Consider the following 56,723-nt stretch of genomic DNA (forward strand, 5'->3'; position numbering starts at 1 on the left):
AGGCTGGTGGTCTTGCCGGCGCCATTGGGACCGAGAACGCCATAGATGCTGCCGACCGGTACCTCGAGGTCGACATGGTCGACTGCCTTGAATTCGTCGAAATATTTGGTGAGGCCGCGCGCCTCCACGCAATAATCGGTCAAACGCTGGTCCCCGCTCGCTGAATCGGCCTGCATATCATCACTGTATCATCGCTCTATGGCACGGCCCGCCGCCTGTCGTATAGGGGCGCAATGCTTTCCAATGCCTTGCCCCCGATCGAAGAGCGGCTCGCGGCCACCGCGCGCGCGCATGGCTTCGCGGCGTTCGGCATCGCGCGCGCCGACGCGGCGCCGCAAACCGCGGCGCGGCTGGCGCAATGGCTCGCCGACGGATGCCACGGCGACATGATCTGGATGGAAAGCCGCGCCGAACAGCGCGGATCGCCGCAAGGGCTGTGGCCCGAGGTGCGGTCGGTGATCGCGCTCGGCATGAGCTATGCCCCCGGCACCGATCCGCTGGCGCTCGCTGGGGCATCCGACCGCGGCCGCATCTCGGTCTATGCGCAGGGAGCCGACTATCATGACGTCGTCAAAAAGGCGCTGAAGCATGTCGCGCGCTGGCTCGTCGCCGAGGCGCCGGGCGCCGAGGTGAAGGTCTTTGTCGACACCGCGCCGGTGATGGAAAAGCCGCTCGCCGCCGCTGCCGGGCTCGGCTGGCAGGGCAAGCACAGCAATATGGTCAGCCGCGAGCATGGCAGCTGGCTGTTTCTGGGCGCGATCTACACCACGCTCGATCTCGTGCCTTCGGTTCCCGGACGCGACCGGTGCGGCAGTTGCACCGCCTGTCAGCAGGCATGCCCGACCGCGGCCTTTCCCGCGCCCTATCGCGTCGATGCCCGCCGCTGCATCTCCTATCTGACGATCGAGCATGATGGACCGATCCCGACCGAATTCCGGCGCGCAATCGGCAACCGCGTTTATGGCTGCGACGATTGTCTGGCGGTGTGTCCGTGGAACAAGTTTGCCGACACCGCGGCGCGGCACCAGGCGTTTCTGCCGCGCGGCGAACTGGCGGCGCCCGCGCTCGCCGATCTGCTCGCGCTCGACGATACGGGGTTCCGGCAGGTCTTTTCAGGCTCGCCGATCAAGCGGATCGGGCGGGGCCGCATGGTACGCAACGCCGCGATTGCGGCGGGCAACAGCGGCGATCGCAGTTTGCGGCCGCGCCTGGTGGCGCTGGCAAGCGACACATCGCCGATGGTCGCCGACGCCGCGCGATGGGCGCTCGAGCAACTGGCGGACTGACGGCGGGAGACGGCGATCGCACCGCCCCCGCCCTCGCCGGTCCGCCTTCTTGCCTAGAACCCCCGCATGAAGGTCGCGGTGATCGGGGCGGTAATCGCGCCGATGACGAGTGCGACGACGATCGCCGCGACGACGATCAGGATCGTGTAGGTCATCGCCTTTTCCTGCGGCGCGCGCATCAGGCGGGGCAGGCCGAGGTAAAGGAGATAGAGGCCGTAGAGGCCGAGCAGCGACAGCCAGGAAAGTGCGGGCAGGATCGCGAAGATGCCCGCGACCCAGCTCGCGGTGCCCGAATAGGCCGCGACCTTGAACGCCTGGACGCGGTTCTGTGTCGCACCGAAGCTGGGGGCGAGCGCGTCGATGATGAGCGCGAGGATGAAGACCCCGATCAAGGTCGTTGCATATTGCACGACGGCCGAGGCGACGGCCGAGCCGACCGAGGGGCGATAGGTGAAGCCCATTACCGAAAAGCCGAAGGCGAGCATGCCGATCAGCCCCGCCACAGCGGGAATCGCCGCCAGCGGGATGATATAGCGGCGATAAAGGCCGCCGATCGTTTCGGCTTCGCCGTCGATCACTTCCCACTCGCGCGCGGGCTGGAGCAAGATATTCTTCACGCGATCGACGATCGAGCGCGGCTGCTGGTCATTCCCTGTCATAGTCGGTCTCCACCCAATGGCTGAACCGCGACCCCGGATGTCTCCCCCGATGGACCGCGATAGTCTCGCATTCGGGGATAGGGCGCAAGGGTGTGCATTGCTGTGCGCAGGCGCACAGGGCGGGCTACCAGCGGTTGCGCACTTCTTCGGCAAAGCCCGTGAGCCCGGCAATGTCGAGCGCGCTGCCGTCGTCGAGGATGATGCGCCCTGAAAAGCGGCCGAAAACCTGATCCTGCACCGTCCTGAACAGGCCGAGGTTGGTGCTGTGGTGGCGATTGACGATCGGGTCCATCGTCATTTCGAACCGTCCGTCGTTGCTCGTGAAGCGCCACGGCCCTGTGTCGGGTCCGCCCGCCGGCATATGAAAGGCGATGCGGTCGAGCTTGTGCGCGGTGCCGTCGACGAAGACCATATTCTCCGATGCCGCCGCCGTCTCGCCGAAGCCGTAACCGATGTTGAAGCCGATGCGGCGTCCGTCCCTCATTCCCGAGGCCGACCCCCAATACCAGACATTGTCGTAGGTCCAGACGCCGCGCCCCCAGTCGAGCACGCCAGAGGCGCGGTCGGGGCTGAAGCTATGGAGGGTGTTCCCCACCCGAATCTCGCCCTCGGCGGCGAGGCAATTGATTTTCTGATTATAATAGAAGGCCCTTGGCGCCCCCGAGAAAGGCGTGGCGATCACAATGCGGTCCATCGGCGGCTGCGCGAGCCATAATTCGCCCGCGAGACCCTGTCCGCCGCCGAAATTCGGGGCCTCGACCGTCAGCCGCCGGCCGCCCGGTTCATGCCGGAAGCGCAGCAGCATGCCGCCGCGGCGCTGTTCGATATCGCCCGCATCGGCGCTTTCGGGCAGCCGCATGCGGCCCATCGGCCAGGGGATCACCGCACCGTCGTTGATCGCGGTTCGAGCCGCCAGATCCATCCACGACACGCCGAGGAAGCCCAGATAGCCATTGTCAGCGACGGTCAGCGCGATCCCGAAGGCGTCGGTGAGGATGCAATAATAGTCCCACTCCTTGATCCGCAGCTTGCCCGCCGCGATCCGCGCACGGTCGTAGCGGCGCACCTCGGCGGTCGCCCAGCCGCGTTCGGCGAGCTGCCCGCGCGCGTCGAGCAGCGGTCCTGCTCCCATTCTTGTCTGCATCCTCGCCTCCCCTGCGGGGCCGTCTATGCCAGCTGCGCACGGTGGCTGGCAACGAGCGGTGCATCTGATAGGCTGCGCGCGACGCAGGATGCAGGAGGATGGCATGGCGCAAGGCAGCGCGCGAATCGGCAAGGACCGCTATCGCACCGAGATCGATGTCGGCGGCCATGCGCTGATCGCCGACGAGCCGCCCGCGCTCGGCGGCGGCGCGGTGGGCCCGGCGCCCTATGATCTGCTGCTCGCGAGCCTGGGCGCGTGCACCGCGATCACGCTGCGTATGTATGCCGACCGCAAGGGCTGGCCGCTCGAATCGGTCGAGGTCGGCCTGCGCCTGTCGGGGCGCGAGGAGAAGCGGATCGACCGCACGCTGGCGATCGTCGGGCTCGACGACGAACAGCGCGCGCGCATGGCCGACATTGCCGAGCGCACGCCGGTCACGCTGACGCTGAAGGCCGGGCTGCCGATCGCCACCACGCTCGCCTGACGGCGCGGCGCGCGGTGCCTGCGGAGCGCATCGTTTACGCCACTTTTACCACTGTCGGTGCATGACATCCCCGATGTTTGCGACTGGGGACAAATGATGGACAGCATGCGCGGACTGCTTTCGGGCAGCCACGATCAGGACGATGGCGCGATCGATGCGCCGCCGGCTGTCGGTGTCGACGAACGGCGGATGCAGGTGCGCGCCTATAATCATTGGGCATCGCTGCTTGCCGACCGCGCCTATCCGTCGGTCGAGGATCTCGACCTCGACGGCGCCGACTTCGGGCCCAATGCGGTGCTGCTCGATTTTACCGCGGGTATCGAAAATCCGGGCATCTCCTATCTCGGCGACCGGCTGCGTGAAGAATCGCAGATCGACGAGGATGTCCATTATATCAGCCAGATTCCGGGGCGGTCGCTGCTGTCGCGGCTGACCGACCATTATCTCCAGATCATCGCCAACCGCGCGCCGATCGGCTTCGAGGCCGAGTTCGTCAACGATCGCGGCATGACGATCATGTACCGCGGCATCCTGCTGCCCTTTTCGTCCGACGACGACACCATCGATTTTATCATGGGCGTCATCAACTGGAAGGAAGCGGTTGCCGCAGAGCAGGCTGAAGAGCTGCAACTGTCGGTCGAGCAGGCGCTGCGCAGCGCTGCGCCGCTGACCGCACCCGTGCCAGTGTGGGCCGACGGCCCCGATTCGGAGCAGATCGACGACGAAGCGGCGCCGGGCTTCGCCGCGCTCGGCGACGCCCTGCCCGAAGCGGTTGCCTTTGGCGATGTGATGCTGCTGACCGAGCGCTTCGACGATCCTGTAGTACCGGCTGCCAAGGGTGATGATGCCGCCAACGAGACTGTCGAAGATGGCGCGGCCGGACCGGGTGAAGATGCCGAGCTGGCCGACTGGCTGGCGCTGGCGCGCGAGACCGCAGAACGCGCGATGGCGGCCGACAGCCGCAGCCGCAGCGCGCTCTATCAGGCGGTTGGCAAGGCGTGGGATTTCGCGCTCGCCGCCGAAGCGAAGCCCGACGCCTTCGCCGAATTGCTCGAGGATGCGGGGCTGCAGGCGCAGGAGCGTGCGCCAATGACGCCAGTCGTCAAGCTGGTGTTCGGCGCCTCCTACGACAAGACGCGCCTCGCCGAATATGCCTGCGTGCTCGGCCATGCGAAGGACGCGGGGCTGGAGCGCGGGTCGCTTCCCGCCTATCTCGACCGCTATCCGGGCGGGCTCAAGGGTCTGGTCAAGGATACGCGCGCGCGCCGCAAGCCCGCGGGCGATGCAGCGGCGAAGGTTGACGAGCAACTGGCGGCGCTGCGCACCGCGCACCCGGCGCTGATCCTGGAGCATGATGCGGGCGATGCCGAATTCGTGGTGCTGATTGCGCGCGCGATGCCCGGCGGACACATCGGCATCGTCGCCAAGGCGGCCGACGATCCGGCGCTGGTTGCGAAGCTGGCGAAGAAGGCAATCGCGATCACCCCGGCCGATTGACCCGAGTAGCGTAACAGACAATCCAAAAGTTGAAATAATTTTGCGCGGCATGCGCGGGGGGTCTTGAGCCTTTCGCGGCGCGGGCGCATAGGGAGCCGTAGCGCAAGGCGCCGCCGTCCCCCCGGCGGATGCTCGCTTCAACTTGGTCCGGGATGCTGCAACCCTATGCCTGAAAAATCGACTGAAGACACCGCAGCCGGCACGTCGCCGGCGGCGCAAGTTCCTGCGAAATTCGCCAAGGCCTATCAGGCCGCCTTGCAGGGCAGCGCGCTGCCCGGCGAGAGCGACGACCTCGATGCCAAGGCGCTGGCTGAAGCAGGCGAATTCGCCGCCCGCGCGTCGCTCGACCGGGCGCCGGGCCAACCGTCGTTCCTGCTTGAGCCGGTGGCGGCTGACGGCACTGACCGCCGGATGCGCCTGGTCGTCGTCAACGACGACATGCCCTTCCTCGTCGATTCGACCTCGCAGATCGCGGGCGCGCAGGGTCTTGCCGTGCACCGCATCCTCCACCCGGTGGTTTCGGTCGAGCGCGACGCGAAAAATCATCTGACCGCGGTCGACGCCGGCAAGGACGGTGCGCGCGAGTCGGTCATCTATATGGAGCTCGAACGCGGCGACGCCCGCGCCCGGCGCCGTCTGCTCGATGCGCTCGAAGCCTCGCTCGCCGATGTGCGCGCTGCGGTCGCCGACTGGAAGGCGATGCGCGCCGCGATGCTCGCCGATTCGACGATGCGCGCCGACGGCGATGGCGCCGAGCTGCTGCGCTGGTTCGAAAGCGGCGCGATGACGCAGCTCGGCCATGAATGGCGCACGCGCGACGGCAAGCGCCACGACCCGCTGGGCATCTGTGCCGCGGGGACGAGCGAAATCCTGTCCGAAACCGCACTCGAAGCGGCCTTTGCCTGGTTTGAAAAGGGCCGCACGGCGCCGCTCCTCATCAAGTCGAACCGCCTGTCGTCGGTGCATCGCCGCGTGCTGCTCGATCTGGTCGTCGTTCCCGAGATGAAGGGCAAGACGGTCGAGCGCCTGTCGATCCATGCGGGTCTTTGGACCAGCGCCGCGCTGTCGACGCCGCCCGCCAAGGTGCCCGTGCTGCGCGCGCAGCTCGAGGCGCTTATGGCCAAATTCGGCTTCGACCCCGGCGGCCACGCGGGCAAGGCGCTCGCGCACGCTTTGACCGCGCTGCCCCACGACTTGCTGATCGCGTTCGACGCCGAATCGCTCGAAGAGTTGGTGCTCACCTCGATGTCGATTACCGATCGCCCGCGCCCGAAGTTGGTGATGATACGCAGTCCGCTCGGCCGCCATCTCTTCACCTTTGTCTGGTTGCCGCGCGACGAGGTGTCGACCGGTCGCCGGCTGGCGATCGAGTCGCTGCTGGTGCGCGAGGCCAAGGCGGGGGTCATTGGCTGGACGATGGCGCTCGAAGATGGCGGCGCTGCCTTGCTGCGCTACACGCTCGACCTGCGCGGCGGCGGCATCGTGCCCGATACCGAAGCGCTGAACGCTCAGCTCGAACAGATGGTGCGCGGCTGGCAGCCCGAAGTCGAAGGCGCGCTGGCGCGCCGCGGCGATCCGGGCCGCGCGGCGGCGCTTGCGGCGCGCTTCGCCCCGCTGTTCCCCGCCAATTACCGCAATCTCTATAATCCCGAAGAGGCGGCGCGCGACATCCTGCGTCTGCGCGACCTCGATGCCGACCGCCCGCGCAATGTGCGGCTGGCGAAAAAGAGCCTCGACGGCGACGACCGGCTGCGGCTGAAAGTCTATAGTGCGGCCGGACCGCTCGCGTTGTCGGACGTGGTTCCGGCGCTCGAACATTTCGGGTTCGAGGTGCTCGAGGAAATCCCGACCGAATTGCACGTCCATGGCGGCGGTGAGGGCGATGCCGAGGCAACCTTCATCCACGATTTTTCGCTGCGCTTGCCCGCCAATGTCGACGAAACCGCCCTGATGCCGCATGTGGAGACGATCGAGGGCGCGATTGCCGCGGTGCTCGATGGCAAGGCCGAAAACGACGCGTTCAACCAGCTCGTGCTGGTGACGCAGACCGATCCACAGGCGATCGTGTGGCTGCGCGCCTGGTTCCGCTACATGCGCCAGGGCGGATCGAGCTATGGCATGGATACGGTGGTGGCGGCCCTGCGCGGCGCCCCGGCGCTGACCGCCGCGCTCGTCGATCGCTTCCGTGCGCTCCATGACCCCCAGGCAAAGGATGCGGCGCGCGCCGAAGAGCTCGCGGCCGAAATCCGGACCGGCTTTGCAGCGATCCAGTCGATCGACGACGACCGAATCCTGCGCCTGTTCCATGCGGTGATCGGCGCGACGCTGCGCACCAACGCCTTTGCGCCCGCCGCGGCCGAGGCGCTGGCGTTCAAGATCGATTCGAGCCTGGTTCCGGGGCTGCCCAAGCCGCTGCCGTGGCGCGAGGTGTGGGTGTACAGCCCGCGCGTCGAGGGCATCCATCTGCGCGCCGGCCCGGTCGCGCGCGGCGGCCTGCGTTGGTCCGACCGGCGCGACGACTTCCGTACCGAAATTCTGGGGCTGATGAAGGCGCAGCGCGTCAAGAACGCCGTCATCGTCCCGACCGGCGCGAAAGGCGGCTTCTATCCCAAGCAGTTGCCGAGCCCGGCCGAGGATCGCGACGCCTGGTTCGCCGAAGGCACCGAATGCTATCGCATCTTCATCCGGTCGCTGCTGTCGATCACCGACAATATCGTCGGCGGCAAGGTGGTGCACCCCAAGGGCGTCGTGATCCGCGATGGCGAAGACCCCTATTTCGTCGTCGCCGCCGACAAGGGTACCGCGACCTTCTCCGACGTCGCCAACGGACTTGCGATGGAGCGTGACTTCTGGCTCGGCGATGCGTTCGCGAGCGGCGGGTCGAAAGGCTATGACCACAAGGCGATGGGCATCACCGCCAAGGGCGCGTGGGTTTCGGTCCAGCGTCACTTCGCCGAAATGGGCATCGACGCGCAGACCGACACGATCCGTGTCGTCGGTTGCGGCGACATGTCGGGCGATGTGTTCGGCAACGGCATGCTGCTCTCGAAGGCGATCAAGCTGTGCGCGGCCTTCGACCATCGTCACATTTTCCTCGATCCCGATCCTGATCCGGCCAAGAGCTGGAAAGAACGCGACCGCATGTTCAAACTGCCCCGGTCGAGCTGGGACGATTATGACAAGAAGCTGATCTCGAAGGGCGGCGGCGTTTTCGCGCGCAGCCAGAAGAGCATCCCGCTGACCCCCGAGGTGCAGGCGCTGCTGGGTCTTTCGGTTGCTGAAATCGACCCCGCCGGACTGATCTCCGCCATTCTGCGCGCGCCCGCCGATCTGCTGTGGTTCGGCGGCATCGGCACCTATGTGAAGGCGGCGGGCCAGAATAATGCCGAGGTCGGCGATCCCGCCAACGACGCGCTGCGCGTCGATGCCGAGGATCTGCGCGTCCGCGCGGTGGGTGAGGGCGCCAATTTGGGCGTCACGCAGGCCGCGCGTATCGCCTTTGCGGCGAAGGGCGGGCGTATCAACACCGACTTCATCGACAACAGCGCCGGCGTCGACTGTTCGGATAATGAGGTCAACATCAAGATCGCGCTCAACCGCGAGATGGCCGAAGGCCGGCTGAGCCAGGATGATCGCGACGCGCTGCTCGTCCGCATGACCGACGATGTCGCGGCGCTGGTGCTCGAGGACAACCGACTGCAGGCGCTCGCGCTGTCGATCGCCGAAAAGGGTGGCGCTGCCGCGGTGCCGTCGCTGGTGCGGATCATGGAGACGTTCGAGGCATCGGGCCGGCTCGACCGCAAGGTCGAAGGGCTGGCGGCGAACGACGAGCTGCTGCGCCGCTCGGCCGAAGGGAGCGGGCTGACGCGGCCCGAACTCGCCGTGCTGCTATCGACTGCGAAGCTGGCGCTGCAAGACGCGATCGAAGCGAGCGCCTTGCCCGACGATCCCGCGCTGGCGAGCGACCTTGCTGCGGCCTTCCCTGCCGAGATGCAGCGCGATTTCGCGGGGGCGATCGCCGATCACCAGCTGCGCCGCGAGATCATTGCGACCAAGCTTGCGAACCGCATCGTCAACCGCATGGGCATCGTCCACCCGCTCGAACTGGTCGAAGAAGAGGGCTGCTCGCTGGGTGAGGTCGCGGCGGCGTTCGTCGCCGTCGAACGCTTGCTCGACATGAAGGGGCTGTGGGCGTCGCTCGACAGCGCGGGGATAAACGAATCCATCCGCTTGTCGCTGTTCAGCCAGGCCGCCTCGGCGATGGCATCGCAGATGGCCGACCTGCTGCGCGTCAGCCCCGGCCTGGCGCAGCCGGGCGCGCTCGTTGCGCGGCTCGAACCCGGCGTCGATCGCCTGACCGCGACAGTCGACACGCTGCTCAGCGCGTCGGTGCGGCGTCAGTGGGACGCGCTGGCGCAGCAGCTGCTCGACGCCGGCGCGCCCGAGGCGCTGACCGCGGCGGTCGTCCGCCTGTTCAAGACCGACGGCGCGATCGGAATCGTCGACCTTGCCGAACGGCGCGGCGACGATGAGGTCGGGGTGACGCGGGCCTTCACCCATCTGGGCGACGCGCTCGGGCTCGACTGGGCGCAGACGCTGGCGGCGCACATGAGTCCTGCCGACCCGTGGGAACGCCTGCTCGTCAACAGCCTGGCGCGCGATTTCCAGCAGATGCGGCTGAGCTTCCTCGCGGGGTTGCCCAAGGGCGATCTCGATGCCGGGGTCAGCAAATGGCTGGAAGCGAACGGACCGCGCGTCGCGCAATTCCGCACGACGGTCGACCGCGCGCGCACCATCCCCAATCCCAATGGCGCGATGCTGTCGCACATTGCGGGGCAGGCGCGCGGGCTGCTCGGCCGGTAACAGGTCTGACCCTCCCCTTGGGGGAGGGCTTCAGGAGGCTCTATGCCGTTCCAACCGCGCGTCGCGATCCTCGTCCCGGCACCCGATTATGAGGAAAATTGGCGGCCCGCCTTCGCGCGCAAGGCGGCGGCGCTGGCGGCGGCCGGGTTGGCGGTCGAGCAGCGCGTCTGGACCGATCCCGGCGACCTGACCAGGTTCGACCTGATCCTGCCGCTGTTCGCCTGGGGTTACCAGCGCGACGTTGCCGTCTGGTATGCGCTGCTCGACCGGCTCGCGGGATTGCCCGTCGTCAATCCGGTGCCGGTGCTGCGCTGGAACAGCGACAAGGCCTATCTTGCCGAGCTTGGCGCGAAGGGCGTTGCGGTGGTGCCGACGGTCGAGGTCGCGGCGCTGGACGACGTATCGCTGGCGCAGGCGCGCGCGGCGCTCGGCGTGGAAGAGGTGGTGGTGAAGCCCGCGATTTCGGGCGGTGCCGACGGGACGCACCGTATCGCGCCCGGCGCCCCGATCCCCGCCGATGGGCTGGGACGCCGCCGCCTTGTTCAGCCGCTGATGCCCGGCATCCTCGCCGACGGGGAGTATTCGCTCTTCTTTTTCGGCGGCGCCTTCAGCCATGCCATCGTCAAGCGCCCCGCGTCGGGCGATTTCCGCGTCCAGGAACAGTTCGGCGGGCGCGAGACGGGATGGGAAGCGAGCGAGGCGGCGCGCCTGCTCGCCGCCGCGGCGCTTGCCGCCGCGCCCGCGCCGCCCGTCTATGCGCGCGTCGACATGGTCGGCGATGCGGCGGGCGTGCTGCACATCATGGAACTCGAGCTGATCGAGCCATCGCTGTTCCTGCATCATGCCGGCGACAGGGGCGCGGCCTTCGGGCAGGCGGTTTACGCCGCCGTCTGATCGCCAAGGAGTGCATGCCACAGCCATTGGCGGATTGCCGAGGTCAGGTTCGGCGGATCGGGGGCCTCCATCCGTTCGACGTCGATCCGCGCGACGAGCGCATTGACCGGCAGGCCGCGCTGCACCGCCGAGACTTCCAGCGCGTCCCAGAAGACGGGCTCGAGGCTGATCGACGTCGGGTGCCCTGCAATCGTAACCGAGCGTTTGACGGGGGGGTGATAGGAGGCGGTCATCGCGCTGGTTTACAACCGGCGCGGCAAATGCGGATACGAATTATTTGGGGTAGATCGCCGGCGGGCCATTCGTAAAATGCCGCGCGGTTCCGGCGCAACGGCAGGCAGGCCCATGACAGCACCCATTCAGACGCTCACCGAAAAGGAAAAGGAGACGCTGCGCCTGCTTGTCGATGGGCATGATGCAAAATCGATGGCGCGGCAACTGGGGCTTTCGGTGCATACGATCAACGAACGGCTGCGCGATGCCCGCCGCAAGATGGCGGTGTCGAGCAGCCGCGAGGCGGCGCGCAAGCTGCGCGCGATAGAACATCGCCCCCCCGAAAAAATTGCGGACAAGCCTTTGGGGGAAGCCCCAGCAGCGGCCGGCGTGAGAGATGGTGCTCCACATGCCGGAAAGCGCCGCTCGGTGCGGCTGCTCGGCCTGGTAGCTGGAGCTATTCTCATGTCGCTTGCCCTTGCTTTACTCGCCTTTTCCTCGGCGACCGGAACCGGCGGTCCGCCCGCCGCGGCGCCGCCTGCTGCGCCGACCGAAAGCGCGGCCGCCGACGCGGCGCGCGCCTGGCTTGCGCTGGTTGAAAAGGGCGACTGGAAGGCAAGCTGGGAGGCGACCGGACAGTCGTTCAAGGCGCTCAACACCGTCGAAGCCTGGGCCAATGCGGGACGGCAGGTGCAGGGGCCACTCGGGGCTGCAAGATCGCGCGTCCTGATTGGCGACGAATATGTCCCCGCGCCGCCCGAAGGCTATCGCATGGTCAAATTCCGTACCGATTATACGAACAGGGCGGGCGTGATCGAAACGCTTTCGCTGGTGCGCGAAGGCGATACGTGGCGGGTCGTCGGCGTAACGGTGGACTGAAGCGAGGAACAAGGCCCTCTCCCCATGAAAAGGGGGGGGGTCTTGAGCCAGGGCGCGCGCGCTCAATACATATGCTGTCCGCCGTTGATCGACATCGTCGATCCGGTGACGAAGCCTGCGTCCTCGCTGCACAGAAAGGCAACCCCGCGGGCGATTTCTTCGGCGTGGCCGAGACGCCCCACAGGAATTTTCGCGACGATCTTTTCAAGGACCGGGGCGGGGACGGCGGCGACCATATCGGTGTCGATATAGCCGGGCGCGATCGCGTTGACGGTCACGCCCTTCTTGGCGCCTTCCTGCGCCAGCGCCTTGGTAAAGCCGTGGATGCCCGATTTGGCGGCGGCATAGTTGACCTGGCCATATTGGCCCGCCTGGCCGTTGATCGACCCGATGTTTACGATGCGGCCCCAGCCGCGTTCGACCATGCCGCCGAAGGTCGCCTTGGCCATGTTGAAACAGCCGCCCAGATTGATGCGCATGACGTCGTTCCAGTCGTCGAAGGTCATGCGCGCCAGCGTGCCGTCGCGGGTGATCCCTGCGTTGTTGACGACGATGTCGATCGGGCCGAGGTCGGCGGCAACCTGCGCGCAGCCGTCGAGGCAGGCCTGATGGTCGCCGACGTCCCAGCGATAGGCGGGGATGCCGGTGCGATCGGTGAAGGCGCGCGCTTTTTCGTCATTGCCTGCATAATTGGCGGCGACGCGCACGCCCATATCCTTCAGCGCCAGCGAAATGGCCTCGCCGATGCCGCGGCTGCCGCCGGTGACGATTGCTACGCGTGTCATGAATTCGCTCTCCCACACAATCTTGCTTTGTTGTTGATTAGGGCGCGCGTGAAGCGGCCGCAAGTTGACCGAAACGTCAATCGCGCGGCTTTGCGGGGAAAGTTTTTCAGTTTCCGGTCAGCGCCTTCAGCGCCGCAAAATTTCCGACGGCAAGATCGGCCTTGCGGATCGCGAGGATCAGGCTGGCGCCCTGCGCGGGCGCGATGCCGGTCAAGGCGCTTGCGGGCAATTCGACGAGCATCGCGTCGCGCTCCTCGTCGAAGCCGGGTGCATAGTGGCGCGGCGGCCCGCCTACGAGAGGCGCGTCGGCGGCGGCGAGTGCGGCCCAGACGGGTTCGAAGAGCGCCCGGGCCGGGGCCGAAAGCGTATCGGGGTCGGCGCACCAGCGATGGCGCGCATGATCGAAAAGCAGCGCGCGATAGTCGCTGACCCACAGCTCGGCATCCGGATGGTGGCGCGTCAGCGGCAAAGTGATTGTTTCGGTGCGGTCCTCGCCGCTTTCGGCGTCGCCTTCGACCACCACCCGCGACCAGTGGATCGCGTGCAGCGCGGTCATCACCGCAGTCGCGTCCGAGGCCGAAAAGCCCGCCTGCCCCGCGCTTTCGTCGATGATCGCCAATATCTCGCGCGCTCGCTCGGCCGCGTCGCGGTTGGTTGCAGCGGCATCGGCCAGCGCCTCGGTCAGCTCGTCGCTCGCGTCGGGCGGCGGCGCAGTGCCGGTTTCAAGGGTGGGCAGGCGCGCCGCGAGCAGCGCCGCCAGCCCGGTCATCGTCGGCCAGTCGAACGGATGAAAGGCAGGATCGGCAAGATCATAGCCAGTGGCCGCGAAAAAGGCGTCGGCGGCGTCCGCCCCGGCCAGCGTGCCGGGCGCATCTGCGCCGCGGACGTCGACCGCCCATTCGGGAAAGGCCCGCACCGCGAGCCGGTGCAGCGCTTCGTCCTCGAGCCCGGCGGGACGGAAATAGGCGCGGCCGACGGGCTTGGGTGCCGCGCGTGGCGGTCCCACCTCGGGCAGATGGAGCGCCGTCGCCGCGCCCGTTTCGGGATGGACGAAAAAGGCGAGTGCGCCGGTGCGCGGGCCCAGCCCGTCCCAGAGTCCGGCAGGCAAATCGGCACAGGCGATCTGGGCGATAAAGTCGGCATCGGTGCCCTCGATCCGCGGCCACGGCATCGCGCCTGGCAGACGCGGGCGTCCGCCGACCCAGTTGCGCGTCAGAATGGCGTCGCGCGGCGGGATTTGCGCGACCAGTCGCGCCTGGCTGGCAGGCACGGCGTGACCAGCTGCGGGATTGTCCATGATGGGCAATGGCTCGGATGCGCCGTGCGCCTGCGCCTCGACGGCCTGAACCTGCGCCGCCAGCATCTCTTCGATCGGTTCGGGCGGCAAGGCGTCTGAGGGCGTGTCGGTTTCGGCGGCTATTGGAGCGACCTCGGTCGGCGGTTCGTCTTCGGGCAACGGGTCATAGACCGGTTGGGCGCGCAGCCGCGCGAGGCGCGCGGGCGCGATTTCGACGGGTTCGATTTCGGGCTCGGCGCGGCGCGGCAGCCGCGGCATGCGCATTGCGCGCGGCATTCTGGGGGCCTTGGGCAGCGTAACCTGGGGGCGGGGGCGGCGTATCCACCAGACGATGGCGACCGCGATCAAAAAGGCCAGGGTCAGGCCGGCGAGCGTCATGGCTGCCCGGTCGAGTTCGCTCATCGCATGTCTCCGCGCGGGTGCCGGCGCAATATACCGGAAGCCGCTGGATACAGAGCTTAAGACGCAGAGTTAAACAGGAGGTAAGCGCCCGCTATTTCAATGCCATCCGGCGAGTTCACGCCGCACCAGCACCTCGAGCATAGCCATTCCTGGCGGGGTGTCGTTGAGGCAGGTCAGATAGGCGAAGTCGCGCCCGCCCGCCGCCTCGAACTGCTCCTTGCCGCGGATCGCGAGCTCTTCGAGCGTTTCGAGGCAATCGGCCGAAAAACCCGGTGCGAAAATCGCCACGCGGCGCCCCTCGCGGCCGAGCCGTTCGAGCAGCGCGTCGGTTGCGGGTTCGAGCCACTTGGCGCGTCCGAAACGCGACTGGAAGGCAATCTCGACCGGCCGTCCGATCGCTTCGGACAGCAACCGCGCGCTCTTCACGCACTGGCAATGATAGGGGTCGCCCAGATGCAGCGTCCGTTCGGGCATGCCGTGAAAACTGGCGACGAGCGTATCGGGCGCGAAATCGAGCGCGGCGATCCCCGCCTCGACCGACGCGGCAAGTGCCGCGATATAGGCGGAATCGTCGTGATAGGGCGGCAGGAAACGCAGCGCGGGTTGCCAGCGCAAGCGCGCAAGATGCGCGCCGACCGCATCGACCACCGTCGCCGTCGTCGCGGCGCAATATTGCGGATACAGCGGGGCAATCAGGATGCGGCGGCACCCTTCGCCGACAAGTTCGTCGATCGCGCCGCCGATTGCCGGAGCGCCATAGCGCATCGCCCAGGATACGCGGACATCGTCGCCCAGCGCCGCCTGTAACGCTCCGGCCTGGCGCCGGGTGATCGCGGCGAGCGGCGAGCCTTCGTCGGTCCACACCTGCGCGTAGGCGTGCGCCGACTTTTTCGGGCGCGTGTTGAGGATGATGCCGCGCAGGATCGGCTGCCACAGCAGCGGCGGGATTTCGACGACGCGCGGGTCGGACAGGAACTCGCGCAGATAGCGGCGTACCGGACCTGGTTCGGGAGCGTCGGGGGTGCCGAGGTTGACGAGCAGCACGCCGATGCGCGGCGCGGGTACCGCGGGATGGGAAAGGGGGCGTTCGATCATAGCGGATCGGGCGATAGCGGAAGGCGGCGGATTCGGCGACCGGTTGCGGCGAACATTGCATTGGCGATCGCCGGCGCGACGACGGGCACGCCGATTTCGCCGACGCCGCCGGGATCGCGGTCGCTGTCGATAAATTCGACGACGATCTGCGGCACTTGCGACAGGCGGGGCAGGCCAAGCTGGCCGAGCTTGCGGGCGGTCGCGACGCCGCCGTCATAATCGGTCGTCGCGCCGACCGCGGCGGCGAGACCGAAGACGAGCCCGCCCTCGATCTGCTGGCGTGCGATCGCCGGATTGACGAGCCGCCCGGCGTCAACGACGGCGACGAGCTGTTCGACCTGCAGACCCCGGTCGCTGGGCCGCGCGCTGGCGACGAGCGCGATGTGGCTGCCGCGCATCGAATGGCAGGCAAGGCCCTGCGCCGTGCCCGAAAGCCCGCCTTCCCATCCGGCGAGGCTGGTCGCAGTGAGCAGGCAGCGGGCGAGGAGCGGCGCCTGTCCAAGCATCGCCATCCGGTACGAGAGCGCGTCCGATCCGGCGCGTGCCGCCATTTCGTCGATGAAACATTCTGTGAAGAAGGCGGTGTAGCTGTCGGCGTTGCCGCGCCAGCGCGCGGTCGGCAGGCCTATGTCGGCGGGGCAATGATCGACCGCGAAATGGCGGAAGTTATAGGATCCGCCCGCGCCCTCGACCGCTGCGGCATCGGGCGTTCCCGCCGCCTCGCGCTGCGCGACGTCAGCCGGGGCTCCGTCGAACAGCCGCGCGCGGAATTCATGGTTGGTCGATGGCACCGCGATCCGCGCGACGAGCGCGTCGATCCCGCCAGCGGCGTCGAGCGTCGCATAGATTTTGGCGCGTGCCGGCGCGCGCGGAATGTCACGCATGATTTCTTCGGCGCGCGACCAGGCGAGCTGCACCGGGCGCTTGATCTGCGTCGCGATGATCGCCGCCTGCACCGCGACGCTGTGATCGAGACAGGCGTCGAACGATCCGCCCGCCATCATCGGGAACAGTGTCACCTTGCCCGGCGGCAAACCGACTGCCCGCGCGACCGCGTCGCGGCACTGGGCGGGCGCCTGTGTCGCAACCCACAGGCGCAGCCGGTCGCCGTCGGGAGCGGCGGTTGCGGTGCGCGTCTCGATCGGTGCATGAAGCGCGGGCGCGACGGCGTAATGCGCCGCAACCTTGGTGCGCCCCTCCATCGCCTCGGCGACGTCGCCTTTTTTGGCGATGCGATAGCCATCAGCCTTGAGCGCTGCCTTCAGCGCCTGGTCGATTCCGGCGCTCGAAATCGGCGGACCGGTGGTTTCGAACTGCGGTGCGAAGCGGTCGAGCGCGCGATTCGCGGCCCACCAGTTGCGCGCGACGGTTGCAATCCAGCGGTCGTGGAGGACGATGTCGAGCAGGCCGGGTGACGCCATCCCCGCCTTGCGGTCGATGCTCTTGAGCCGGGTGGCGCCGAACGGTCCCTGGCGGATCGCGGCGAAAACCATGTCGGGAAGGCGGATGTCGCCGGCGAAATTGGCCGACCCGTCTACCTTTGCCGGCAGGTCGAGCCGCGTCAGTTCCTTGCCGTAGAGCGGGTCATTGTTGTTGGCGCGATAGACGGGTTCCACCGGAGGATCGAGCGTTGCGGCCACCGCCGCGACGTCGCCGAAGCGCAGCTTGCGGTTCTTCCAGGTGATGAAGCCATCCTGCGTGTCGCAATCCTGCCAGTCGGCGTCCCACCGCTTCGCTGCCGCCATCATAAGCAGCGTGCGGGCCTGCGCCGCGGCGTCGCGGCACGGCCCCTCGAACATGCGGATCGACGAGCTGTTGGCGGTCAGCATCACCGCATGGCGCACCGCCCATTCGCGTCGGACCCAGCTGCGCACATCGGCGACGACATCGGGCACCAGCGCGCGCGGCATGAAGGTGGCGCTATCCTCGTCGACGAGCAGTGTGTTGGTGTAGAGCGGGCTGATCGGCGCGGTTTCGACGGCGATGGTGCGCCAGTCGGCGCCGAGCTCGTCGGCAATGATCTGCGGCAGCAGCGTGGTGACGCCCTGCCCCATTTCGCATTGCGGCACGACGACGGCGATATGCCCGTCGTCGCCGATCTTCAGAAAGGCGTTGAAGATATGTTCGTCGGGCGCAGCGGTCAGATTGGGCGCATAATGACGCGGCCAGAGTGACCAGGCCAGCGCAAGGCCGCCCGCAGCGGTGGCGCCGACGAGCAGCGACCGGCGGCTGACATGCGGCAGGCGCGAATTCTTTGTCCCCACTTTGTCCCGAATGCCGGTCATCCCCGCTGCTGATAATCGCGGCGAGTCGGCGACGCAAAGCCTTTCGTAGGGGCTAGCGCAGCAAGCCCAGCCGCGGAATCTCGATCTTGGGGCAGCGGTCCATGACGACGACCAGGCCGGCCTTGTCGGCGCGCCGCGCGGCGGCTTCGTCGATGACGCCGAGTTGCATCCACACCGCTTTCGCCCCGTGGACGATCGCATCGTCGACGGCAGCGCCCGCGTCGGCGCTGTTGCGGAAGATATCGACGATCTCCGCCGCCGGCTCGACATCGGCGAGCGTCGCGACCACCGGCGCACCGTGGATCGTCTTGCCGGCATGGCCGGGATTGACCGCGATCACATCGTGGCCCTGCGCGGCCAGGAAGGCGAGCACGCCGTTCGAGGGGCGTGCGGGATTAGGCGAGGCGCCGACGATGGCGATGCGGCGCGGCCTTGCGAGCAGGGCGCGAATTTCAGCCTCGTCGTTGATCGCCATCATATGCCCTTTCGCGCCGCGAGCCACGCCGCGACCTTTGCGGCTATCGCGTGGAACGGCTCGCCCAGCGGATCGGTTCCGGCCGCGGGCGGGACGCCGCCGTCGCTCGCGAGGCGGATGCCCATCGACAGCGGCACGCGGCCGAGAAAATCGAGCTCCATTTCCTTCGCCGCGGTCTCGGCACCGCCGCTTCCGAACGGGTCGCTGACCTCACCGCAATGCGGGCAGGCATAGCCGGCCATATTCTCGACGACGCCGATGATCGGCACTTCGGCCTGCTCGAACAGCGACACGGCGCGCGCTGCGTCCATCAGCGCCAGATCCTGCGGCGTCGAGACGACGACCGCGCCGGTGGGCTTGTGCTTCTGGATCATCGTGAGCTGGACGTCGCCGGTGCCGGGGGGCAGGTCGACGACGAGCGTATCGATATCGCCCCAACTTGCGTCGATCAGCTGTTCGAGCGCGCGGCCCGCCATCGGGCCGCGCCAGGCGATGGCCTGACCCGGCGCGGCGATGTGGCCGGTCGACAGCATCGGAACGCCATAGGCGCTCTGCACCGGCGAGAGCTTGGATCCGCGCGCTTCGGGCTTCACGCCCTCGCTGTCCATCAGGCGCGGCTGCGACGGACCGTAGATGTCGGCATCAACCAGTCCGACCTTCACTCCGGTGCGGCGCAGCGCGACGGCAAGATTGGCGGCGAGCGTCGATTTGCCGACCCCGCCCTTGCCGCTGCCCACCGCGATGATCGTCATCGCCTTGCGCTCGGCGGTCATGGCAACGCGGACGCTGGTAACGCCGGCACGGGCGAGCAGGCCCGCGCGGAGCTTTTCCTCGAGCGGCTTGCGCTCGTCTTCGGCGAGCCCGGTGACATCGAGCACGATCGCGAGCGTGCCCTGATCGTCGAGATAGCGAAGCCCCGACGTGCGGCCGCCGGTCAGATCGGTGGCGAGACTGGCAAGGATGGCGATATCGGTCATGTCCGCGGCAGATAGGGATAAGCGGGGCGATTGCCACCCATTTTCGCCTGGCCCCCCTGTTAATCGCGCGCGCCGCCCTTATAAAAGCATTCATGAGCAACAAAAGTGATGGCAGCATGGGAGGCCGCGCCCCGCAGGGAGTGCGGCAATTTTTCCATCAGATTGCGCTGATGGCGAACAGTCCGTGGGGCAATGGCCCGAAGGATAACGGCGATGGCGATGACCGGTCGGGTCCGCGCAATCCCTGGGTGACGCCCGATCCCGCCGACGGACTGCGCGGGCGCAAGCCGCGCGGCCCCTCCGCACTCGACGAACTTCTGCGCAAGGGGCGCGGCGGCTTTGGCGGCGGCGGTTCGGGTGGCGGCGGCGGCAATCTGCAGATGCCCGAATCGGCGCGGCTGTGGAAATGGGGCGTTGGCGCGCTTGTCGCCGTGTGGTTCCTGTTTTCGTCCTTCCACATCATACCGCCCGAAAAGGAAGGCGTCGTTACCCGGCTCGGCAGCTATTCGCGTACCGTCGGACCCGGCGTGAAATTCACCTGGCCGGCGCCGATCGAGCGCATCCGCATGGAAGACGTGCGCGCGATCCGCACGATGCAGGTCGGCTCGCCCAATGCAAGCGACGAAAATTTCGTCCTCACCCGCGACCAGAGCATCGTCGATCTGGCCTATGAAGTGCGCTGGTCGATCCGCGACCCCGAACTCTACATCTTCCAGCTCGCCGATCCCGACGGCACCATCCGCGAGGTCGCCGAAAGCGCGATGCGCGCGACGGTCGCCAATTTCGACCTGGTGCAGGCGATCGGTCCCGGCCGGGTCGAGATCGAGACGCAGGTTCAGCAGCGCATGCAGGCCCTGCTCGATCAGTATCGCGCCGGCGTGACAATCCAGGGCATCGCGATTCGCCAGGCCGATCCGCCGAAGCAGGTAGACGAGGCGTTCAAGGAAGTGACCGCGGCGCGGCAGGAACGCGAGTCGTCGATCAACCTGGCGCGTGCTTATGAACAGCAGGTGCTCGAACGCGCACGCGGTGACACCGCGGCGTTCGACAAGATTTACGAACAATATAAGCTGGCGCCGGGCGTGACCCGCAAGCGGCTATATTATGAAACGATGGAGAATGTTTTGTCGAACGTCGACAAGACGATTGTCGAGGCGCGCGGCGTCACCCCCTATCTGCCGCTGAGCGAAGTTCAGCGGCGCTCGCGCGCGGCGTCCGACGCCGCGTCCGATGCGGCGAAGGGAGGCCAGTGATGTTCGAATCGATCACCCGCCATCCGATGCGGCTGCTCGTCGGCCTCGTCGCCATTCTCGTGATCCTGTCGCAGACGCTGGCGATCGTTCCCGAGGACAAGCAGGCGCTGATCCTGCGCTTCGGCGAAATCGAGCGCACGGTGAATCGCTACAAGGCGAACGAGGAATTCGGCCGGTCGGGTGCGGGCCTTGTCCTGCGCGTGCCGTTCACCGATGGGATCCAATATATCGACAAGCGCATTCTGGGCATCAACATGGAGCGCCAGCAGGTGCTCTCCACCGATCAGCAACGGCTGCAGGTCGATGCCTTCGCACGCTTCCGCATCACCAACCCGGTGCGCATGTACACCGCGATCCGGACCGAGGATAAATTGCAGCAACAGCTGGCGACAATCCTCGGCTCGTCGCTGCGCAACGAACTCGGCAAGCGGACCTTCGCGACCCTGCTCTCGCCCGAACGCGGTGCGGTGATGGACAATATTCAGGTCGCGCTCAATCGCGAGGCGCACAAATATGGCGCCGAAATCATCGACGTGCGGATCAAGCGCGCCGACCTCCCCGAAGGCGCAACGCTGCAGGCGGCCTATGACCGCATGCGCACCGCGCGCCAGCAGGAAGCGATCGCGATCCGCGCCGAAGGGCAGAAGGAAGCGCAGATCATTCGCGGTAACGCCGATGGCGAAGCCGCGCGCATCTATGCCGCCAGCTTCGGCAAGGATCCCGAATTCTATGATTTCTATCGCGCCATGCAGAGTTATCGTCAGACATTCCTGGGTGAGAATAACAAGGGCGGAACGTCGATCATCATGTCGCCCGACAATGAATATCTGAAGCGTTTCAGCGGCGGATAGCGGCCGGACGGCGGATGAACCGGACGTGCAGTCGCCGTTCATGTTCAATTGCCGTTCAGCCGCACGGCCCCAAATGAAGCCTGCCGGGGTCCTTGGGTTTTTTCGCAAGAGAGAAGGATTTGCGATCGTGCGTTATGTTTATGGCATCACTTCGGCTTTGCTGGTGGGTGGCACAGCGCTCGCGCTCGTCACCCAGTCGCCCGTTATCGCGCAGGTCGCGCAGAACGAGCGCAGCGAAATCGCCAAGGCGGTTCCGCGCGCCGGCGCGCCCGAAAGCTTCGCCGACCTGGTCGAGCAGCTGCAGCCCGCAGTGGTCAACATCTCGACCAAGCAGGAAGTCACGCTGGGCGTCCGGCTCGATCCGTTCGCGGGAACGCGCGAACCGGTCACGCAGGAGCAGCAGGGCGGCGGTTCGGGCTTTCTGATCTCGGACGACGGCTATATCGTCACCAACAACCATGTCGTCACCGGCGGTCCGCGCGGCGAACAGGTGAACCAGGTCACGGTGACGCTGACCAACGGCAAGGAATTTCAGGCCAAGATCGTCGGCCGCGACGTCGCCTCCGACCTCGCGCTGCTCAAGATCGACGCGACCGGCATGCCGTTCGTGAAATTCGGCGACAGCGGCAAGGCGCGCGTTGGCGACTGGGTGGTTGCGATCGGCAACCCGCTCGGCCTCGGCTCGACCGTCACCGCCGGCATTATCTCGGCGGTGCAGCGCAATATCGGCAGTGGCGGTGCTTATGACCGCTACATCCAGACCGACACGGCGATCAATCGCGGCAACTCGGGCGGTCCGCTGTTCGACCTGCACGGCAATGTCGTCGGCATCAACAATATGCTGATCTCGCCCGTCGGCGCGAACATCGGGGTCAATTTCGCCATTCCGGCCGATGCAGCGATCCCGGTGATCAACGCGCTGCGCGCCGGCGAGCGTGTCGAGCGCGGCTATCTGGGCATCGGCATCGCGCCGGTCGGCGAGGATATGGCCGCGGCGCTCGGCCTGCCCAAGGATCGCGGCGAATTCGTCCAGCGCGTCGAGGATGACGGTGCCGCGGCGAAGGCGGGCATCAAGCGCGGCGACGTCGTGACCAAGGTCAACGGCAAGGATGTGACGCCGCAGCAGACGCTGTCCTACATCGTCGCGAACACCAAGCCGGGGACGCGTATCCCGATCGAGGTCGTGCGCGACGGCAAGACGATGACGCTCAACGCCGTCGTCGGCACGCGTCCGCCCGAAGACCAGCTCGCCGGCAATGATTTCGACCCCGAAGACGATCAGGCGACGCCTGACGACAACAGCGGGAGCGTTTCGGACAAGGCGGTCCAGGACAATCTGGGCCTCGCGGTGCAGACGCTGACCCCCGACATCGCGCGCGCTGTCGGCGTCGATGCATCGACCAAGGGCCTCGTCATCGGCGCCGCGTCGAGCAACAGCGATGCTGGCCGCAAGGGCCTGCGCCGCGGCGACGTGATCCTCAGCGTCAACCGCACCCCGGTGACGACGAGCGAGGGCCTGGCCAAGGCGGTGGCGGAAGCGAAGAAGGCTGGCCGCGACGCGGTGCTGATGGAAATTCTCCGCCGCGGCGGTCCGTCGGCGTTTATCGCGATCCGCATCAAGCCGTAATCGCGCAGCATCGTCAACGTTTCGAAAGGGGCGCCCGGACATCGACCGGGCGCCCTTTTCTTTTCTTGTCGTATACATTGTTCCTGATATGTTCTTGCTTCAACGAATCGGGAGATGACCAATGATCGGATATGTGACGCTCGGCACCAACGACCTCACCAAAGCGGCGGTTTTTTACGACGCGATCGCCGCCGAACTGGGTGTGCCGCGCATGATGGAATTCGACAATTTCATTGCTTGGGGCAAGGAGGGCGGCGGCGCGGGCATTGGCCTGACCAAGCCGTTCGACGGCAATGTCGCTACCGTCGGTAATGGCGTGATGGTGGCGCTGGAGGCCAGCGATACCGATCAGGTCCAGCGCCTCTATGATATCGCGCTGGCGCATGGCGGCAGCGACGAAGGCGCCCCCGGTCCGCGCGGCGAAGGCTTTTACGCGGGCTATTTTCGCGATCCCGACGGCAACAAGCTCAACGCTTTCGTCATGGGGTGACGACGCGTCGGCGACGCGCACGGGCGTTGCAGCCATAGCCAGTCCTAACGGCCGGCCGCGGCGCATTGCCGCCGTACCGGTCGGCTGTTAGCCTGCGGCACTCGTCCGTTTGCGAAAGGATCGTCATGCGTTGGAAGACGGCCATTGGTGTCGCGGTGATGCTCGGCTGTGCGTCGCCAACGCTCGCGCAGGAAAGCGCAGGGCAGAGCCTCGACGAAATCGCGCCTCAGATCGACGCGCTCTTTGCCCGCTATCAGGCCGATCAGCATATCCCGGGTCTCGTCTATGGCATCGTGCAGGATGGCAAGCTCGTCTATCTGAAGGGGCGCGGGGTCCAGGATGTGACGACCGGAACGCCGGTCGACGGCGATACGCTGTTCCGGATCGCCTCGATGACCAAGGCCTTCACCGCGCTGGCAGTGCTCAACCTGCGCGACCGGGGCAAGCTGCGGCTCGACGATCTGGCCGAAGATTATGTCCCAGAAATGAAGCGCTGGATCTATCCGACCGCGGACAGTCCGCGCATTCGTGTGCGCGACCTGCTCCACCATGTCGCGGGGTTCGTCACCGACGATCCGTGGGGCGACCGCCAGCAGATATTGTCGCAGGACGATTTTACCAAGATGCTGACCGCCGGCGTCCCCTTCACGCAGGCGCCGCAGAGCCGCTTCGAATATTCGAACTTCGGCTATGCCCTGCTCGGCCGCATCGTCGCCAATGCGTCGGGTATGCCCTATGCCGACTATGTCCGCATCACCATCCTCCGCCCGCTGGGGATGGAGGCCAGCGGCTATGACGTGACGCGCGCGCCGCGCGCGCATTATGCCCGCGGCTACCGCTGGGAAGGTGAGGCGTGGGTGCCCGAACCCGAAATGGCCGACGGTGCCTTCAATAGCATGGGCGGGCTGCAGGTCAGCGCGCGGGACTATGCCAAATGGGTCGCCTTTCTGCTGTCTGCCTGGCCGCCGCGCAACGAGGCCGATGCTGGGCCAATCCGCCGCGCAACGGTGCGCGAGATCGCGCAGGGTCTGAACTTCGTCTCGCTGGCGACGCGCGCCGGCGCGAGCGGCGAGACGGCGTGCAAGCAGGCCGCGGCCTATGGCATGGGTTGGCGCGTTGCGCAGGACTGCGACCTGGGGCTCACCCTGTCGCACGGCGGTGGCTATCCAGGATATGGCAGCCATGTGATGCTGATGCCCGACTTCGGCGCCGGCGTCTTTGCGCTGTCGAACCGCACCTATGCCGGACCGTCGGCGCCCGCCTGGGACACGGCGGTAGCGATGGAGAAGGCGGGATTGCTCAAAACCCGGCCAGCGTCGGTCACGCCCGACATGGCCGCGATGATCGCTGCGTCGCGCGCCGTCTATGACGCGGGCGACCTGGCGCCGATACAGGACCGGTTGGCGATGAACTTCCTGATGGATCGCTCGGCGGCGTTATGGGCGAAGGACCTGGCGGCGCTGAAAGATCAGCTGGGCGCATGTCCGACCGCCGAGCCGCCCGTCGCGCGCGGCGCGCTGGGGGCCTTGTTCCGGCTCAATTGCGAGCGCGGCAAGCTCGACGGTCAGATTCTGCTAGCCCCGACGCATCCGCTGACGGTTCAGGCCCTGCGCCTTCGTCCAGCACGCGACTAGCTCGCGGGGCGAGCCGGTGCCGCTTTGGCCGCGCCGCGCGGGCGCCGGGCGAAAAGCGGCTTCAAGGCGGCGCCGAGCTGCGCGAAGCCGCGGTCGAGGTCGGCGCTGAAGCGCGCATGATCGGCGTTCCAGCTCCGCATCCAGATTTCATCCATCATCGTCTGTCTCCATCGGTTGCGATGAAGTGCAGATGCGCCCTCGCTAGCGCCTTCGCCAATTAAAGCTTTGCACATAGATATAAGTTTGCCTTATGCACCGGTGATGCCGAAACTGCCGCCCCTTGCTGCCGTCCGTGCCTTTGAATCGGCTGCAAGGCTGGAAAATTTCTCGCGCGCTGCCGAGGAACTGGGGATGACGCAGGCAGCGGTCAGCTATCAGGTCCGCCAATTGGAAGACCGGCTAGGCCGCGCGCTGTTCGTGCGTGAGAAAGGGCGCGTGCGGTTGTCGGAGACCGGCCAACGCGTGTTCCCCGCGATCCGCGCCGCCTTTGCCGCAATGCACGATGCCTTCGCTGCACTTGGCAGCGACGAGACCGACGTGCTGACGATCAGCTCCGTGACGAGCTTCGGCGGCGCATGGCTGAGCGCACGTATCGGCCGCTTCCAGCTCGCTTACCCCGACCTTGCCGTGCGCATGTCGATGAGCAACGATCTCGTCGACTTCGACGCGTCGAACGTCGATGTGGCGATCCGCCTGGGAATGGGCCCCTGGCCCGGCCTGCGCAGCGACTTTCTGATGCGCCAGACGCTTGCTCCGCTCGCCGCACCATCGTTCATCGCCGAGCATGCGATCCGCGAACCCGCCGACCTGCTGCGCGTCCAGCGGCTCGCCCCGAACGACAGCTGGTGGGCCGACTGGTTTGTCGCCGCGGGGGTTGCGACTCCGCTGGCGCCATCGCGCCTCGGCATCGAGCTCGACAGCCAGTTGCAGGAGGCGAGCGCGGTGCAGGCGGGCTTCGGGGCCGCGATGATGACCCCGCTGTTCTGGCAGGCCGACCTTGCCAGCGGCCGGATGGTCCAGCCCTTCGATACACTCTATGTCGCCGATGCCGGCCTTTGGCTCGTGCACCGCGAAAATCGCGTCGGGGTGCGCAAGATCGAGCGCTTCCGCGAATGGCTGCACGCCGAATTGAAGAAGGATCGCCACCTGCTGCCCGAGGCGCTATGGCAGCCGCCGTCATGACCTTCACCGCCGTCCCGCTCACGCTCTATCCCGACATGTTCCCCGGTCCGCTGGGGCACAGCATGGCGGGACGTGCGCTCGAAAGCGGGACATGGGCGTGCGCGCCCGTCCAGATCCGCGATTTTGCCACCGACAGGCACCGCACCGTCGACGATACGCCCGCGGGCGGCGGCGCCGGCATGGTGCTGAAGGCCGATGTCCTCGGCGCTGCGATCGATCATGCGACGGCGGCGCATCCGGGGTTGCCGCTGCTCGCCATGACCCCGCGCGGTGCGCCGGTCACGCAGAAGCGCGTGCGCGACCTTGCCGCGGGTCCGGGGGCGATCATCCTGTGCGGCCGGTTCGAGGGTTTCGACGAACGCATCTTCGACGCACGGCCGATCGAGCAGCTTTCGATGGGCGACATCGTGCTTTCGGGCGGCGAGATGGGGGCGCTGATGCTGCTCGACGCTTGCATTCGGCTGCTTCCCGGCGTAATGGGCGCGGCTTCAAGCGGCGACGACGAATCGTTCGAGAACGGTTTGCTCGAATATCCGCACTATACCCGGCCCGTCACATGGGAAGGGCGCACGATCCCCGAAGTGCTGCGATCGGGGGATCATGCGAAGATCGCCGCCTGGCGGAAACAACAGGCGCAAGATCATACACGGTTACGCAGGCCGGACCTTTGGGAGCGTCATGAGGACGCTCGGGCCCGACCTGCCTCTGGCGCGCGGCAAAAGAAGAAGGACTAGAGGCATGAACCTCATCCAGACGATCGAAGCCGAAGAAATTGCCAAGGCCGGCAAAGAGATTCCGACGTTCCGCCCCGGCGACACGCTGCGCGTCGGCGTGAAGGTGGTCGAAGGCGAACGCACCCGCGTCCAGAATTTCGAAGGCGTGTGCATCGCGCGCTCGAACAAGGGCATGGGCTCGAACTTCACCGTGCGCAAAATGTCGTTCGGCGAAGGCGTCGAGCGCGTCTTCCCGCTTTATTCGCCGAACATCGATTCGATTACCGTCGTCCGCAAGGGCGCCGTGCGCCGTGCGAAGCTCTACTATCTGCGGGGCCGCACCGGTAAATCGGCTCGTATTGCGGAGCGCCGCGATTACCGGTCGGAAGCCGGCGAAGGCTAAGGAGAGGTTTCTCCCCACAAAGCCGAAACAGCTTTCCAAAACGACCGGTTCCGCCAAAGCGCAGAACCGGTCGTTTTTCATTTCACGCCAAGACAAAGGACATATTTCATGGGTTACCGGATCGTCGTCGCTGGTGCGACGGGCAATGTCGGACGCGAAGTCCTCGCCATCCTCGCCGAACGCGAATTTCCGATCGCCGAACTGGCGGCGGTCGCGTCGTCGCGCAGCCAGGGCGACGAAGTCGAGATCGGCGATACCGGCAAGACCGTGAAATGTCAGAATATCGAGAATTTCGACTGGTCGGGCTGGGACATGGCGATTTTCGCCATCGGCAGCGACGCGACCGCGATTCACGCGCCCAAGGCTGCGGCCGCCGGCTGCGTCGTGATCGACAACTCGTCGCTCTATCGCATGGACCCCGACGTGCCGCTGATCGTGCCCGAGGTGAACCCCGACGCGATCGACGGCTATACCAAGCGCAACATCATCGCGAACCCGAACTGTTCGACCGCGCAGATGGTCGTCGCGCTGAAGCCGCTGCACGATGCGGCGAAGATCAAGCGCGTCGTCGTTTCGACCTATCAGTCGGTGTCGGGCGCCGGCAAGGCGGGGATGGACGAGCTGTGGAACCAGACGCGCCAGATCTTCGTCGGCGATGAAAAGGACATCAAGAAGTTCACCAAGCAGATCGCCTTCAACGTCATTCCGCACATCGACAAATTCCTCGACGACGGATCGACGAAGGAAGAATGGAAGATGGTCGCCGAGACGAAGAAGATCCTCGATCCGAAGATCAAGGTCACCGCGACCTGCGTCCGCGTTCCCGTCTTCGTCGGCCATTCCGAAGCCATCAATATCGAGATGGAGAAGGAACTGCCCGCCGAGGAAGCACAGCGCATCCTGCGCGAGGCGCCGGGCGTCATGCTGGTCGATAAGCGTGAGGACGGCGGATATATCACCCCCGTCGAATGCGTCGGCGACTATGCGACCTTCGTCAGCCGGGTGCGCGACGACAGCACCGTCGACAATGGCCTGAACCTCTGGTGCGTCAGCGACAACCTGCGCAAGGGCGCGGCGCTGAATGCGGTGCAGATCGCCGAACTGCTCGGCCGCCGGCACCTCAAAAAGGGTTGATCTTGTTACCTCCCTTCGCGCAGCGATGGGGAGGCGGCAGCCCAATGGGCTGACGGAGGGGCTTTGACGCCGGTGCGCTCGCGGCCCCTCCACCATCCGCATCGCGGACGGTCCCCCTCCCCACCGCTGCGCGGCAGGGAGGATTGCCTTGGCGAGATCGGGGCATCCGGACTATGCCCGTGACATGACCGCGCCCTTCGCTTTTACCCACGCGCTTTGCCGGACCCCGGCGCCGTCGGCCGTCAACGGCATCCGCGCGGGCGGCGGCCCCGATCCCGAGCTGGCGGGGATCATAGCGGAACATGCCGCCTATGTCGCGGTGCTGCGCGAGCTGGGGCTGACGGTCGATGTCCTGCCGCCGCTCGATGCCTTTCCCGATGCCCTGTTCGTCGAGGACGTCGCGCTGACCTTTGCCGAAGGCGCGATCCTGCTCCGTCCCGGTGCGCCGAGCCGCGCGGGCGAGGTCGCGCATATCCGCGCCGCGCTCGCCGAACGGCACGGCCGCGTTCTCGAGCTGGCCGGACCGGGGCATGTCGACGGCGGCGATGTGCTGCGCCTTGCCGACCGCGTCATCATCGGCCTGTCCGACCGCACCGACCGGGCGGGCGCCGAAACGCTGACTGCGCTGCTCGGCGAGCTCGGCCACCGCGCGCAGATCGCGCAGACGCCGCCCGGCGTGCTGCATTTCAAGACCGGCTGCGGCCTTGTCGACGACCGCACCGTGCTCGCCGTCCCCGCCATGCGCGACTGCCCCGAATTTGCGGGGCTGGAGGTGTTGCTGACGCCGATGGGCGAAGAAGGCGCGGCGAATATCCTGCGCGTCCGCGACACGGTGCTGATCGGCGCGCGCTGGCTTGCAACGCAAGCGCTGCTGGCGGCGCGCGGCGTCCCGTTTCGCGCGCTGCCCACCGATCAGATCGCGCGGATCGACGCCGGGCTCAGCTGCATGTCGCTGCGCTGGTAATCGCCCCGCGCTCTGGCGTATAGCGGCGCGTCCCCTTCGGAGTCCTGCCATGCGCAAGCTGCCCGCCCTCGTCCTCCTCGCGCTGCTCGCGGCGTGCAAGCCCGCCGCCGACAAGCCGGCCGCCGATGACCGACCGCCGGTCGTGCCCGACGTCCCAGAGGCGAAGCTCGACGGTCCGGCAGCGGCGTCGCTGTCGGTCGCGCTCGACGCTGCGGGGCTGCGCTTCATCGACAAGGCCAGCGGCAAGGCCAGCCTGCTCGCGTTCGGCATCCCGCGCAAACAGGCCGAAGAGGCGTTGGCGCGCGTTGCGGGGGTCGTCGACGACCGCAGCGACAATGACGAGTGCGGCGCGGGGCCGATGCAATTTTCGCGCTTCGATGCAATGACGCTCAATTTTCAGGACGACAAGTTCGTCGGCTGGTTTCTGGGCGACGAGGCGGGCGCCGAATTCTATTCGACGGTCAGCGGCATCGGTATCGGCACGACGCGCGCCAAGGCATCCGCATCGACCACCGTCGTCGATCACAAGGACAGCACGCTGGGCGAGGAGTTCAGCCTGGGCACCGGCGATGCAGCGATCGGCGGCATGTTCGCCGAGCCGGGCAAGGATGCGAAGATCGAGGCGCTGTTCGCCGGGGCCAATTGCTTCTTCCGTTAACGGTCACGCAGATCGCCGGCGAGATTTGATCGACGGCGTTGCCGGGGCTAGTCTGCCGCCATGTCGGCTTTCCTTCCCTATGCGCCGCTCAACACGCCCAAAGCCTTTGGTGGCCGATTGTGGATCGTCGATGGTCCCGAAATCCGCATGGATTACGGGCCGACCTCGATCCCCTTTCCAACCCGGATGACCTTCGTGCGGCTTGCCGACGGCACGCTGTGGGTTCATTCGCCGATCGCTCCCGACAAGGACCTGCTTTCTGCCATCGACCGCCTCGGCCCGGTCGCCTGGCTGATCGCGCCGAACAGCCTTCATTATTGGTATGTGGCCGACTGGCAGGCGATCTATCCCGGCGCGCGAACGCTCGCGGTGCCCGATCTCGCCACGCGCGCGAAGCGGCCCTTCCGCATCGACGCGATGCTCGACGGCGAGGCGGTGCTGCCCGAAGAGCTGGAGACGGTTTTCGTTCCGGGCACGCTGGTCAATGAAGCGGTGTTTTTCCACCGGCCCTCGCGCACCGTCGTGCTGACCGACCTGATCGAGAATTTTGAGCCGCAGCGGATACGCAGCCGCTTTTATCGCGGGCTCGTCCGCCTCTCGGGCGCGGCGCATCCCGACGGCAAGGCGCCGATCGACCTGCGGTTGACCTTCTGGCCGCGCCGCGCGCGTGTTCGCCGGGCGGTCGCTGCTATATTGAGCTGGGATTGCGAGCGCGTCGTGATGGCGCACGGCTTGCCATATGAGCGGGACGGCGCCGCCGAGCTTCGGCGTGCCTTGCGCTGGGCCTGCTGACGCGGCGCTGGCGCGACCCTGTCAGTGCCCCATGTCGGCGGCCGAGGCCTGCGCCGCGCCGGGCCTGGGGGGACGCAGCAGGACGACGAGCGGCACGGCCGCGAGCGTGACCCACATCATCAGCCAGAAATCGTCGATATAAGCGACCATCGCCGCCTGCCGGTTGATTTCGCCATTGACCATCTGCATCGCGACGTCGCCGATGATGCCGAAGCGGTCGGCGGTCGAGGGGTCGACGAGGCTGACCGAGCTGTTGGTGACATGCGCGACCAGATCCTGGTGGCTGGTCTGCGTATTCGATCCGAGCAGCGTCGTGACCACCGAGATGCCCACCGACGCCCCCATGCTGCGGAACAGATTGAGGAGGCTCGATCCGTCGGTGCGGAACTGCATCGGGATCGTGGCAAAGGCCATCGTGTTGAGCGGGATGAAGATCAGCCCCATCCCCAGCCCCTGCACCAGCCCGCTGACGACCACGGGCCCGGTGCCCATCATCAGCGACCATTGGCTCATCTGATAGAGCGAATAGGCGGCGATCAGCAGTCCCGATCCGACCATCCAGCGCGCGTCGATCTTGCCGAGCAGGCGCCCGGCAACCCACATGCTCATCAGGATGCCGATCCCGCGCACCGCGAGCACCAGCCCGGTATCGATCACCGGCCAGCCGAACAGGCGTTGCAGCATCGGCGGCAGCAGCGCCATCGACGAAAACATGACGACCCCGATCACGATCATGAAGCCCATGCCCATGACGAGGTTGCGATCGGCGAGCATCTTGCGGTTGAACAGGGTCACCGGCGCGGTGAGCAGGTGGATGAGGAACATCCACAGGCAGGCAACCGAAACGCCGAGTTCGATCCAGATTTCGGCACTCTCGAACCAGTCCTGCTGCGCACCGCGGTCGAGCATCAGCTGCAGCGCAGCGAGGCCGAGCGCGAGCATCGAGAAGCCGAACAGGTCGAACTTGCGCTCGCGGGTGTGCGTCCGCGGCAGCAGCGCCCACATCAGCACCAGCGTGATCAGCCCGACGGGCAGATTGACGTAGAACACCCAGCGCCAATTCGCCGATTCGGTGAGCCAGCCGCCCAGGATGGGCCCCAGAATCGGGCCGATCATGATCCCCATGCCCCAGATCGACATCGCCCGCGCGTGCCGTTCGGGCGGGTTGATGTCGAGCATTACCGATTGCGACAGCGGGCTGATGAAGGCGGCGGCGATCCCCTGCAGGAAGCGGAACGCAACCATCTCCTCGAGATTCTGCGCGGCGCCGCACGCCATCGAGGTCAGGACGAAGCCGACGATCGCCGCAAGGAATAATTGCCGCCGTCCGATCCGGTCGGCGAGCCAGCCGGTGATCGGCATCGCCACTGCCGAGGCGATGATATAGCTGGTGAGAACCCAGTTGACCGTCTCGCTCGTCGCGCCGAGCGCGCTTTGCATATGCGGGATCGCGACATTGGCGATGGTCGTGTCGAGAATCTGCATCACCGACGCGCCCATCACCGCCACCGTCAGCAGGCCGCGATAGCGCACCTGCTGATAAAGCGGGATCGACGCATCGACCGGTTGCGCCGCACTGGGCGACCGGCGGGGAAGGGCGCGGCTCGCCATCGGCCCGCCCCTATTTCGCGGTGATCACTTTGACGTCGGCGGACAGGCCGGCGATCATGTCGCGCGACGGCGTTTCGTCGAGCGCGATGCGCACCGGCACGCGCTGCGTCACCTTCACCCAGTTGCCGGTCGCATTCTGGGCGGGGAGTACCGAAAATTCGCTGCCGGTTCCAGCGCCGATGCTTTCGACATGGCCGCGTACCTTGAGCCCCGGATAGGCGTCGAAGCGGATCTCGGCGCGCTGGCCGACGCGCATGTCGGCAAGGTCGGTTTCCTTGAAATTGGCCTCGACATAGGGGTGCAGCGTATCGACGAGCGTCACCGCGGGGAGCCCCGCGACCATCATCTGGCCGAGTTGCAGCCGGTCCGACTGGGCGATGCGCCCGGCGCTCGGCGCGCGCACTTCGGTGCGGCCGAGGTTGACCTGTGCCTGCGCGCGCTGGACCTTTGCCGATTCGACCTCGGGATTCACGCCGCTGCCCCCGGTGGCAAGCTTGGCGCGCGCCTCCGCGGCGTCGGCGCGGGCCTGCGCAAGGCCTGCGCGCGCCTGTTCGACCGCATGCTTCGATGCGTCATAGGCCGCCTTGGTGGTGAAGCCCTTTTCCATGAGCGCCGCCTGCCGCGCGAAATTGGATTCGGCAAAGCCCACCGCTTCCTTCGCCGCCTTGATGTCGACGCCGGTCGCGGCGAGGCTGGCCGACAGATTGCCGACATTGACCTTGGCCGCGTCGATCGCGGCATTCGCCTGCGCCACCGTCAGCGCATAGGGTTCGCCGTCGATGCGAAAAAGCAGCTGACCCTTGTCGACCATCTGGCCGTCGCGCACCGCAACCTCGGTGATCCGGCCGCCAACCTCGGCGGCGATCGATACCTTGTCCATCTGGACATAGGCATTGTCGGTCGACACCGCGCCGCCGCTCGTCAGCCAATACCAGCCGCCGCCGACGAGCAGCGCCAGCGGCACGCCGAACATCAACAGGCGGGTGCGCCAGCCCGGCTTGCGGGCCTCGTCGGTTTCGGCCTCGGGCGCGGGCGGCACGGGATCGGCCTTGGGTTTCGCCTTCGGCACCGAAACCTCTTCGCCCGTGGGAGCGGTGGGAGCGGTGGGCGCGGCGGCAGGACGGGAGGGGGAGAGCTGATCCATCACATTGTCTCTTTTGTCGGTTCCTTGCCGCATTCGCGGCGCGAAAGATTGGCGCGGACGCGCTCGACCAGCTCGATGAGCTGCGCGCGTTCGGCTGCGCTGAGCCCCTCGGTCGCCTCTTCGGTCAGCGCATCGGCGATGTCGCGCATGCCGCCGACGATCGCGCCGGTGCGCGGCGTCAGATACAGTCGCCAGGCGCGGCGGTCAGTCGGATCGGCGCGGCGTTCGACCAGCTCCGCCTCGACCAACCGGTCGACCATGCGCGACAGGGTGATCGGTTCGACCTCGATGAGTTCGGCGAGCGGCCCCTGCCGGATCCCCTCGTGCCGCTTCAGATAGCTGATCAGCCGCCACTGGAGCGCGGTGATTCCGCTGTGTTTCGTGCGTGCGTTGAAGGCGCGGCGAAACAGCCGCGCGGTGTCGTTGAGCAGGAAACCGATCGTCTCACTCATGGCATGCGATATAATAGCAACTGCTATAATATTCAATGACGATTATGCTGCATGTGCGAAGCATCTGATTTGGAGCAAAAAATTGCCGTTTCGCTTGCGCGGCGCCGCATTTTTTGCAGGATGCCGCGCATGAGTCTGTCTGCTGATCTTTTCTGGTCCTTCCGCTCGCCCTACAGCTATCTGGCGATCGGCCGCTACCGCGCGCTGATGGCGAGCCACGATGTGACGATCAACCTGCGCCCGGTCTATCCGCTGGCCGTGCGCCAGCCCGACTTTTTCGAGCGCAACCACCCCAATTGGCTCAGCTACACGATGCGCGACATGATCCGCGTCGCGCAGTTCCACGGCATCCCCTTCGGGCCGCCGCGTCCCGACCCGATCGTCCAGAATGTGATGACGCGCGAGATCGCCGCCGAACAACCCTACATCTATCGCCTCACCCGGCTGGGGCAGGCGGCGTCGCGGCGCGGCAAGAGCCTGGCCTTTTGCGACGAGGTGGCGCAGCTCATCTGGGGCGGCGCGCAGGACTGGCACCTCGGCGACCATCTGGCGGGCGCAGCGAAGCGCGCCGGGCTCGATCTCGCCGAACTCGATGCGGAGGCGGAAAGCGACGCCGAAACGCTCGATCAGGAGATCGCCGCCAACCAGGTCGCGCTCGAAATCGCCGGCCATTGGGGCGTGCCGACATTGGTGTTCGAAGGCGAGCCCTTCTTCGGACAGGACCGCATCGAAATGGCGAAGTGGCGCATGGAGCAAAAAGGGTTGCGCCCGCGATAGCTTGCGGACGTTCGCGCTTATCCTCGCCCGTTTGCATGGAGCGAAGTCCGCTCCCTACCCCAAAACCACCATGTGTGGCCGCGGCTGATGTCGGTCGGTTCGTGCGAACGCCCGCTTGGGGATTTCACCCGCTTGCCCTTGCGCGTCTTCCCCGCATAAGGACGGGCATGAGCATCGAACCGCAATTTTTCGACGCGCGCGATGGGGTGCGCCTGGCCTGGCGCGCAATGGGCGAAGGTCGGCCGATCCTGTTGCTGCATGGCCTGTTTTCGAGCGCCGAGGTCAACTGGATCAAATTCGGCACCGCAGCGCGAATCGCGCGTGAGGGATATCATGTCATCATGCCCGACCTGCGCGTCCACGGATCGAGCGCGGCGCCGCATGGGGCGGAGCATTATCCTTCCGACATATTGGTGGATGACCTGCAGGATCTGGTCGCGCATCTCGATCTTGCCGATTTCGACCTTGGCGGCTTCTCGCTCGGCGCGCGGACGAGCGTGCGCGCGGTCGTTGCGGGGATGCGCCCGGCGCGCCTGATCCTTGGCGGTATGGGGCTGGCGGGACTCGCGGGGTGGCAGCGGCGCGGGCAGTTCTTCAAGCGCGTGATCGCCGAATATGACAGCGCGAAGCGCGGCGACGACACATGGCTGTCGATCCAGTTCATGAAAACGATGAAGATCGACCGTGTCGCGGCGGGGCTTCTGCTCGACAGCTTCACCGACACGCCGCCCGAAGCGCTGGCGGCGATCACGATGCCGACGCTGGTGGTGTGCGGCGAACAGGATCAGGACAATGGCTCAGCGTCCGAACTAGTCGCGGCGCTGGCCGATGCCCAACTCGCGACGATCCCCGGCACGCACATGTCGAGCGTCACCGAGCCCGAGCTGGGTGAGGCGATCGCGGCCTTTCTGACCGCTTGACCCCCCGGCGCCGACGCGCCAAGCTGGTTTTACGGCGCCGCAGAGCGCACCCCCAAAGTCCAGAGGATTGCACCCCATGAAAGCCATGATTTCGACTATGTCGCTTGCCCTGTCGCTCGCGCTCGCCGCACCGGCATATGCGCAGGACAATGCCGCCGCGACCGCGGCCCCCGCCGCCACGCCGACCGCGGCCGACGCCGATGCCTTCATCGCCGCCGTCGAGAAGGATCTGTTCGACTATACGGTCGAGGCGAGCCAAGTGAACTGGGTCAACGCCACCTACATCACCGACGACACCGACGCGATGGCCGCGCGGATCAATGCCGTGGGGACCGAAAAGTCGGTCAAATATGCACTCGAAGCCGCGAAATATATGGATGTGCCGGGGCTCAGCGCCGATACGAAGCGCAAGCTCGACATCCTGCGCACCGGCCTTGTCCTTCCCGCGCCGACGAAGCCTGGCGCCGCGACCGAGCTCAACACGATCGCGACCGACCTGCAATCGCAATATGGCAAGGGCCGCGGCAGGCTCGACGGCAAGGAAATCTCGGGATCGGATATCGAGGCGGAGATGGGCAATCTCCAGCACACGCCCGCCGAATTCGCCGAAATGTGGACAAGCTGGCACGACAATGTCGGCGCCCCGATGAAGGATGATTATGCGCGCATGGTCGCGATCGCCAACGAAGGCGCGAAGGAACTCGGCTTTGCCGATACCGGCGCGATGTGGCGGTCGGGCTATGACATGTCGCCCGAGGATTTCGCGAAGACCACCGAACGGCTGTGGCAGGAAGTGAAACCGCTCTACATGGCGCTTCACACCTATGTCCGCTGGAAACTCAACGAGAAATATGGCGACGCGGTGCAGCCGAAAACCGGCCCGATCCGCGCCGATCTACTTGGCAACATGTGGGCGCAGGAATGGGGCAATATCTACCCGCTCGTCGCGCCGCCGGGATCGGGCGACCTAGGTTACGACATCGGCGATCTGCTCAAGGAAAAGGGCAAGGCGCCGCTCGACATGGTCAAGGCGGGCGAGAATTTCTATTCCTCGCTCGGCTTCGCGAAGCTGCCCGATACCTTCTGGAAGCGCAGCCAGTTCCTGAAGCCCGCCGACCGCGAAGTCGTGTGCCATGCCTCGGCCTGGGACGTCGACAACAAGGACGACATCCGCATCAAGATGTGCATCAAGGTGAACAGCGACGATTTCGTCACCATCCACCACGAGCTTGGCCACAACTATTATCAGCGCGCCTATAACAAGCAGCCGTTCCTCTATCTGAACGGCGCCAACGATGGCTTCCACGAAGCGATCGGCGACTTCATCGCGCTGTCGATCACCCCGCAATATCTGGTCGACATCGGCCTGCTTGACAAGGCGAAGGTGCCGAGCGCCGACAAGGATATCGGCCTGCTGCTGCGTCAGGCGATGGACAAGGTCGCCTTCCTGCCCTTCGGCCTGCTCGTCGACCGCTGGCGCTGGGGCGTGTTCGACGGGTCGATCAAGCCCGCCGATTACAACAAGGCCTGGACCCAGCTTCGCCTGCAATATCAGGGCATCACGCCGCCGGTCGCGCGCCCCGAAACCGCGTTTGACCCGGGCGCCAAATATCATATCCCCGGCAACACGCCCTACACCCGTTATTTCCTGGCGCGCGTGCTGCAGTTCCAATTCTATCAGGCGGCGTGCAAGCAGGCGGGATGGAAGGGCCCGCTCCACCGTTGCTCCTTCTATGGCAACAAGGAAGTGGGGCAGAAGCTGAACGCGATGCTCGAAATGGGCGCCTCCAAGCCCTGGCCTGACGCGCTCGAGGTCTTCACCGGCAGCCGCGACATGTCGGGCAAGGCGATGATGGAATATTTCGCCCCGCTCAAGAAATGGCTCGACGAACAGAATAAGGGCAAGCCGTCGGGCTGGTAAGGCACGCGGAACCGCAAGCAAGGGACCGGAAAGCCATCTTTCCGGTCCCTTTGCATGTCGGCCGGGTACCGGCCGCCGCCGCTTTGCCGATTGCCTGATTTCCTGCGCCGTTCTAGGCTCTTGGCCGGGTGCCCAGAGCGGAGGAATGCAGCAGTGAGCGACGGCAGCGAAGCGACCGAAATCTATATCGGACTCGGCGGAGGCGGTGCGCCCGACGGGCCGCGCCAGTCGCTGGTGCTGAAGCGCGCGAACCGCCACGGGCTGATCGCGGGCGCGACCGGGACCGGCAAGACGGTGACGCTGCAGGGACTGGCCGAGGGCTTTTCGGCGGTCGGCGTGCCGGTCTTCGTTGCCGACGTGAAGGGCGACCTGTCGGGCCTCGCGATGGCGGGCAGTCCGACATCGAAACTGCACGAGGTCTTTGCCAAACGCGCGGCCGAAATCGGCGACAGCGACTGGGCCTATCACGACAATCCGGCGATCTTCTGGGACCTGTTCGGCGAACAGGGCCACCCCATCCGCACCACCATTTCCGAAATGGGGCCGCTGCTGCTCGCGCGGCTGATGGATCTCAACGAGGTGCAGGAAGGGGTTTTGTCGATCGCCTTTCGCGTCGCCGACGAACAGAATCTGCTGCTGCTCGATATGGGCGATTTGCAGGCGATGCTCGCCTGGTGCGCCGAAAATGCCGGCGATCTGTCGACCAAATATGGCAATGTGACCAAAGCGACGGTGGGGACAATCCAGCGCCAGCTTTTGTCGCTGCAAAGCCAGGGCGGCGACCATTTCTTCGGCGAACCCGCGCTGGACATCATGGATATGATCCAGTGCGACGACAAGGGCCGCGGCTATGTGAACATCCTTGCCGCCGACAAGCTGATGGCCAGTCCGAAGCTTTATGCGACCTTCCTGCTCTGGCTGCTGTCCGAGATGTTCGAGACGCTTCCCGAAATCGGCGATCCCGACAAGCCGAAGCTCGTTTTCTTTTTCGACGAGGCGCATCTGCTGTTCGACGATGCGCCGCCCGCGCTCGTCGACAAGATCGAACAGGTCGTGCGCCTGATCCGCTCGAAAGGCGTCGGCGTCTATTTCGTGACGCAGAACCCGATCGATGTGCCCGAAGAAGTCGCGGGGCAGCTCGGTAACCGCGTCCAGCACGCGCTGCGCGCCTTTACCCCGCGCGACCAGAAGGCGGTGAAGGCGGCGGCCGACACCTTTCGGCCCAATCCGAAGGTCGATGTCGCGCGCGAGATCACCGAGCTCAAGGTCGGCGAGGCGCTGGTCTCGCTGCTCATGCCCGACGGCGCGCCCTCTCCGGTCGAGCGCACGCTGATCAAGCCGCCCTGCTCGCGCGCCGGCCCGCTCGATCCCAAGGAGCGCGCGATCATCCAGTCGATCTCGCCGGTCGCGGGCAAATATGACACACTCGTCAATCGTGAAAGCGCCGAAGAACTGCTCGCCGCCAAGGCCGAGCAGGCGCAGGCGGCCGCCGCCGAAGCCAAGGCGCAGGAGGAAGCCGACAAGGCGGCGGCAATCGCAGCGAAGGAAGAGGCCAAGCGCAAGGCCGCCGACGAGCGCGTCCGCCTGCAACAGGAACGCGCCGCGGCGCGCGAGGCGGCGAAGCCGAGCATGGCCGAAAAGATGATGCAATCGGCGGCGCGCTCTGCCGCGACGAGCCTCGGCCGGCAGGTTGCGGGCAAGTTCGGCGGCCAGTTGATGCGCGGCATATTGGGCAGCCTGTTCAAATGACCGCCGGCGATGCCGCGCGGATGGAGGCGGCGCTGCTCGCCATCGCCGACGCGGGCATCGACATTCGCCATGCGCTGTTCGATCGGTTCCTCAATGCCTTCCCGCAGCGACGCGCCGCCTTTCTGAACCTCGATGCGGCGTCGCGGCGCATGACCGACGAGACGTTGCAGGCGATGTTCGGGCTGGCGCAGGACGAAGGCTGGGTCTGGCCGCAGATTGCCGAACTGGTGGTGACGCATCGCAACTATGGAGCGCTGACGACGGCCGAATATGACGCCTTCGTCGATATGGCGGTCGATGCGCTTGCGGTGGCGGCGGGCACCGCATGGGACGCGGATTGCAACGCCGCGTGGCGCCGTCAGGCCGCGGCGCTCAAAGCGATGATCCACCGCGCACTCGCCGAATGGCAGGCGGCGCTTCCCGAGGCGCACCGCCAGGCGGCCGGCTGATCCGAGCCCGCGCCCGCGGCGCGCTATTCCATCTCGACAGGCGCCGAGGCTTCAGGCAATTTGGTTGCATGACAAAACCTATATTGCCTGGAGAGGTAGCCGCCGCCGTCGTCGATCCCGCCGCTTACGGGGCATGGGACGGCTTGCACGAACAGCTTTCCTGGGCGCGCGCCAATGCGCCGCTCGCGGTAGCCGAGAACCCTGACTATGATCCCTTCTGGCTGGTGACGCGGCACGCTGACGTCATGGCGATCGGCCGCGATCCGCAGCGCTTTGCCAATGCAGTGCGCCCGACCGTGCTCACCAATCGCGATGGCGAGGCGCTCGCCCGCGCCGCGACGCCGGGCAATGACGGGCATCTGATCCGTTCGCTCGTCCAGATGGACGCGCCCGACCATATGAAATACCGGCTGCTGACGCAGAGCTGGTTCATGCCCAAGAATCTGAAGCAGGTCGAAGACCGCATCCGTCAGATCGCACGCGAGACGGTCGACAAATTGCTCGCGACCGGCGGCGAATGCGATTTCGCGCGTGACGTCGCGGCGCATTACCCGCTGCATGTCGTGATGGACATATTGGGGGTGCCGCCGGAAGACGAGCCGCGAATGCTGATGCTGACCCAGCAATTGTTCGGATCGACCGACCCCGACCTCAACCGCAGCCGCGAGGCGATCACCAGCGCCGAACAGGCGATCGCCATGCTCCACTATGTCATCGCTGATTTCGAAAATTATTTCCGCGAACTGACCGCTGACCGCCGCGCCAATCCGCGTCAGGATATTGCGACGGTGATCGCCAATGCGACGATCGACGGCGGTCAGATCCCTGACCGCGAACTTGCAGGCTATTATATGATCATCGCAACGGCGGGGCACGACACGACGAGTGCGTCAACCGCCGGCGCGATCATGGAGCTGGCGAAGAATCCGGCGCTTTTCGAACGCTTTCGGGCCGCCGACAGCGACAAGGCAGGGCTGATCGAAGAGGCGATCCGCTGGACGACGCCGGTGCAGCATTTCATGCGCACCGCGCGGGCCGATGTCGAGATCGGCGGGCAGCAGATCCGCGAAGGCGACTGGCTGATGCTCAACTATGTCTCGGCCAACCGCGACGAGGCGGTGTTCGGCGACCCCTTTGCCTTCGACCCCGACCGTGCGAAGAATCAGCAGATCGCCTTCGGCTTCGGCGCGCATGTGTGCCTCGGCCAGCATCTGGCGCGCATGGAAATGCGGATCATGATGGAAGAATTGCTGCCGCGCCTGAAAAAGCTCGAACTCGCGGGCGAACCGGCGCGCGTCGAATCGGTGTTCGTCGGCGGCTTGAAGCGCCTGCCGATCCGGTTCGAAGCGGCGTAGGGGGCTGCAAGCGACAGAAGATTGCCGGGCTGACTGAAGGAACGAGCGTCCCGGGTCGCTATTGTGTTCCCCGGCGAACGCCGGGGCCCAGAGCGTCGAACGCTGACGTTGGAGTTTTAAAGCCCCGGACCCCGGCTTTCGTCAGGGAACAGCAAACTGCCGCAAGGACGCTACCCTAAACTTTCTCGCCCGGAAAGAAGCGCGCGATCACATCGCTGGCGAGGCGCGCCGGGCGCAGCGTTTCGGCGTCGATGCAACACCAGCTCGATTTGACTTCGGCGAGCACCTCTTCGCCGCGCTTTATGATCGTTTCATAGAAAGCGCGCGCGCCCTGAACCTTTTCCAGGATCACCGTCGCGATGACCTCATCGTCGAGAAAGGCGGGGCGGCGATAGGTGATTTCATGCTTCAGCGCGACCCACAGATGCTGGGCCACCGCCTCGGGCGGCGCGATCTTTCGCCAGTGCGACAGCACTGCATCCTGCACCCAGCTTAGATAATGGGCGTTGTTGACGTGGCCCATGAAGTCGATGACGTCGGGGCCGACGGTGATGTCATGGTCGTGGGGAAGCGCGGCGCTGCTCATATCGTTGACACTAGTGTCAACAATTCGTGACGGAAAGATGAAATCCGATTCTTTTCTGGTCCGGTCTCGGGAAGGACCATCTTCTGCGTCGGCGAAGAATGCACTCAGCCGCGGCCGCGATAGGGCGCGACCCCCTGATCGGGCAGCCACAGCCCCAGGGGCGGCGGCCCCGATTGCCAGAACACGTCGATGGGAATGCCGCCGCGCGGATACCAATAGCCGCCGATGCGCAGCCATTGCGGCTGCATCTCGTCAAACAGGCGGCGGCCGATACCCACGGTGCAGTCTTCGTGAAAGCCTGCATGGTTGCGGAAGGAGCCGAGGAACAGCTTGAGGCTTTTCGATTCGACGATCGTCTCGCCCGGCGCATAGTCGATCACCAGATGCGCGAAGTCGGGCTGCCCGGTAACGGGGCAGAGCGAGGTGAATTCGGGCGCGGCAAAGCGCACGAGATACAGCTCGCCGGCGCGCGGATTGGGGACATAGTCGAGCAATGCCGCCTCGGGCGAGGCAGGCAGTTCACTCGATTGGCCGAGATGTTTGGGCTGAAGCGGCGTATGGCTGGAATCACTCATGGCTTTCGTCTAGTGCGGCGCGCAGCCGATGTCACCGTCGATCGGGACGGGATGGCGGCGCGAAGCGCCCGTGCGATACGCAAGGCGCAGGCCATACAGAGTTTTCGGGATCGCATTACATCATGACGAAGCGGAGTTTCGGGCGGACAGCGAAGATGGCGCGGCTATCGACCGCCGCGCTGGCGGCGGTGCTGATTGCGGGGGCAGCGGGAACGCCCGCGCTGGCACAGCAGGACGAAACGCCCGCCCCGACCCCGGCGCCGTCGGCCACCAGTCCGTCGACCTTCCGCCTGCCGTCGACCAACGATGGCCGTACCACGGGGATGCAGGGTCCCGCGGACAATGGCATTCCGCCGCTTGCGCCGGGCGAGCGCCGCGGGACTCCGGCACCGACGCCTGCGCCGAGCATGGTCGTCCCGACGCGCCCTGCGCCCGCGCCGACGACCCAGCGTCCGACCGCGACCACGCCGGCGCCGACCCCCGCGCCCACGCCCACGCGCCGCGATACGCCCGCCGCCGCATCGACGCGCGCGCCTTCCGCGGCGCCTGCGCCCGCGCCGACTCCGGCACCGACCGCATCGCAGGGTGCGCCCGCCGCGACCTCGCCGACCGACGATGCCGCCACGCTGCCGGGCTTCACCAGCGATCCGACGAGCGCAGCGGGCACCCTCGATGCGCCGGTGCAGCCGTCGGACGAGGCAGCCGGTGCGGCGGCGCCGATCGACAAGGGCGCGGTGCCAATCTGGGCGTGGCTGCTCGCGGGACTCGCCGCTGCCGGGGCGGGGCTATGGTATTGGCGCCGCCGTCCAGCGCCCGCCGCCGACGCCCCGGCTGATTATGATCAGCCCTCGCCGCCGCCCGCACCGCGTGCCGCCGTTCCTGCAGCGCGCGCAGCGCCGCAGCCAGCGCCGCAGCCTGCTCCTCCGGCGCCGCAACCCGCGCCGCAACCGGATCGTGGGCCCCAGCCGCAATTCCGGCCGACGCCGCTTCCGGTCGCTTCGCCGCCCGTTCCCTCCCCGCTCGTCACGCGCCCCGCCGCAGAACGACGCGCGCAGGTGTCGATGGCGTTCGAGGTGCGCGACATTCGCCTGACGTCCGAACATCTGGTCGTGTCCTTCACGCTCAACCTGCTGAACGAGGGGCTGCTCGACGCCACCGGCCTCCTCGTCCGTATTGCGCTGCATCAGGCGTCGGCGATGCCCGAAGCGGTGCTCGCGCGCTTTTTCGACGGCGCGGGGGGCAGCGTGCTGCGCGACGACATGACATTGGCGGCGGGCGCGGGCGAGGCGCTGACGACCGAGGTGATGTTGCCGCGGGCGATCGTCGAGCCGCTGGTGATCGCCGGCCGCCCGATGCTGATCCCGGTCATAGCGCTCGACGTCACCTATCATTGGGATGGCCCTGGCGAAGCCTTTGGCCAGAATGCCGGCAGTTTCGTGCTCGGCCGCGAACAGGGGACGAGCGGCAGCGACAAGCTGGCACCGCTGCCCTTCGATCGCCCGATGCTGGTCATCGACCGCCCTGGTGCGCGCACGACCGCCGTGCGCCGGATGCAGTGATTCTCCGCGTCGCGCGGGCGCCATGCTCCGCTTTACCTCTGCTTTTGTGTTGCGGCGCAGCATTGACTGGGGCAGAGCGCCACTGCGCTTGAAAAAGCGCAGGTGGGGGCATAGGCTGATGTTCCCCGGAAAGATTAAGAGCCACAGCAGGATGGCCGGCGGAGGGAATGGATAGAAGGTCCACCGCCCGGTCGTAACAGGAGCATGACATGGACGCCTTGGTTTCTACCGAATGGCTGGAACGCGAACTGGGGGCATCGGACCTGCGGGTTGTCGATGCGACGAAATTCATGGCGGGAACCGACCGCGACGCGCGGGCCGAATATGAAGCCGGCCATATCCCCGGCGCGGTGTTCATGGACCTGACCGAACTGGCCGACGCGACGAGCGCGGTCGAAAATATGGCGCCGCCGCCCGAAAAATTCGCGAGCCGCATGCAGTCGCTCGGCCTCGGCGACGGCAGCCGGATCGTGATCTATGACGACAGCCCGCTCAAGAGCGCGGCGCGTGCCTGGTGGCTGCTCAAACTGTTCGGCGCGCATGATGTCGCGCTGCTCGACGGCGGCCTCGCCAAGTGGAAGGCCGAAGGGCGCCCGCTAGAAATGGGCAAGCAGACGCTGCGCCACCGCCACTTCACCGTTTGGCGCGACGCGAAGGCCGTCCGCACCAAGGATCAGATGCTCGCCAATGTCGATGGCGGCACCGAACAGGTTGTCGATGCGCGCCCGGCGGCGCGCTTCACGGGCGAGGAACGCGATCCGCGTCCGGGCATGGCACCGGGACATATTCCCGGTTCGCGCAGCCTGCCGCACAGTCAGCTGTTCAACGACGATGGCACCTGGAAGCAGGGCGATGCGCTGAAGGCGGCTTTCGATGCCGCCGGGATCGATCTCGACAAGCCGCTCGTCGCGACCTGCGGCAGCGGCATGACCGCGACCGTCCTTGCCTTTGGCGCGCATCTGCTCGGCAAGGATGATGTCGCCGTTTATGACGGCAGCTGGAGCGAGTGGGGCGCCGACGCGGCGACTCCGAAAGCGACCGGCGCGGCCTGACCGGGCGGTGGCCGGCCCGGCGGACAAGGATGATCGACGCCGCCCCGCGACGAAGCTCGTGCAGGGCGGACGGCGGCCCGAATGGACGGGTGACCCTCGGCTTGGCGGGGGTATCGTCAATCCGCCGGTCTGGCGTGCCTCGACGATCCTTTATGACAGCATCGCCGATCTGAAGGCGCGCGGCCATGCGACGCACGACAAACTCTATTACGGCCGCCGCGGTACGCCGACGGTATGGGCGCTTGCCGACGCGCTGACCGAACTCGAGCCGGGCGCGGAGGGCACGCTGCTCTATCCTTCGGGCGTTGCAGCGATATCGGCGGGGCTGCTTGCGCTGCTCGCGCCGGGCGATCATCTGCTGATGGTCGACAGCGCCTATGAACCGACGCGCAGCTTTTGCGACGGCATGCTCGCGCGGTTCGGCGTGCGGACCAGCTATTATGATCCGTGCGTCGGCGCGCGCATCGCCGATCTGATCGAACCCGAAACGCGGTTGATCTTCCTCGAATCGCCGGGCAGCCTGACCTTCGAGGTCCAGGATGTGCCAGCGATCACGCGCATCGCCCGCGAACGCGGCGTCGTGACGATGCTCGACAATACCTGGGCGACCCCGCTGCTCTTTCCGGCGATCGCGCATGGCGCCGACGTGACGATGATGAGCCTGACCAAATATGTCGGCGGTCATTCGGACGCGATGATGGGATCGCTGACCGCGACGCGCAGCCTCTGGCCGCGGCTGCGGCAGGCGACCTATCAGCTCGGCCATGCGGTATCGCCCGACGATTGCGCGCTGATGCTGCGCGGGCTGCGCACGCTCGATGTGCGGCTGGAGCGCCACGGCGCCAATGCGCTTGCGGTGGCGCATTGGCTTGCGGCGCGGCCCGAGGTCGGGCGGGTTCTCTATCCGGCGCTGGCGGACGATCCGGGCCATGCGCTTTGGACGCGCGATTTTTCGGCGGCGAGCGGCCTGTTCGGCTTTACGCTGAAAGGCGCGGGCGATGCTGCACGCGCGCGCTTTATCGACGCGCTCACTCTGTTCGGCATCGGTTTCAGCTGGGGCGGCTTCGAAAGCCTGGTGGTGCCAAGCGATCCGCAGGCGATTCGCACCGCGACCGATTGGACCGATCCCGATGCGCTCATCCGCCTGTCGATCGGGCTCGAGGATCCGGTCGATCTGATCGCCGATCTCGAACGCGGATTCGCTGCGCTCGGCGGCGCATCATGATGGACGCGCTGCTCCTCCGGCTGGGCTTGCCGCGCATGGCGGAGGCCCAGCTGGCGGAGCTCGGCGTCGCCGCGATGATCGCCGGAGCGGCCTTGATCGTCGGCTGGACGCTGAAGGTTCGGCTCGGGCCGCAGCTGGCCAACTGGCTCCATGGCCGCGAACGCCATTCGCGCGGGCCGCTGACCGAACGAGCACCCGCGATTCTCGGCTGGCTGGTCGCGCTTCTGATCGCCGGAATCGGCTGGAGTGCCTGGGCCTGGACGCCCTATCCGGCGCTGCTGCTCGGGCTGGTGCTCGCTTTCTCGGCCGCGGCGACGGCGCGCAATCTGGTGCTGGGCGTCGGGCTGGGCCGCGTTCCGGCGCTGATGCTGGCGGCGGTGCTGTTCGTGGCGCTGTTGTCGCACGTCGTCGGCGGACTGGCGACCCTGCAGGACCGGCTCGATGCGATCGGCTTCAGCGCCGGACGCATGCATGTTTCGCTGCTGTCGCTCATCAATATCGCCCTGACGGCGCTGGTGCTGTTCCTGCTGGTGCGTATCGCCAACCGGGTCGTGCGGCGCGTCGTGCGCGGCGGTCCCGACCTCGATCCCACGCAGCAATTGCTGGTCGAAAAGATCGCGAGCGTTGTGATCGTGATTGCGGCCTTTTTCGTCGGCATCGACCTGCTCGGCATCGATCTGACCGCCTTTGCGGTCTTTTCGGGTGCGCTCGGGCTCGCCGTCGGTTTCGGCCTGCAAAAGACGTTCGGCAATCTGATCGCCGGAATCATCCTGTTGATGGATCGGTCGATCAAGCCGGGTGATGTCATCGTCGTCGCCGATGCGGTGGGACGGGTGAACAAGATCGGGGTGCGCGCGGTGTCGGTCATCACGCGCGATGGCAAGGAACATCTGATTCCGAACGAACTGCTGATGACCGAGCGGGTCGAGAATTGGAGTTATTCGAGCCGCGAAGTGCGAATCAAGATGGCGGTCGGCGTCAGCTATGACAGCGATCTGCGGCTGGCGCAGCGATTGATGCTCGAGGCCGCCGACGAAGCGCCGCGCGTTCTCAAAAAGCCCGCCCCGGTGTGCTGGATCACCGGTTTCGGCGACAGCGCGGTCAACCATGAACTGCGGCTGTGGATTTCGGACCCCGAAGGTGGGCTCGGCAATATCCAGGGCGACGTTTTTCTCCGCATCTGGGACAAGTTCAAGGCGGCGGGAATCGAAATTCCCTTTCCGCAGCGCGACGTCCATGTCCGCTCGCTGCCCGAAAAAACGCCCGCCGCGGCAAAACCGAAGCGGGCGTCTCGAAAGCCGGGCTGAGCGATACCGTTGCCCGCGTCAGAATCCCTTGGCCTTGGCGCGTTCGATTCCCTGAAGAATGATCGCCTTGGCTTCGTCGACGTCACCCCAGCCGCCAAGTTTTACCCATTTGCCGGGTTCGAGATCCTTGTAGTGCGCGAAGAAATGCTCGATCTGCTGCAGCACGATTGGCGGCATGTCGGAGTAGCTTGCGACGTTCGCATAATAAGGGAAGGTCGAATTGACCGGCACGCACAGAAGCTTTTCGTCGCCGCCGCCATCGTCTTCCATTTTGAGGACGCCGATCGGGCGGCATTTGACGACCGCACCGGCAACCACCGGCGACCGCGCAACCACCAAGGCATCGAGCGGATCGCCGTCTTCGCCCAGCGTATGCGGAATGAAGCCATAATTGGCGGGATAGCGCATCGGCGTGTGCAGGAAGCGATCGACGAACAGCGCGCCCGACGCCTTGTCGAATTCATATTTCACCGGCTCGCCGCCGATCGGCACCTCGATCAGCACGTTGAGGCTGTCGGGCGGACTGTCGCCGGCGGGGATAAGGTCGATGCGCATGGGAGAGTATCCTTATTTGGTGATTTGCGCGCGCCTTTAGCGCCCGTGGGCGCCGAAAGTCGAGGCCATTACGACCAAAGATAGGCCGGCGCGATCAGAGCGCGCGCTTGGGCGCGAGCAGCCGGTCGAACCAGTCGGGCCCCGTGCCGACCTTTTCAAGGTGCGGCCAGCGCAGCCCGCCATGATAGTCGATCTCGACCGTCCGGTAGCGGCCGCCGCGTTCGACGAGCAGCCGAACCGGGGTCTTGCCGTCGGCGGCGGCACGGATCGCCGCCTCCAACCGCTCGCGGTTATAGGCCATGCCATCGACCGCGAGGATCTTGGTGCCGTTGATGATGTCGGCGCGAAAGGCGGGGCCGTCCCACAGGATGCTGCCGGCGACGCCGTCCTTGTCCACGGTCATGCCCAGCGAATGGGTGAGGTCGAAATTCTTCGCCCGTGCCATCCGCGCCCGGTCATAGGCGTTGGGGGCATCGCGCCAGACAAGGCGGTAGCCCGCCTTTTCGATACCGCCAACGGGCGCCGGTTGGCCCGGTTCCTGAAGCCGCGTGCGCAGGAACTTGTCCCAATCATAGGGATAGACGGCGTTGAGCGCCGCGACGACATCGGCAAAATTATAGGTAACCTCGCCCCAGTCGCCGTCGCGGCCGCCGAAGAAGCCGCGCGCGAAATCGTCGAGGCTCTTGGCATTGTTGGTCGCGTCTCGAATCAGCATGTCGGCCTCGAGCCAGACGAGCGAGCCTTCGTTGTAATAATCCTCGGTGCGCGTCGCGCTCGGGAAGGGGCGCGGCTTGCGCGCCGCGATCACCGGATCGAGCGTCGTATCCTCGACCGATCGCCATGCGCGACCCGGCTGGACGCTGTAGAAGGCGGCGTTGCTCGCCCATTCGCCGAGGATTGTGTCCTTCGACTGCATTCCCGACCGGCCGGCGAGGACCAGATCCCAAAAGCTTGTCTGGCCTTCATAGACCCACAGCAGATTGCCCTGCATCGGGGTGCGATAGTCGGGGGTCCATAATTTGTCGGGGCGGCGATATTTGCCGTTCCAGCTATGCACGAATTCGTGCGGCAGCAGCCCGCGATCCGAATCGCCATCATCCCATTTGGTGAAATAGTCGGTGCCGCGGCTGTTCTCGCTGCTGCGATGATGCTCAAGGCCAATGCCGCCCAGCTCGTCGGTCAGGGCGAGCAGAAATTCGTAGCGGTCGAAATGCTTCGTCCCGAACAGCGCCAGCGTTTCCGACACAAGCGCCGCGTGCCGCGCGATCTGGTCGGGCGTCGCGTCGAGATATTTCGCCTCATCGGCGACGACGTTCAGCGTGACATTCTGACCCAGATCCCATTTGCGGAAATAGCGCCCCGCAAACATCGGGCTGTCGACCAGCGTTTCATAGCTCGTCGGCGCATAGCTGTAGCGGTTGCCGGAAATCTTGAGCCCGTCGAGCGCTGCGGCGCCGGTCCAGCCTTCGGGCAGCGTCAGGTCGAGCTGGACCGGAATCTGGCGCGTGAAATAGCCCGCGGGGTACATGCTGACCTGTTCCCATTGCAGGTTCATCATCGCCGGCGTCACCACGACCCGGCCCTCGCTGCTGCGCGTCGGCGACAGGAAGTCGAAGGCGATGTCGATGTTCTTGGTGCCGGCGGGCACGTCGATGTCGAAGGCGTAGACGTCGGTCGGTTGCCGCGTCCAGCCGAGCGGCTGGCCGCCGGCGCTTGCCTTGAACCCCGCTATTTCGGCGATTGCGCCGCGCGGTGCGTGCTTGCCGGGAAGCCATTGCGGATAGAGCAGGGTGAATTTGCCCGCGCGCGGCACCGGAATGGTCTGGCGCACGCGATAGATGCCGCGGGCAAAGTCGGTCGCATCGACCTTGAGCAGCATCATGCCGGGATAGGGTTTGTCGGCGGGCAGCGGGATCACATGGGGCTGAACCACCGGTTGCGGTCGGCTGTTGGCCTCCTGGGCGGCGGTGGCGGATACAAACAGGGCGGGGGCCGCAATCAGCGCGGCGGCGACGAACGGTGCTTTTTTCATGGGCAGCGACTCTGCCGCCAAATGCCGCCGCCGTCCAGCGCGGGCTTGCGCAAGCGCGCTTTGCCTTTCGCCGAAAAAAGATTAGACGCGCGGCGCATGAGCAAGGACAAAAACGCGAAGATCAGCGTCCCCCAGCCGGTGCGCGGCACCCAGGACATGCTCGGCGAATTCGCCGACCGGTTCGCGCATGTCGTCGACGCGTTCGACCGGGTGCGCCGCCTCTATGGTTTCAAGCGCGTCGAGGTGCCGGTGATCGAGCCGACCGCGGTGTTTGCCCGCTCGCTCGGCGAAACGACCGACGTCGTGTCGAAGGAAATGTATTCGTTCGAGGATCGCGGCGGCGAATCGATCACGCTGCGCCCCGAATTCACGGCCGGCATCGCGCGCGCCTATATCACCAACGGCTGGCAGCAGTTTGCGCCGCTGAAGGTCGCGACGCACGGTCCGCTGTTCCGGTACGAGCGCCCGCAGAAGGGCCGCTACCGCCAGTTTCACCAGCTCGATGCCGAAGTGATCGGCAGCGACAGTCCGCTCGCAGATGCCGAACTGCTCGTCTTCGCCGACCAGCTTTTGAAGGAACTGGGCGTCGCCGACGGCGTGACGCTGACGCTCAACACGCTGGGCGATGCGCCAAGCCGCGATGCGTGGCGCGCGGCGCTGGTCGAGCATTTCGAGGCCCACAAGGGCGACCTGTCCGAAGACAGCCTGGCGCGGCTCGACAAAAATCCGCTGCGGATATTGGACAGCAAGGATCCCAAGGATCGCCCGGTTGCCGACAGCGCCCCCGACATCGACGCGTTTCTGACCGCCGAAGCCCAGGATTTCTTTGGCGCGGTCACGTCCGGTCTCGACGCCGCGGGCGTCGCGTGGAACCGCAACGCGCGGCTGGTGCGCGGGCTCGACTATTACCGCCACACTGCCTTTGAGTTCGTCACCGACCGGCTGGGCGCCCAGGGCACCGTGCTCGGCGGCGGACGCTACGACGGCCTTATCGAAGCGCTCGGCGGCCCTCCGACCGCGGCGGTCGGCTGGGCGGCGGGGATTGAGCGGCTGGCGATGTTGCTTGGCGACGATGCGATCGACACGCGCCTCGACGCGGTGATTGCGGTCGAGGACGATGGCCAGCTCGCACTTGCGATGCGGGCTCTTGCAGCGCTTCGTACCGGAGGCTTCGCCACCGAAATTGTGGCGACCGGGTCGCCGCGCAAGCGTTTCGACAAGGCTGCAAAAATTCCGGCGCAAGCGCTGGTGTCAATCGGAACGCGCGACGGTTCGCCGCATGTCAACGTGCGCGGCGACGGAGAGCGGGCGCGCGCGATCGAGGCGCTCGTCCGCGCACTGTGATGACCAGCGTTTCCGAAAAGCAGATCGACGCCATCATCGAACGGCATGCCGCGCTGCAGGCGCGCATGGCGACGGGCGATATGGCGCCCGCCGATTTCGTTGCGGCATCGAAGGAATTTGCCGAGCTCGAACCGGTCGCCAGGGCGGCGGCCGAAGTGATGCGGCTGCGCGGTGAGCTGGTGTCGCTCGCCGAGATGCTCGCCGATCCCGAGATGAAGGCGATGGCCGCCGAGGAAATCGCCGCGCTCGAGGAAGCGCTGCCCGCCGCCGAGCATGACCTTGCCATCAAGCTGCTGCCCAAGGATGTCGCCGACGAACGCGCCGCGATGCTCGAAATCCGCGCCGGCACCGGCGGCGACGAGGCGGCGCTGTTCGCGGGCGACCTTTTGCGCATGTACAGCCGCTATGCCGACAGCCAGGGCTGGAAGGTCGAGATCATCTCGGCCAACGAGGCCGAGGTTGGCGGCTACAAGGAAGTCGTCGCGTCGGTGAGCGGTCAGGGCGTCTTTGCGAAACTGAAATTCGAAAGCGGCGTCCACCGCGTCCAGCGCGTGCCGGTCACCGAAAGCGGCGGGCGCATCCACACCAGCGCTGCGACCGTCGCTGTGCTGCCCGAGGCTGAAGAGGTCGACGTTGCGATCAACGACAATGACCTCAAGATCGATATCTACCGCGCGTCGGGCGCCGGGGGCCAGCACGTCAACACGACCGATTCGGCGATCCGTATCACGCATATCCCTTCCGGCCTGGTCGTGATTCAGCAGGACCAGCGCAGCCAGCACAAGAATCGCGCCAAGGCGATGCAGGTGCTGCGCGCGCGGCTCTATGATCTGGAGCGCGAGAAGATCCACAGCGCCGAGGCATCGGCGCGCAAGTCGATGGTCGGGTCGGGGGACCGGTCGGAGCGCATCCGCACCTATAATTTCCCGCAAGGCCGCGTCACCGATCACCGCATCAACCTGACGCTCCACCGCCTGCCCGAGATATTGGAAGGGCAGATGGACGAACTGATCGACGCGCTGATCGCCGAGGATCAGGCGCAGCGGCTGGCGGGGCTTGCCGATGGCTGACCGGCGCGGCGAGGCGGATAATAATCTGCGCACCGCGACAAATCTCCTGTCCGCGACGAGCGACACGCCCCGGCTTGATGCCGAATTGCTGATGGCGCACGCGCTCGGGATCGACCGCCAGGCCCTATTGCTCGATTCTTCGCGCTATGAGGTGCCCGAGAGTTTCGTGCAGCTGGTCGCGCGGCGCATGGGCAACGAGCCGATCGCCTATATTGTCGGCTATCGCGATTTCTGGACGATCCGCGTCGAAGTTGGCCCCGGCGTACTGATTCCGCGGCCCGACAGCGAAACGCTGATCGAGGCCGCCATCGCGCTTGCGCGCGGGTGCGAGGCGGACTGGCCGCGCACCATCCTCGATCTGGGCACCGGTCCGGGAACGCTGCTGCTCGCGGCGCTCGACGCTTTTCGGGGCGCGACGGGGCTGGGGGTCGATGCGTCGGAACAGGCGCTCGCCTATGCCCGCGACAATGCGGAAGCGTTGGGCTTCGCGGCGCGGACGACGTTCCGCGCGGGCGACTGGGCGGCGGGGCTCGATGGCGCGTTCGACCTCATTTTATGTAACCCGCCCTATATCGCCGACGACGAGGCGCTGATGCCTGACGTTGCCGATCATGAACCCGCAGAGGCGCTGTTCGCGGGCGCCGACGGGTTGGACGACTATCGCCGGATCATTCCCGATCTGCCGCGCCTGCTGGCACCCGGCGGAGCCGCGATCCTTGAAATCGGGCATCAGCAACGCATATCGGTGTCGCAGCTGGCCGAGGCGGCGGGTTTCGCCGTCGCCTGTCGCCGCGACATCGGCGGCCGCGATCGGGCGTTGGTGCTGACCCCGCCCGAATGATGCAGCGCAAGAATTTGCTTGGTTTCCGCCGCAAAGCCCTGTAGGGGCGGCCTACAGACCCGAGCGGGAACCTTCATTGGTCCGGCCGGTCTGCTTCCCACTTGCGATGCTCGTGCGGGGCTTTGGCCCGGTGCAGGCGGTAAGGGCAAAAACCGCGCGGCAAGCGCGGGCGCGGCGCGCAAATGGCGCGGTCGGCCAAAAGGGGTTGGCGTAGCTTATCAGCTTATCAGGATGTCTCAGTTGAACATGAACAACCGGCAGAGCGGTCGCCGTCGCGGCCGCAACAATAACAACAACCGTTCGCAGTCGGGTGGCGGCCGCGGCGGTGTCGACCAGGCCAATCGTATCGACAGCCGGGCGCGCGGCAACGCGGCGCAGATGATCGAGAAATACAAGAATCTCGCGCGCGACGCCCAGCTTTCGGGCGACCGTGTCCAGACCGAATATTATCTTCAGTTTGCCGACCATTATTTCCGCGTGCACAGCGATTTCCGCGCCCGCCAGGAAGAACGGAACGGCGGCGCGCCGGATCGCAACGATCGCCAGCGCGAAATTCGCGGCGTCGAGGATTTCGACGCGCACGACGACACCGATCTCGATAGCGACGACAATGACGGCGACCGCGATCAGAGCGAGAGCCGCGACCGCCAGGGCGACGACAATCGCGGCAACCGCCGCGATCGCGACCGCAATAATGACCGCAACACTGATCGCGGCAACGACCGGGGCAACCGTCGCAACAATCGCGATGCGGCGCGCAGCGATGACGATGCCGGTGGCGATGGCGAGAGCTCGACGGAAGCTGAAGCGAGCGAAGAGGCTGCACCGGCGCCGCGCCGCCGCGGCCCGCGCCGCGCCCGGCCCGAAGCTGCCGCCGAAGACAGCAGCAGCATCGACAGCGCCGCGCTCCCCCCCGCGATCGGGCGCAGCGAGCGCGCCGCCGAGGCTGAAACCGCCGACGCCGATGCGCCCGCGCCGAAGGCACGCCGAACCCGCCGCACGCTTGCCGCGCGCGACACCGGGGTCGAAGCGGCCGAATAAGCCCGCGATTTCGCACTGGTTTTCACCAGCGACATGACCTAGCCTCCCGCCATCGTTCGCGATGGCTGGGGGAGAATATCGATGCGCCGGTTGGTCTTGGCTTTGGGTCCGGTGATGCTTGCCGGACTTGCACATCCCGCCTTGGCGCAGGACGGCGACCCTGCCACCGCGCAGGGCGATGTTGCGGTTACCATCTATAATAATGGCCAGTCGCTGGTGCAGGACGCGCGCCAGCTCTCGGTCACGCGCGGCCGCAACCGGATCGAATTTCCCGACGTTTCGGCGCGCATCCGGCCCGAAACGGTGACGCTCTCGGGTACCGGCCTCTCGATCGTCGAACAGAATTTCGATTTCGACCTGCTCACCCCCGACAAGCTCATGGACAAGGCGGTCGGCCAGTCGGTGACGCTGGTCCGCACCAATCCCGCGACTGGCGCGGAGAAGAGCGAGCGGGCCAAAGTGCTTGCGGCGAACGGCGGCATCGTCCTGCAGATCGGCGACCGGATCGAGGTATTGCGCGACGACGGCCTGCCCGTGCGCACCGTGTTCGACCGGCTGCCGCCCAATTTGCGCGCGCGGCCGACGCTGTCGGTGACGGTCGATGCTGCCGAGGCGGGCGCGGTGCCGGCGCGACTTTCCTATCTGACGCCCAATCTGGGCTGGACCGCCGATTATGTCGCGCTGTTCGATGCGGCGAAGGGCGCGATGGATCTTCAGGGCTGGGTGACGCTGACCAACACTACGGGTACGACCTTCACCAATGCGCGCACCCTCTTGGTGGCGGGCAATCCCAATGGCGGCGGTGGCGGCTTCACCCGGCTTGCCGGAACGATGGACAGCGCTGGCACCGAATCGAACGATCGCGAGCGGCTGGGTGACTATTATCTCTATCCGCTGCCCGCACGCACCACGATCGCCAATGCGCAGCAGAAGCAGGTCAGCTTCCTTGACGTGAAGAGTTCGCCGGCGAAGTCGACCTATGAATTCACCAATCGCTGGCTCGGCAGTAGCAACGATCCGGTCAGCGCGGCGAGCGTGCTGCGCTTTTCGACCTCGCGCCAGGGCGGGCTCGGTGACCAGCTGCCCGCGGGAACGATCCGCGTCTATATGCGCGACGCGCGCGGCGATCCGCAATTCATCGGCGAAAATCGCATCGACCATACCCCGATGGGTTCGGCGATGTCGCTGCGCACCGGCGATGCGTTCGATGTCAAGGTGCTGCCCACCATCGTCTCGCGCACGCGCAAGGGCGATTCGCGCTGGGTGACGAAGATGAAATATACCCTCAGCAACGCGCGGCCGGGTCCGATCACGGTCCAACTGGCACAGGACGGGCTGTGGGGCGATGTGCGGATCGTCGACGAAAGCATGAAGAGCGAACGCGTCTCCGCCGACCGCGTCGAATGGCAGGTGCCGGTCCCCGCCAACGGCAAGGCCGACGTCACCGTCACTTTCGACACCCGCTACTGAGCTGCGGCGTGGCGCGCGGCTGGCCGCTGTTGATCTGGGCCGCGGCGCTGCTCGCGCCGCCGCCGGCGCTTGCGCAGACCGAGCGCCCGATCGTCGTTTCGGCGGCGGCGCAGGATGTCGCGGTCACCGTCTATCGTGCGCCGAATCGCGGTAGCGGGCCAATCGATCCGCGCTGGCCGCGCGGCTTTGCCTTCATCACCGAAAGCCGCCGCGTGACGCTGCCCGCCGGGGTGTCGGTCGTGCGCTTCGAAGGCGTGGCCGAAGGACTGCTCCCCGAAACCGCTGTGGTGAGCGGGCTTCCCGACGGGGTAATCGAAAAGAACCGCGATGCTCGCCTGCTTTCCCCCGCCGGGCTCGTCGACGCTTATCTGAAGCGCCGGGTGACGCTTCGCCGCACCAATTTGAAGACAGGCAAGGCGATCGAGCAGGAGGCGGTGATCCAGGCCGGACCCAATGGCGGGGTCATCCTGGAAACCGCGAACGGGATCGAAGCGCTCGGCTGTTCGGGCCTGCCCGAACGCATGCTCTATCCGCGCGTCCCCAAGGATCTGTCGCCGCGTCCGACGCTGTCGGTGCTTGTCGAAAGCACAGCTCCGCGCACCGTCACCATTCAGCTTCTCTATCTGGCCGAAGGGTTCGACTGGGCGGCCAATTATGTCGCGAATCGCGGCGCCGACGACAAGACGCTCGACCTTACGGGATGGGTCACGGTCGCCAATGGCGGCGTGACGAGCTTTCCCAATGCCCAGCTC

Annotated in this window: 52 protein-coding genes (2 of these 52 only partly in view); 34 read left to right on the forward strand and 18 right to left on the reverse strand. The window is 66.3% G+C overall.

The genetic code is table 11. The features are described from left to right. Window positions 1–176, reverse strand: the 5' end (the start) of a protein-coding gene (locus AOA14_RS08190) for an ABC transporter ATP-binding protein (protein WP_062901428.1). It extends 814 nt beyond the left edge of the window; 176 of the gene's 990 nt are visible here — the first part of the coding sequence; the start codon lies at window positions 174–176; the stop codon falls past the left edge of the window. A gap of 57 nt (window positions 177–233) precedes the next feature. On the opposite strand from AOA14_RS08190, the gene queG reads away from it, so the two are divergent. After that, window positions 234–1,286: a tRNA epoxyqueuosine(34) reductase QueG gene (queG, locus tag AOA14_RS08195; RefSeq protein WP_062901429.1), complete on the forward strand. Its 1,053-nt coding sequence runs from the start codon at window positions 234–236 to the stop codon at window positions 1,284–1,286. Between the two features lie 53 nt (window positions 1,287–1,339). Here queG and AOA14_RS08200 read toward each other — a convergent pair whose 3' ends face one another. Further along, window positions 1,340–1,945, reverse strand: a complete 606-nt coding sequence (locus AOA14_RS08200; protein WP_062901430.1) for a Yip1 family protein — start codon at window positions 1,943–1,945, stop codon at window positions 1,340–1,342. A gap of 124 nt (window positions 1,946–2,069) precedes the next feature. Then, window positions 2,070–3,077 (reverse strand): DUF2804 domain-containing protein, encoded by a 1,008-nt coding sequence (locus AOA14_RS08205; RefSeq protein ID WP_202988434.1) that lies wholly within the window; start codon window positions 3,075–3,077, stop codon window positions 2,070–2,072. A 115-nt stretch (window positions 3,078–3,192) separates the two neighbouring features. On the opposite strand from AOA14_RS08205, the gene AOA14_RS08210 reads away from it, so the two are divergent. From AOA14_RS08210 to AOA14_RS08225, 4 genes are all read left to right on the forward strand, one after another. Continuing rightward, complete coding sequence (locus tag AOA14_RS08210; protein WP_062901432.1) at window positions 3,193–3,573, forward strand: OsmC family protein; 381 nt, start codon at window positions 3,193–3,195, stop codon at window positions 3,571–3,573. A gap of 96 nt (window positions 3,574–3,669) precedes the next feature. Beyond that, complete coding sequence (locus AOA14_RS08215) at window positions 3,670–5,070, forward strand: PAS domain-containing protein (protein WP_062903073.1); 1,401 nt, start codon at window positions 3,670–3,672, stop codon at window positions 5,068–5,070. 165 nt (window positions 5,071–5,235) lie between these two features. Then, the gene (locus AOA14_RS08220; protein ID WP_062901433.1) at window positions 5,236–9,933 is read left to right on the forward strand and encodes an NAD-glutamate dehydrogenase; all 4,698 of its coding nucleotides are present in this window, start codon (window positions 5,236–5,238) and stop codon (window positions 9,931–9,933) included. Between the two features lie 42 nt (window positions 9,934–9,975). Continuing rightward, window positions 9,976–10,827 (forward strand): ATP-grasp domain-containing protein, encoded by an 852-nt coding sequence (locus tag AOA14_RS08225; RefSeq protein WP_062901434.1) that lies wholly within the window; start codon window positions 9,976–9,978, stop codon window positions 10,825–10,827. On the opposite strand, the gene AOA14_RS08230 is transcribed toward AOA14_RS08225, so the two are convergent. Continuing rightward, complete coding sequence (locus AOA14_RS08230) at window positions 10,812–11,060, reverse strand: ribbon-helix-helix domain-containing protein (RefSeq protein WP_062901435.1); 249 nt, start codon at window positions 11,058–11,060, stop codon at window positions 10,812–10,814. The two genes, AOA14_RS08225 and AOA14_RS08230, sit on opposite strands and share 16 nt — an antisense overlap. 112 nt (window positions 11,061–11,172) lie before the next feature. Between AOA14_RS08230 and AOA14_RS08235 the strand changes: the two genes are divergently transcribed. Beyond that, window positions 11,173–11,919, forward strand: coding sequence for a helix-turn-helix domain-containing protein (locus AOA14_RS08235; protein WP_062901436.1), 747 nt, complete (start codon window positions 11,173–11,175; stop codon window positions 11,917–11,919). A gap of 62 nt (window positions 11,920–11,981) precedes the next feature. Here AOA14_RS08235 and phbB read toward each other — a convergent pair whose 3' ends face one another. The 6 genes from phbB to AOA14_RS08265 form a co-directional block, all read right to left on the reverse strand. Next, complete coding sequence (gene phbB, locus AOA14_RS08240; protein WP_058810798.1) at window positions 11,982–12,704, reverse strand: acetoacetyl-CoA reductase; 723 nt, start codon at window positions 12,702–12,704, stop codon at window positions 11,982–11,984. 106 nt (window positions 12,705–12,810) lie between these two features. Then, complete coding sequence (locus AOA14_RS08245) at window positions 12,811–14,403, reverse strand: DUF1963 domain-containing protein (RefSeq protein ID WP_062901437.1); 1,593 nt, start codon at window positions 14,401–14,403, stop codon at window positions 12,811–12,813. Window positions 14,404–14,499: 96 nt separating this feature from the next. Continuing rightward, window positions 14,500–15,498, reverse strand: a complete 999-nt coding sequence (gene hemH, locus AOA14_RS08250) for a ferrochelatase (RefSeq protein WP_062901438.1) — start codon at window positions 15,496–15,498, stop codon at window positions 14,500–14,502. Beyond that, window positions 15,495–17,783, reverse strand: coding sequence for a xanthine dehydrogenase family protein molybdopterin-binding subunit (locus AOA14_RS08255; RefSeq protein ID WP_062901439.1), 2,289 nt, complete (start codon window positions 17,781–17,783; stop codon window positions 15,495–15,497). The genes hemH and AOA14_RS08255 overlap by 4 nt, the downstream gene beginning before the upstream one ends. 52 nt (window positions 17,784–17,835) lie before the next feature. Next, window positions 17,836–18,258, reverse strand: coding sequence for a CoA-binding protein (locus AOA14_RS08260; RefSeq protein ID WP_062901440.1), 423 nt, complete (start codon window positions 18,256–18,258; stop codon window positions 17,836–17,838). Next, window positions 18,258–19,235 carry an Mrp/NBP35 family ATP-binding protein gene (locus tag AOA14_RS08265; protein ID WP_062901441.1) on the reverse strand — a complete coding sequence of 326 codons (978 nt, stop codon included), beginning with the start codon at window positions 19,233–19,235 and terminating at the stop codon, window positions 18,258–18,260. Before AOA14_RS08265 ends, AOA14_RS08260 begins: the two co-directional genes overlap by 1 nt. Window positions 19,236–19,327: 92 nt before the next feature. Between AOA14_RS08265 and hflK the strand changes: the two genes are divergently transcribed. From hflK to AOA14_RS08290, 5 genes are all read left to right on the forward strand, one after another. Continuing rightward, window positions 19,328–20,488 (forward strand): protease modulator HflK, encoded by a 1,161-nt coding sequence (gene hflK / locus AOA14_RS08270; protein ID WP_082819862.1) that lies wholly within the window; start codon window positions 19,328–19,330, stop codon window positions 20,486–20,488. Continuing rightward, window positions 20,488–21,339, forward strand: coding sequence for a protease modulator HflC (gene hflC / locus AOA14_RS08275; protein ID WP_062901442.1), 852 nt, complete (start codon window positions 20,488–20,490; stop codon window positions 21,337–21,339). Before hflK ends, hflC begins: the two co-directional genes overlap by 1 nt. A 127-nt stretch (window positions 21,340–21,466) precedes the next feature. Next, window positions 21,467–22,966 carry a Do family serine endopeptidase gene (locus AOA14_RS08280; protein ID WP_003041997.1) on the forward strand — a complete coding sequence of 500 codons (1,500 nt, stop codon included), beginning with the start codon at window positions 21,467–21,469 and terminating at the stop codon, window positions 22,964–22,966. Between the two features lie 121 nt (window positions 22,967–23,087). Then, window positions 23,088–23,456 carry a VOC family protein gene (locus tag AOA14_RS08285; RefSeq protein WP_062901443.1) on the forward strand — a complete coding sequence of 123 codons (369 nt, stop codon included), beginning with the start codon at window positions 23,088–23,090 and terminating at the stop codon, window positions 23,454–23,456. Between the two features lie 125 nt (window positions 23,457–23,581). Continuing rightward, on the forward strand, window positions 23,582–25,090 hold the full coding sequence (locus AOA14_RS08290) for a serine hydrolase domain-containing protein (protein ID WP_062901444.1): 1,509 nt from the start codon (window positions 23,582–23,584) through the stop codon (window positions 25,088–25,090). Here AOA14_RS08290 and AOA14_RS19720 read toward each other — a convergent pair. Then, complete coding sequence (locus AOA14_RS19720) at window positions 25,087–25,248, reverse strand: hypothetical protein (RefSeq protein WP_186401487.1); 162 nt, start codon at window positions 25,246–25,248, stop codon at window positions 25,087–25,089. The genes AOA14_RS08290 and AOA14_RS19720 overlap by 4 nt on opposite strands. A 103-nt stretch (window positions 25,249–25,351) precedes the next feature. On the opposite strand from AOA14_RS19720, the gene AOA14_RS08295 reads away from it, so the two are divergent. From AOA14_RS08295 to AOA14_RS08325, 7 genes are all read left to right on the forward strand, one after another. Then, window positions 25,352–26,272, forward strand: coding sequence for a LysR substrate-binding domain-containing protein (locus AOA14_RS08295; RefSeq protein ID WP_062901445.1), 921 nt, complete (start codon window positions 25,352–25,354; stop codon window positions 26,270–26,272). After that, the gene (gene trmD, locus AOA14_RS08300; RefSeq protein WP_003041989.1) at window positions 26,269–27,006 is read left to right on the forward strand and encodes a tRNA (guanosine(37)-N1)-methyltransferase TrmD; all 738 of its coding nucleotides are present in this window, start codon (window positions 26,269–26,271) and stop codon (window positions 27,004–27,006) included. The genes AOA14_RS08295 and trmD overlap by 4 nt, the downstream gene beginning before the upstream one ends. A 4-nt stretch (window positions 27,007–27,010) precedes the next feature. Next, window positions 27,011–27,388 carry a 50S ribosomal protein L19 gene (gene rplS / locus AOA14_RS08305; protein ID WP_003041987.1) on the forward strand — a complete coding sequence of 126 codons (378 nt, stop codon included), beginning with the start codon at window positions 27,011–27,013 and terminating at the stop codon, window positions 27,386–27,388. Window positions 27,389–27,496: 108 nt separating this feature from the next. After that, window positions 27,497–28,522: an aspartate-semialdehyde dehydrogenase gene (locus tag AOA14_RS08310; RefSeq protein ID WP_003041985.1), complete on the forward strand. Its 1,026-nt coding sequence runs from the start codon at window positions 27,497–27,499 to the stop codon at window positions 28,520–28,522. A gap of 184 nt (window positions 28,523–28,706) precedes the next feature. After that, window positions 28,707–29,486, forward strand: a complete 780-nt coding sequence (locus AOA14_RS08315) for a dimethylarginine dimethylaminohydrolase family protein (RefSeq protein WP_062901446.1) — start codon at window positions 28,707–28,709, stop codon at window positions 29,484–29,486. A 49-nt stretch (window positions 29,487–29,535) separates the two neighbouring features. Further along, window positions 29,536–30,144 carry a hypothetical protein gene (locus AOA14_RS08320; RefSeq protein WP_062901447.1) on the forward strand — a complete coding sequence of 203 codons (609 nt, stop codon included), beginning with the start codon at window positions 29,536–29,538 and terminating at the stop codon, window positions 30,142–30,144. Between the two features lie 60 nt (window positions 30,145–30,204). Then, window positions 30,205–30,936, forward strand: coding sequence for a DUF4336 domain-containing protein (locus tag AOA14_RS08325; RefSeq protein ID WP_062901448.1), 732 nt, complete (start codon window positions 30,205–30,207; stop codon window positions 30,934–30,936). Window positions 30,937–30,957: 21 nt separating this feature from the next. On the opposite strand, the gene AOA14_RS08330 is transcribed toward AOA14_RS08325, so the two are convergent. The 3 genes from AOA14_RS08330 to AOA14_RS08340 are packed head-to-tail and all read right to left on the reverse strand — an operon-like array spanning window position 30,958 to window position 34,143. Continuing rightward, a complete protein-coding gene (locus AOA14_RS08330) occupies window positions 30,958–32,547 on the reverse strand; it encodes an MDR family MFS transporter (RefSeq protein WP_062901449.1) in 1,590 nt (529 codons plus the stop codon). Between the two features lie 10 nt (window positions 32,548–32,557). Further along, the gene (locus AOA14_RS08335) at window positions 32,558–33,691 is read right to left on the reverse strand and encodes an HlyD family secretion protein (RefSeq protein ID WP_062901450.1); all 1,134 of its coding nucleotides are present in this window, start codon (window positions 33,689–33,691) and stop codon (window positions 32,558–32,560) included. After that, window positions 33,691–34,143, reverse strand: coding sequence for a MarR family winged helix-turn-helix transcriptional regulator (locus tag AOA14_RS08340; RefSeq protein WP_062767387.1), 453 nt, complete (start codon window positions 34,141–34,143; stop codon window positions 33,691–33,693). The genes AOA14_RS08335 and AOA14_RS08340 overlap by 1 nt, the downstream gene beginning before the upstream one ends. Window positions 34,144–34,272: 129 nt before the next feature. On the opposite strand from AOA14_RS08340, the gene AOA14_RS08345 reads away from it, so the two are divergent. The 6 genes from AOA14_RS08345 (at window position 34,273) to AOA14_RS08370 (ending at window position 41,314) form a co-directional block, all read left to right on the forward strand. Beyond that, the gene (locus AOA14_RS08345) at window positions 34,273–34,920 is read left to right on the forward strand and encodes a 2-hydroxychromene-2-carboxylate isomerase (protein WP_003041968.1); all 648 of its coding nucleotides are present in this window, start codon (window positions 34,273–34,275) and stop codon (window positions 34,918–34,920) included. A 167-nt stretch (window positions 34,921–35,087) separates the two neighbouring features. Then, a complete protein-coding gene (locus AOA14_RS08350; protein WP_062901451.1) occupies window positions 35,088–35,840 on the forward strand; it encodes an alpha/beta fold hydrolase in 753 nt (250 codons plus the stop codon). Window positions 35,841–35,916: 76 nt separating this feature from the next. Beyond that, window positions 35,917–37,761, forward strand: coding sequence for a M2 family metallopeptidase (locus AOA14_RS08355; protein WP_062901452.1), 1,845 nt, complete (start codon window positions 35,917–35,919; stop codon window positions 37,759–37,761). A gap of 153 nt (window positions 37,762–37,914) precedes the next feature. After that, the gene (locus AOA14_RS08360) at window positions 37,915–39,510 is read left to right on the forward strand and encodes a helicase HerA-like domain-containing protein (protein ID WP_062901453.1); all 1,596 of its coding nucleotides are present in this window, start codon (window positions 37,915–37,917) and stop codon (window positions 39,508–39,510) included. Further along, window positions 39,507–39,959: a globin gene (locus AOA14_RS08365; protein ID WP_062901454.1), complete on the forward strand. Its 453-nt coding sequence runs from the start codon at window positions 39,507–39,509 to the stop codon at window positions 39,957–39,959. Before AOA14_RS08360 ends, AOA14_RS08365 begins: the two co-directional genes overlap by 4 nt. Window positions 39,960–40,027: 68 nt before the next feature. Beyond that, complete coding sequence (locus AOA14_RS08370) at window positions 40,028–41,314, forward strand: cytochrome P450 (protein WP_062901455.1); 1,287 nt, start codon at window positions 40,028–40,030, stop codon at window positions 41,312–41,314. A gap of 175 nt (window positions 41,315–41,489) precedes the next feature. On the opposite strand, the gene AOA14_RS08375 is transcribed toward AOA14_RS08370, so the two are convergent. Further along, window positions 41,490–41,900: an acyl-CoA thioesterase gene (locus AOA14_RS08375; protein WP_058810779.1), complete on the reverse strand. Its 411-nt coding sequence runs from the start codon at window positions 41,898–41,900 to the stop codon at window positions 41,490–41,492. 104 nt (window positions 41,901–42,004) lie between these two features. Next, window positions 42,005–42,475 carry a preQ(1) synthase gene (gene queF / locus AOA14_RS08380; protein ID WP_062901456.1) on the reverse strand — a complete coding sequence of 157 codons (471 nt, stop codon included), beginning with the start codon at window positions 42,473–42,475 and terminating at the stop codon, window positions 42,005–42,007. A gap of 122 nt (window positions 42,476–42,597) precedes the next feature. Here queF and AOA14_RS08385 point away from each other — a divergent pair, with 122 nt between their 5' ends. The 4 genes from AOA14_RS08385 (at window position 42,598) to AOA14_RS08400 (ending at window position 47,618) form a co-directional block, all read left to right on the forward strand. Next, window positions 42,598–44,034 carry a hypothetical protein gene (locus AOA14_RS08385; RefSeq protein ID WP_062901457.1) on the forward strand — a complete coding sequence of 479 codons (1,437 nt, stop codon included), beginning with the start codon at window positions 42,598–42,600 and terminating at the stop codon, window positions 44,032–44,034. A gap of 209 nt (window positions 44,035–44,243) precedes the next feature. After that, window positions 44,244–45,086 (forward strand): 3-mercaptopyruvate sulfurtransferase, encoded by an 843-nt coding sequence (gene sseA / locus AOA14_RS08390; protein WP_062901458.1) that lies wholly within the window; start codon window positions 44,244–44,246, stop codon window positions 45,084–45,086. 7 nt (window positions 45,087–45,093) lie between these two features. Next, on the forward strand, window positions 45,094–46,311 hold the full coding sequence (gene metC, locus AOA14_RS08395; protein WP_062901459.1) for a cystathionine beta-lyase: 1,218 nt from the start codon (window positions 45,094–45,096) through the stop codon (window positions 46,309–46,311). Next, entirely contained in the window at window positions 46,308–47,618 is a 1,311-nt protein-coding gene (locus AOA14_RS08400; protein WP_062901460.1) for a mechanosensitive ion channel family protein, read from the forward strand. The genes metC and AOA14_RS08400 overlap by 4 nt, the downstream gene beginning before the upstream one ends. Before the next feature lie 18 nt (window positions 47,619–47,636). On the opposite strand, the gene ppa is transcribed toward AOA14_RS08400, so the two are convergent. Together ppa and AOA14_RS08410 are read right to left on the reverse strand one after the other, a co-directional pair. Continuing rightward, window positions 47,637–48,173: an inorganic diphosphatase gene (gene ppa / locus AOA14_RS08405; RefSeq protein WP_003041938.1), complete on the reverse strand. Its 537-nt coding sequence runs from the start codon at window positions 48,171–48,173 to the stop codon at window positions 47,637–47,639. 94 nt (window positions 48,174–48,267) lie between these two features. Further along, a complete protein-coding gene (locus tag AOA14_RS08410) occupies window positions 48,268–50,205 on the reverse strand; it encodes a M61 family metallopeptidase (RefSeq protein WP_062901461.1) in 1,938 nt (645 codons plus the stop codon). 96 nt (window positions 50,206–50,301) lie between these two features. Here AOA14_RS08410 and hisS point away from each other — a divergent pair, with 96 nt between their 5' ends. The 6 genes from hisS to AOA14_RS08440 form a co-directional block, all read left to right on the forward strand. Next, window positions 50,302–51,549 carry a histidine--tRNA ligase gene (gene hisS / locus AOA14_RS08415; protein WP_062903075.1) on the forward strand — a complete coding sequence of 416 codons (1,248 nt, stop codon included), beginning with the start codon at window positions 50,302–50,304 and terminating at the stop codon, window positions 51,547–51,549. After that, complete coding sequence (gene prfA / locus AOA14_RS08420; protein WP_062901462.1) at window positions 51,549–52,619, forward strand: peptide chain release factor 1; 1,071 nt, start codon at window positions 51,549–51,551, stop codon at window positions 52,617–52,619. The genes hisS and prfA overlap by 1 nt, the downstream gene beginning before the upstream one ends. Beyond that, window positions 52,612–53,460: a peptide chain release factor N(5)-glutamine methyltransferase gene (prmC, locus tag AOA14_RS08425; protein WP_062901463.1), complete on the forward strand. Its 849-nt coding sequence runs from the start codon at window positions 52,612–52,614 to the stop codon at window positions 53,458–53,460. The genes prfA and prmC overlap by 8 nt, the downstream gene beginning before the upstream one ends. A 246-nt stretch (window positions 53,461–53,706) precedes the next feature. Further along, window positions 53,707–54,501: a DUF4167 domain-containing protein gene (locus tag AOA14_RS08430; RefSeq protein WP_062901464.1), complete on the forward strand. Its 795-nt coding sequence runs from the start codon at window positions 53,707–53,709 to the stop codon at window positions 54,499–54,501. 81 nt (window positions 54,502–54,582) lie between these two features. Continuing rightward, the gene (locus AOA14_RS08435) at window positions 54,583–55,971 is read left to right on the forward strand and encodes a DUF4139 domain-containing protein (protein WP_202988435.1); all 1,389 of its coding nucleotides are present in this window, start codon (window positions 54,583–54,585) and stop codon (window positions 55,969–55,971) included. An 8-nt stretch (window positions 55,972–55,979) separates the two neighbouring features. After that, on the forward strand, window positions 55,980–56,723 hold the 5' end (the start) of the coding sequence (locus AOA14_RS08440; protein WP_202988436.1) for a DUF4139 domain-containing protein. Its footprint extends 843 nt past the window's final position; 744 of the gene's 1,587 nt are visible here — the first part of the coding sequence; its start codon is at window positions 55,980–55,982; its stop codon lies beyond the right edge, outside the window.

Source organism: Sphingopyxis terrae subsp. terrae NBRC 15098, assembly GCF_001610975.1.
GTDB lineage: Bacteria > Pseudomonadota > Alphaproteobacteria > Sphingomonadales > Sphingomonadaceae > Sphingopyxis > Sphingopyxis terrae_A.

Coding starts and splice junctions, on each gene's coding strand:
- AOA14_RS08330 (WP_062901449.1), bottom strand. CDS start 32,547: ATGGCGAGCCGCGCCCTTCCCCGCCGGTCGCCCAGTGCGGCGCAACCG.
- AOA14_RS08355 (WP_062901452.1), top strand. CDS start 35,917: ATGAAAGCCATGATTTCGACTATGTCGCTTGCCCTGTCGCTCGCGCTC.
- queG (WP_062901429.1), top strand. CDS start 234: ATGCTTTCCAATGCCTTGCCCCCGATCGAAGAGCGGCTCGCGGCCACC.
- AOA14_RS08310 (WP_003041985.1), top strand. CDS start 27,497: ATGGGTTACCGGATCGTCGTCGCTGGTGCGACGGGCAATGTCGGACGC.
- AOA14_RS08370 (WP_062901455.1), top strand. CDS start 40,028: ATGACAAAACCTATATTGCCTGGAGAGGTAGCCGCCGCCGTCGTCGAT.
- AOA14_RS08215 (WP_062903073.1), top strand. CDS start 3,670: ATGGACAGCATGCGCGGACTGCTTTCGGGCAGCCACGATCAGGACGAT.
- queF (WP_062901456.1), bottom strand. CDS start 42,475: ATGAGTGATTCCAGCCATACGCCGCTTCAGCCCAAACATCTCGGCCAA.
- trmD (WP_003041989.1), top strand. CDS start 26,269: ATGACCTTCACCGCCGTCCCGCTCACGCTCTATCCCGACATGTTCCCC.
- phbB (WP_058810798.1), bottom strand. CDS start 12,704: ATGACACGCGTAGCAATCGTCACCGGCGGCAGCCGCGGCATCGGCGAG.
- AOA14_RS08200 (WP_062901430.1), bottom strand. CDS start 1,945: ATGACAGGGAATGACCAGCAGCCGCGCTCGATCGTCGATCGCGTGAAG.
- AOA14_RS08230 (WP_062901435.1), bottom strand. CDS start 11,060: ATGACCGCCTCCTATCACCCCCCCGTCAAACGCTCGGTTACGATTGCA.
- hflK (WP_082819862.1), top strand. CDS start 19,328: ATGAGCAACAAAAGTGATGGCAGCATGGGAGGCCGCGCCCCGCAGGGA.
- AOA14_RS08220 (WP_062901433.1), top strand. CDS start 5,236: ATGCCTGAAAAATCGACTGAAGACACCGCAGCCGGCACGTCGCCGGCG.
- AOA14_RS08385 (WP_062901457.1), top strand. CDS start 42,598: ATGACGAAGCGGAGTTTCGGGCGGACAGCGAAGATGGCGCGGCTATCG.
- AOA14_RS08265 (WP_062901441.1), bottom strand. CDS start 19,235: ATGACCGATATCGCCATCCTTGCCAGTCTCGCCACCGATCTGACCGGC.
- hisS (WP_062903075.1), top strand. CDS start 50,302: ATGAGCAAGGACAAAAACGCGAAGATCAGCGTCCCCCAGCCGGTGCGC.
- ppa (WP_003041938.1), bottom strand. CDS start 48,173: ATGCGCATCGACCTTATCCCCGCCGGCGACAGTCCGCCCGACAGCCTC.
- AOA14_RS08430 (WP_062901464.1), top strand. CDS start 53,707: ATGAACAACCGGCAGAGCGGTCGCCGTCGCGGCCGCAACAATAACAAC.
- hflC (WP_062901442.1), top strand. CDS start 20,488: ATGTTCGAATCGATCACCCGCCATCCGATGCGGCTGCTCGTCGGCCTC.
- prfA (WP_062901462.1), top strand. CDS start 51,549: ATGACCAGCGTTTCCGAAAAGCAGATCGACGCCATCATCGAACGGCAT.
- hemH (WP_062901438.1), bottom strand. CDS start 15,498: ATGATCGAACGCCCCCTTTCCCATCCCGCGGTACCCGCGCCGCGCATC.
- AOA14_RS08315 (WP_062901446.1), top strand. CDS start 28,707: ATGACCGCGCCCTTCGCTTTTACCCACGCGCTTTGCCGGACCCCGGCG.
- AOA14_RS08410 (WP_062901461.1), bottom strand. CDS start 50,205: ATGAAAAAAGCACCGTTCGTCGCCGCCGCGCTGATTGCGGCCCCCGCC.
- AOA14_RS08255 (WP_062901439.1), bottom strand. CDS start 17,783: ATGACCGGCATTCGGGACAAAGTGGGGACAAAGAATTCGCGCCTGCCG.
- AOA14_RS08365 (WP_062901454.1), top strand. CDS start 39,507: ATGACCGCCGGCGATGCCGCGCGGATGGAGGCGGCGCTGCTCGCCATC.
- AOA14_RS08285 (WP_062901443.1), top strand. CDS start 23,088: ATGATCGGATATGTGACGCTCGGCACCAACGACCTCACCAAAGCGGCG.
- AOA14_RS08295 (WP_062901445.1), top strand. CDS start 25,352: ATGCCGAAACTGCCGCCCCTTGCTGCCGTCCGTGCCTTTGAATCGGCT.
- prmC (WP_062901463.1), top strand. CDS start 52,612: ATGGCTGACCGGCGCGGCGAGGCGGATAATAATCTGCGCACCGCGACA.
- AOA14_RS08345 (WP_003041968.1), top strand. CDS start 34,273: ATGAGTCTGTCTGCTGATCTTTTCTGGTCCTTCCGCTCGCCCTACAGC.
- AOA14_RS08290 (WP_062901444.1), top strand. CDS start 23,582: ATGCGTTGGAAGACGGCCATTGGTGTCGCGGTGATGCTCGGCTGTGCG.
- sseA (WP_062901458.1), top strand. CDS start 44,244: ATGGACGCCTTGGTTTCTACCGAATGGCTGGAACGCGAACTGGGGGCA.
- AOA14_RS08320 (WP_062901447.1), top strand. CDS start 29,536: ATGCGCAAGCTGCCCGCCCTCGTCCTCCTCGCGCTGCTCGCGGCGTGC.
- rplS (WP_003041987.1), top strand. CDS start 27,011: ATGAACCTCATCCAGACGATCGAAGCCGAAGAAATTGCCAAGGCCGGC.
- AOA14_RS08205 (WP_202988434.1), bottom strand. CDS start 3,077: ATGGGAGCAGGACCGCTGCTCGACGCGCGCGGGCAGCTCGCCGAACGC.
- AOA14_RS08400 (WP_062901460.1), top strand. CDS start 46,308: ATGATGGACGCGCTGCTCCTCCGGCTGGGCTTGCCGCGCATGGCGGAG.
- AOA14_RS08235 (WP_062901436.1), top strand. CDS start 11,173: ATGACAGCACCCATTCAGACGCTCACCGAAAAGGAAAAGGAGACGCTG.
- AOA14_RS08435 (WP_202988435.1), top strand. CDS start 54,583: ATGCGCCGGTTGGTCTTGGCTTTGGGTCCGGTGATGCTTGCCGGACTT.
- AOA14_RS19720 (WP_186401487.1), bottom strand. CDS start 25,248: ATGATGGATGAAATCTGGATGCGGAGCTGGAACGCCGATCATGCGCGC.
- AOA14_RS08325 (WP_062901448.1), top strand. CDS start 30,205: ATGTCGGCTTTCCTTCCCTATGCGCCGCTCAACACGCCCAAAGCCTTT.
- AOA14_RS08350 (WP_062901451.1), top strand. CDS start 35,088: ATGAGCATCGAACCGCAATTTTTCGACGCGCGCGATGGGGTGCGCCTG.
- AOA14_RS08375 (WP_058810779.1), bottom strand. CDS start 41,900: ATGAGCAGCGCCGCGCTTCCCCACGACCATGACATCACCGTCGGCCCC.
- AOA14_RS08340 (WP_062767387.1), bottom strand. CDS start 34,143: ATGAGTGAGACGATCGGTTTCCTGCTCAACGACACCGCGCGGCTGTTT.
- AOA14_RS08225 (WP_062901434.1), top strand. CDS start 9,976: ATGCCGTTCCAACCGCGCGTCGCGATCCTCGTCCCGGCACCCGATTAT.
- AOA14_RS08260 (WP_062901440.1), bottom strand. CDS start 18,258: ATGGCGATCAACGACGAGGCTGAAATTCGCGCCCTGCTCGCAAGGCCG.
- AOA14_RS08245 (WP_062901437.1), bottom strand. CDS start 14,403: ATGAGCGAACTCGACCGGGCAGCCATGACGCTCGCCGGCCTGACCCTG.
- AOA14_RS08210 (WP_062901432.1), top strand. CDS start 3,193: ATGGCGCAAGGCAGCGCGCGAATCGGCAAGGACCGCTATCGCACCGAG.
- AOA14_RS08335 (WP_062901450.1), bottom strand. CDS start 33,691: ATGGATCAGCTCTCCCCCTCCCGTCCTGCCGCCGCGCCCACCGCTCCC.